50 protein-coding genes and 3 pseudogenes (1 of these 53 running past the window's edge) are annotated in these 57,671 nt (G+C 66.4%); 31 read left to right on the top strand and 22 right to left on the bottom strand.

Annotation, left to right across the window (positions count from 1 at the left end; translation table 11 throughout):
- Nucleotides 1-420, bottom strand: partial view of a Cgl0159 family (beta/alpha)8-fold protein gene (locus QOC76_RS20660; RefSeq protein WP_526359833.1) — the start only. 462 nt of this gene lie to the left of the window's left edge; 420 of the gene's 882 nt are visible here — the first part of the coding sequence; the start codon lies at nucleotides 418-420; its stop codon lies beyond the left edge, outside the window.
- Complete coding sequence (gene iolC, locus QOC76_RS20655) at nucleotides 413-1,384, bottom strand: 5-dehydro-2-deoxygluconokinase (protein ID WP_526359831.1); 972 nt, start codon at nucleotides 1,382-1,384, stop codon at nucleotides 413-415. The genes QOC76_RS20660 and iolC overlap by 8 nt, the downstream gene beginning before the upstream one ends.
- Nucleotides 1,385-1,536: 152 nt before the next feature.
- Here iolC and QOC76_RS20650 point away from each other — a divergent pair, with 152 nt between their 5' ends.
- Nucleotides 1,537-2,268, top strand: a complete 732-nt coding sequence (locus QOC76_RS20650) for a GntR family transcriptional regulator (RefSeq protein ID WP_526359878.1) — start codon at nucleotides 1,537-1,539, stop codon at nucleotides 2,266-2,268.
- Here QOC76_RS20650 and QOC76_RS20645 read toward each other — a convergent pair.
- The gene (locus QOC76_RS20645) at nucleotides 2,238-3,293 is read right to left on the bottom strand and encodes a LacI family DNA-binding transcriptional regulator (protein ID WP_526359829.1); all 1,056 of its coding nucleotides are present in this window, start codon (nucleotides 3,291-3,293) and stop codon (nucleotides 2,238-2,240) included. The two genes, QOC76_RS20650 and QOC76_RS20645, sit on opposite strands and share 31 nt — an antisense overlap.
- Nucleotides 3,294-3,393: 100 nt before the next feature.
- Between QOC76_RS20645 and QOC76_RS20640 the strand changes: the two genes are divergently transcribed.
- Nucleotides 3,394-4,398: a sugar phosphate isomerase/epimerase family protein gene (locus tag QOC76_RS20640; RefSeq protein WP_526359827.1), complete on the top strand. Its 1,005-nt coding sequence runs from the start codon at nucleotides 3,394-3,396 to the stop codon at nucleotides 4,396-4,398.
- Nucleotides 4,399-4,403: 5 nt separating this feature from the next.
- A complete protein-coding gene (locus tag QOC76_RS20635; protein ID WP_526359876.1) occupies nucleotides 4,404-5,840 on the top strand; it encodes a sugar porter family MFS transporter in 1,437 nt (478 codons plus the stop codon).
- Between the two features lie 10 nt (nucleotides 5,841-5,850).
- Here the strand turns inward: QOC76_RS20635 and QOC76_RS20630 are convergent, their stop codons facing one another.
- Nucleotides 5,851-6,624 carry a TIM barrel protein gene (locus QOC76_RS20630; protein ID WP_526359825.1) on the bottom strand — a complete coding sequence of 258 codons (774 nt, stop codon included), beginning with the start codon at nucleotides 6,622-6,624 and terminating at the stop codon, nucleotides 5,851-5,853.
- A 154-nt stretch (nucleotides 6,625-6,778) separates the two neighbouring features.
- Here QOC76_RS20630 and QOC76_RS20625 point away from each other — a divergent pair, with 154 nt between their 5' ends.
- From QOC76_RS20625 to QOC76_RS20615, 3 genes are read left to right on the top strand one after another with little or no spacing between them, the layout of a single operon-like run.
- On the top strand, nucleotides 6,779-7,768 hold the full coding sequence (locus QOC76_RS20625) for a substrate-binding domain-containing protein (RefSeq protein ID WP_526359823.1): 990 nt from the start codon (nucleotides 6,779-6,781) through the stop codon (nucleotides 7,766-7,768).
- A 22-nt stretch (nucleotides 7,769-7,790) separates the two neighbouring features.
- Nucleotides 7,791-8,852: an ABC transporter permease gene (locus QOC76_RS20620; RefSeq protein ID WP_526359821.1), complete on the top strand. Its 1,062-nt coding sequence runs from the start codon at nucleotides 7,791-7,793 to the stop codon at nucleotides 8,850-8,852.
- Nucleotides 8,853-8,855: 3 nt separating this feature from the next.
- Complete coding sequence (locus QOC76_RS20615; RefSeq protein WP_526359819.1) at nucleotides 8,856-9,680, top strand: ATP-binding cassette domain-containing protein; 825 nt, start codon at nucleotides 8,856-8,858, stop codon at nucleotides 9,678-9,680.
- Nucleotides 9,681-9,749: 69 nt separating this feature from the next.
- Here QOC76_RS20615 and QOC76_RS20610 read toward each other — a convergent pair whose 3' ends face one another.
- The 5 genes from QOC76_RS20610 to QOC76_RS20590 all read right to left on the bottom strand — a co-directional run bounded on the left by QOC76_RS20610 (nucleotide 9,750) and on the right by QOC76_RS20590 (nucleotide 14,065).
- A complete protein-coding gene (locus QOC76_RS20610) occupies nucleotides 9,750-9,974 on the bottom strand; it encodes a hypothetical protein (protein WP_526359817.1) in 225 nt (74 codons plus the stop codon).
- A gap of 101 nt (nucleotides 9,975-10,075) precedes the next feature.
- On the bottom strand, nucleotides 10,076-11,038 hold the full coding sequence (locus QOC76_RS20605) for a Gfo/Idh/MocA family protein (RefSeq protein ID WP_526359815.1): 963 nt from the start codon (nucleotides 11,036-11,038) through the stop codon (nucleotides 10,076-10,078).
- Nucleotides 11,035-11,907, bottom strand: coding sequence for a sugar phosphate isomerase/epimerase family protein (locus QOC76_RS20600; RefSeq protein WP_526359813.1), 873 nt, complete (start codon nucleotides 11,905-11,907; stop codon nucleotides 11,035-11,037). The genes QOC76_RS20605 and QOC76_RS20600 overlap by 4 nt, the downstream gene beginning before the upstream one ends.
- Nucleotides 11,904-12,911, bottom strand: coding sequence for a Gfo/Idh/MocA family protein (locus QOC76_RS20595; RefSeq protein ID WP_526359811.1), 1,008 nt, complete (start codon nucleotides 12,909-12,911; stop codon nucleotides 11,904-11,906). Before QOC76_RS20595 ends, QOC76_RS20600 begins: the two co-directional genes overlap by 4 nt.
- Nucleotides 12,908-14,065: a phytanoyl-CoA dioxygenase family protein gene (locus tag QOC76_RS20590; protein ID WP_526359809.1), complete on the bottom strand. Its 1,158-nt coding sequence runs from the start codon at nucleotides 14,063-14,065 to the stop codon at nucleotides 12,908-12,910. Before QOC76_RS20590 ends, QOC76_RS20595 begins: the two co-directional genes overlap by 4 nt.
- A 77-nt stretch (nucleotides 14,066-14,142) precedes the next feature.
- Here QOC76_RS20590 and QOC76_RS20585 point away from each other — a divergent pair, with 77 nt between their 5' ends.
- The 6 genes and pseudogenes from QOC76_RS20585 to QOC76_RS20560 all read left to right on the top strand — a co-directional run.
- Nucleotides 14,143-15,144, top strand: a complete 1,002-nt coding sequence (locus QOC76_RS20585; protein WP_526359807.1) for a LacI family DNA-binding transcriptional regulator — start codon at nucleotides 14,143-14,145, stop codon at nucleotides 15,142-15,144.
- Nucleotides 15,145-15,452: 308 nt separating this feature from the next.
- Nucleotides 15,453-17,426: a 2-oxoacid:acceptor oxidoreductase subunit alpha gene (locus QOC76_RS20580; RefSeq protein ID WP_526359805.1), complete on the top strand. Its 1,974-nt coding sequence runs from the start codon at nucleotides 15,453-15,455 to the stop codon at nucleotides 17,424-17,426.
- On the top strand, nucleotides 17,423-18,493 hold the full coding sequence (locus QOC76_RS20575) for a thiamine pyrophosphate-dependent enzyme (protein WP_526359803.1): 1,071 nt from the start codon (nucleotides 17,423-17,425) through the stop codon (nucleotides 18,491-18,493). Before QOC76_RS20580 ends, QOC76_RS20575 begins: the two co-directional genes overlap by 4 nt.
- Before the next feature lie 10 nt (nucleotides 18,494-18,503).
- Nucleotides 18,504-19,070 (top strand): molybdenum cofactor guanylyltransferase, encoded by a 567-nt coding sequence (mobA, locus tag QOC76_RS20570; RefSeq protein WP_526359801.1) that lies wholly within the window; start codon nucleotides 18,504-18,506, stop codon nucleotides 19,068-19,070.
- Between the two features lie 1,119 nt (nucleotides 19,071-20,189).
- Nucleotides 20,190-20,420: pseudogene (locus QOC76_RS20565) on the top strand (transglycosylase family protein); the annotation flags it as partial.
- Nucleotides 20,421-20,797: 377 nt separating this feature from the next.
- Nucleotides 20,798-21,163 (top strand): annotated as a pseudogene (locus tag QOC76_RS20560) (transglycosylase family protein); the annotation flags it as partial.
- Here QOC76_RS20560 and QOC76_RS20555 read toward each other — a convergent pair.
- Nucleotides 21,155-22,318: an FAD-dependent oxidoreductase gene (locus QOC76_RS20555; RefSeq protein WP_526359799.1), complete on the bottom strand. Its 1,164-nt coding sequence runs from the start codon at nucleotides 22,316-22,318 to the stop codon at nucleotides 21,155-21,157. The pseudogene QOC76_RS20560 and the gene QOC76_RS20555 sit on opposite strands and share 9 nt — an antisense overlap.
- 184 nt (nucleotides 22,319-22,502) lie before the next feature.
- On the opposite strand from QOC76_RS20555, the gene QOC76_RS20550 reads away from it, so the two are divergent.
- From QOC76_RS20550 to proB, 13 genes are all read left to right on the top strand, one after another.
- Nucleotides 22,503-24,491: a S9 family peptidase gene (locus QOC76_RS20550; protein WP_526359797.1), complete on the top strand. Its 1,989-nt coding sequence runs from the start codon at nucleotides 22,503-22,505 to the stop codon at nucleotides 24,489-24,491.
- An 11-nt stretch (nucleotides 24,492-24,502) separates the two neighbouring features.
- On the top strand, nucleotides 24,503-25,756 hold the full coding sequence (locus tag QOC76_RS20545) for a saccharopine dehydrogenase family protein (RefSeq protein WP_526359795.1): 1,254 nt from the start codon (nucleotides 24,503-24,505) through the stop codon (nucleotides 25,754-25,756).
- Nucleotides 25,757-25,846: 90 nt separating this feature from the next.
- Nucleotides 25,847-26,464 carry a DUF937 domain-containing protein gene (locus tag QOC76_RS20540; protein ID WP_526359793.1) on the top strand — a complete coding sequence of 206 codons (618 nt, stop codon included), beginning with the start codon at nucleotides 25,847-25,849 and terminating at the stop codon, nucleotides 26,462-26,464.
- Between the two features lie 93 nt (nucleotides 26,465-26,557).
- The gene (locus QOC76_RS20535; RefSeq protein ID WP_526359791.1) at nucleotides 26,558-29,236 is read left to right on the top strand and encodes a valine--tRNA ligase; all 2,679 of its coding nucleotides are present in this window, start codon (nucleotides 26,558-26,560) and stop codon (nucleotides 29,234-29,236) included.
- Complete coding sequence (folC, locus tag QOC76_RS20530) at nucleotides 29,233-30,642, top strand: bifunctional tetrahydrofolate synthase/dihydrofolate synthase (protein ID WP_526359789.1); 1,410 nt, start codon at nucleotides 29,233-29,235, stop codon at nucleotides 30,640-30,642. The genes QOC76_RS20535 and folC overlap by 4 nt, the downstream gene beginning before the upstream one ends.
- Nucleotides 30,639-31,055 carry a DUF4233 domain-containing protein gene (locus tag QOC76_RS20525; RefSeq protein WP_526359787.1) on the top strand — a complete coding sequence of 139 codons (417 nt, stop codon included), beginning with the start codon at nucleotides 30,639-30,641 and terminating at the stop codon, nucleotides 31,053-31,055. The genes folC and QOC76_RS20525 overlap by 4 nt, the downstream gene beginning before the upstream one ends.
- Before the next feature lie 106 nt (nucleotides 31,056-31,161).
- Nucleotides 31,162-31,869 carry a hypothetical protein gene (locus QOC76_RS20520; protein WP_526359785.1) on the top strand — a complete coding sequence of 236 codons (708 nt, stop codon included), beginning with the start codon at nucleotides 31,162-31,164 and terminating at the stop codon, nucleotides 31,867-31,869.
- Between the two features lie 1,093 nt (nucleotides 31,870-32,962).
- A complete protein-coding gene (gene ndk / locus QOC76_RS20515; RefSeq protein ID WP_526359783.1) occupies nucleotides 32,963-33,373 on the top strand; it encodes a nucleoside-diphosphate kinase in 411 nt (136 codons plus the stop codon).
- Between the two features lie 295 nt (nucleotides 33,374-33,668).
- Nucleotides 33,669-36,389: a ribonuclease E gene (gene rne, locus QOC76_RS20510; RefSeq protein WP_526359781.1), complete on the top strand. Its 2,721-nt coding sequence runs from the start codon at nucleotides 33,669-33,671 to the stop codon at nucleotides 36,387-36,389.
- 172 nt (nucleotides 36,390-36,561) lie between these two features.
- On the top strand, nucleotides 36,562-36,873 hold the full coding sequence (gene rplU / locus QOC76_RS20505; RefSeq protein ID WP_526359779.1) for a 50S ribosomal protein L21: 312 nt from the start codon (nucleotides 36,562-36,564) through the stop codon (nucleotides 36,871-36,873).
- A 44-nt stretch (nucleotides 36,874-36,917) separates the two neighbouring features.
- Nucleotides 36,918-37,184, top strand: coding sequence for a 50S ribosomal protein L27 (gene rpmA / locus QOC76_RS20500; protein ID WP_526359777.1), 267 nt, complete (start codon nucleotides 36,918-36,920; stop codon nucleotides 37,182-37,184).
- A gap of 85 nt (nucleotides 37,185-37,269) precedes the next feature.
- Nucleotides 37,270-38,709: a GTPase ObgE gene (gene obgE / locus QOC76_RS20495; protein ID WP_526359775.1), complete on the top strand. Its 1,440-nt coding sequence runs from the start codon at nucleotides 37,270-37,272 to the stop codon at nucleotides 38,707-38,709.
- Nucleotides 38,706-39,818: a glutamate 5-kinase gene (gene proB, locus QOC76_RS20490; protein ID WP_526359773.1), complete on the top strand. Its 1,113-nt coding sequence runs from the start codon at nucleotides 38,706-38,708 to the stop codon at nucleotides 39,816-39,818. Before obgE ends, proB begins: the two co-directional genes overlap by 4 nt.
- Before the next feature lie 2 nt (nucleotides 39,819-39,820).
- On the opposite strand, the gene QOC76_RS20485 is transcribed toward proB, so the two are convergent.
- The 3 genes from QOC76_RS20485 to QOC76_RS20475 form a co-directional block, all read right to left on the bottom strand.
- On the bottom strand, nucleotides 39,821-40,450 hold the full coding sequence (locus QOC76_RS20485; RefSeq protein WP_526359771.1) for a hypothetical protein: 630 nt from the start codon (nucleotides 40,448-40,450) through the stop codon (nucleotides 39,821-39,823).
- Nucleotides 40,447-41,280, bottom strand: coding sequence for an NAD-dependent protein deacetylase (locus tag QOC76_RS20480; protein ID WP_526359769.1), 834 nt, complete (start codon nucleotides 41,278-41,280; stop codon nucleotides 40,447-40,449). The genes QOC76_RS20485 and QOC76_RS20480 overlap by 4 nt, the downstream gene beginning before the upstream one ends.
- Before the next feature lie 137 nt (nucleotides 41,281-41,417).
- Entirely contained in the window at nucleotides 41,418-41,957 is a 540-nt protein-coding gene (locus tag QOC76_RS20475) for a cysteine hydrolase family protein (protein WP_526359767.1), read from the bottom strand.
- Nucleotides 41,958-42,014: 57 nt separating this feature from the next.
- Here QOC76_RS20475 and QOC76_RS20470 point away from each other — a divergent pair, with 57 nt between their 5' ends.
- On the top strand, nucleotides 42,015-44,069 hold the full coding sequence (locus QOC76_RS20470) for an NAD(+) synthase (RefSeq protein ID WP_526359765.1): 2,055 nt from the start codon (nucleotides 42,015-42,017) through the stop codon (nucleotides 44,067-44,069).
- Between the two features lie 211 nt (nucleotides 44,070-44,280).
- Here QOC76_RS20470 and QOC76_RS20465 read toward each other — a convergent pair.
- The 5 genes and pseudogenes from QOC76_RS20465 to QOC76_RS20445 form a co-directional block, all read right to left on the bottom strand.
- A pseudogene (locus QOC76_RS20465) lies at nucleotides 44,281-44,394 on the bottom strand (isoprenylcysteine carboxylmethyltransferase family protein); the annotation flags it as partial.
- A 14-nt stretch (nucleotides 44,395-44,408) separates the two neighbouring features.
- Nucleotides 44,409-45,017 carry a cation efflux transmembrane domain-containing protein gene (locus tag QOC76_RS20460; protein WP_526359763.1) on the bottom strand — a complete coding sequence of 203 codons (609 nt, stop codon included), beginning with the start codon at nucleotides 45,015-45,017 and terminating at the stop codon, nucleotides 44,409-44,411.
- Nucleotides 45,017-45,346: an ArsR/SmtB family transcription factor gene (locus tag QOC76_RS20455; RefSeq protein WP_526359761.1), complete on the bottom strand. Its 330-nt coding sequence runs from the start codon at nucleotides 45,344-45,346 to the stop codon at nucleotides 45,017-45,019. Before QOC76_RS20455 ends, QOC76_RS20460 begins: the two co-directional genes overlap by 1 nt.
- 61 nt (nucleotides 45,347-45,407) lie before the next feature.
- A complete protein-coding gene (locus QOC76_RS20450) occupies nucleotides 45,408-46,232 on the bottom strand; it encodes an enoyl-CoA hydratase/isomerase family protein (RefSeq protein ID WP_526359759.1) in 825 nt (274 codons plus the stop codon).
- An 11-nt stretch (nucleotides 46,233-46,243) separates the two neighbouring features.
- Nucleotides 46,244-47,104 carry a ribokinase gene (locus tag QOC76_RS20445; RefSeq protein ID WP_526359757.1) on the bottom strand — a complete coding sequence of 287 codons (861 nt, stop codon included), beginning with the start codon at nucleotides 47,102-47,104 and terminating at the stop codon, nucleotides 46,244-46,246.
- Between the two features lie 63 nt (nucleotides 47,105-47,167).
- Here QOC76_RS20445 and QOC76_RS20440 point away from each other — a divergent pair, with 63 nt between their 5' ends.
- The 3 genes from QOC76_RS20440 to QOC76_RS20430 are packed head-to-tail and all read left to right on the top strand — an operon-like array spanning nucleotide 47,168 to nucleotide 50,784.
- Nucleotides 47,168-48,415, top strand: coding sequence for a glutamate-5-semialdehyde dehydrogenase (locus tag QOC76_RS20440; RefSeq protein ID WP_526359755.1), 1,248 nt, complete (start codon nucleotides 47,168-47,170; stop codon nucleotides 48,413-48,415).
- A 47-nt stretch (nucleotides 48,416-48,462) separates the two neighbouring features.
- Nucleotides 48,463-49,338, top strand: a complete 876-nt coding sequence (locus QOC76_RS20435; RefSeq protein ID WP_526359753.1) for an AAA family ATPase — start codon at nucleotides 48,463-48,465, stop codon at nucleotides 49,336-49,338.
- 9 nt (nucleotides 49,339-49,347) lie between these two features.
- Entirely contained in the window at nucleotides 49,348-50,784 is a 1,437-nt protein-coding gene (locus QOC76_RS20430) for a vWA domain-containing protein (protein ID WP_526359751.1), read from the top strand.
- 77 nt (nucleotides 50,785-50,861) lie between these two features.
- Here the strand turns inward: QOC76_RS20430 and QOC76_RS20425 are convergent, their stop codons facing one another.
- From QOC76_RS20425 to QOC76_RS20410, 4 genes are read right to left on the bottom strand one after another with little or no spacing between them, the layout of a single operon-like run.
- Entirely contained in the window at nucleotides 50,862-52,103 is a 1,242-nt protein-coding gene (locus QOC76_RS20425) for an NAD(P)/FAD-dependent oxidoreductase (protein WP_526359749.1), read from the bottom strand.
- Complete coding sequence (locus tag QOC76_RS20420) at nucleotides 52,100-53,488, bottom strand: NAD(P)/FAD-dependent oxidoreductase (protein ID WP_526359747.1); 1,389 nt, start codon at nucleotides 53,486-53,488, stop codon at nucleotides 52,100-52,102. The genes QOC76_RS20425 and QOC76_RS20420 overlap by 4 nt, the downstream gene beginning before the upstream one ends.
- Complete coding sequence (locus tag QOC76_RS20415) at nucleotides 53,485-54,921, bottom strand: FGGY family carbohydrate kinase (protein ID WP_526359745.1); 1,437 nt, start codon at nucleotides 54,919-54,921, stop codon at nucleotides 53,485-53,487. Before QOC76_RS20415 ends, QOC76_RS20420 begins: the two co-directional genes overlap by 4 nt.
- 11 nt (nucleotides 54,922-54,932) lie before the next feature.
- The gene (locus QOC76_RS20410; protein WP_526359743.1) at nucleotides 54,933-56,435 is read right to left on the bottom strand and encodes an amino acid permease; all 1,503 of its coding nucleotides are present in this window, start codon (nucleotides 56,433-56,435) and stop codon (nucleotides 54,933-54,935) included.
- 148 nt (nucleotides 56,436-56,583) lie between these two features.
- Here QOC76_RS20410 and QOC76_RS20405 point away from each other — a divergent pair, with 148 nt between their 5' ends.
- Both QOC76_RS20405 and QOC76_RS20400 read left to right on the top strand, forming a co-directional pair.
- Nucleotides 56,584-57,357 (top strand): GntR family transcriptional regulator, encoded by a 774-nt coding sequence (locus QOC76_RS20405; RefSeq protein ID WP_526359741.1) that lies wholly within the window; start codon nucleotides 56,584-56,586, stop codon nucleotides 57,355-57,357.
- A gap of 146 nt (nucleotides 57,358-57,503) precedes the next feature.
- Nucleotides 57,504-57,671: nicotinate-nicotinamide nucleotide adenylyltransferase (locus QOC76_RS20400; protein ID WP_526359874.1), on the top strand; the 168-nt coding region annotated here is incomplete at its 3' end.

Genomic DNA, 57,671 nt, shown 5'->3' with positions numbered 1-57,671 from the left:
CATCCGCGCTGCCGCGGTGGCTGCGGCGGTGGCCGCGGTCATCCGGTCGTCGAGCTCGAACTGCGCGCCTGCCAGGCCGCCGCGGTTCATCGATGAGAACACCACCTTGTCCTCGAGTGCGCCGAGCAGCAGCAGGTCGTCGAGGATGTCGGAGGTTGCGAGGACACCGTCGACGCCGGGGTCGGCAAGGGCCGCACGCAGCCGGTCGAGCAGGTCGGTGCGGCTGTTCATCGCCGTCGGCCGCGAGCCGACGCTGAGGGCGCCGCGTGCAGGATGGTCGGCGGCGACGATCATCAGCCGGCCATTGCCGCGGACGGCGGGTCGGATGGTGCGCGCCTGCCACGCGCGCTCGACGGCCTGCGGATCCGACGCGCGCACGTCGGTGATCTCGGCGTAGTCCTTGCATACGGCGTTAGACATTGACGGCCTCCACCGCGGTCTGGTCGGCGAGCTCGGCGACCTCAGCGGCCGTCGGCATCGCCGTCGAGCATTCGAGCCGCGATGCGACGATCGCGCCCGCGGCGTTGGCATACCGCAACGTCTTCTCCAGCGGCCAGCCGTGCAGCAGGCCGTGACACAGGCTGCCGCCGAAGGCATCTCCGGCGCCGAGCCCATTGACGACGTCGACGTCGTTGGGCGGCACGCTGACGTGTGAGCGCTTCGTCTTGCCCAGCACGCCGCGCGGGCCCTGCTTGACGATGGCCAGCTCGACACCCAGGTCGAGCAGAGCGTCGGCGGCCCGGTGCGGATTGCTCTCGCCAACCGCGATCTCACACTCCTCACGGTTACCGACGGCGACCGTCACATGCCGTAGCGCCTGCTGCACCTGCTTGGTCGCGGCTGCGGGCGACTCCCAGAACATCGGCCGGTAGTCGAGGTCGAGGACTGTCAACGAGGCGCGTTGACGGGCCTGCCATGCGGCGAAGTGCGCGCTGCGGCTCGGCTCTTCGGAAAGGCCGGTGACCGTCGACCAGTAGAGCCTGGCAGAGCGCACGGCGTCGAGGTCCAGCTCGTCGGGGGTGATTTGGAGGTCGGGCGCACTTGGCTGACGGTAGAAGTAGAGCGGGAAGTTGTCCGGCGGAAAGATCTCGCAGAACGTCACCGGCGTCGGGTACTCGTCGTGGGTTGCCACGTATCGGTTGTCGACGCCGAGGTCGGCCAGCTCGTTGCGGACGAACGTGCCGAACGGGTCGTCGCCGACGCCGGAGATCAGCGCGGCGCGGTTGCCGAGCCGGGCGGCCGCCACGGCGACGTTGGCGGCGCTGCCCCCGAGGAACTTGCCGAACGATTCGACGTGCTCGAGTCCGACACCGATCTGAAGGGGATAGATGTCGACGCCGCTGCGCCCGATGGCGAGTACGTCGAAAGGTTGCGTGCTAGTCAAGATCGCTCTCCGGCGGTTGGTGGTGGCTTGCGTATGACTGTGCACTGCGACACTCCGGCATGTCAATAGTTTGTCCTGACATTCTGACTTTTGATCATACGGTGTTAGTATTCGGCTACCGTGATCTGGTCGGACCCGAGATCGGAGACAACGTGCCCTTGGCGGTGGAGCTCGACAGGTCAAGTCCTGTCCCTCTCTACTATCAGCTCGCCCAAGCCATCGAGGCCGCCATCCGCGACGGTGAACTCGCACCGGGCGATCGGTTCGAAAACGAACTGGCGCTGGCGAAAAGGCTGACGCTGTCGCGGCCGACGACGCGCCGGGCCATCCAGGAACTCGTCGACAAAGGGCTGCTGGTCCGCAAGCGTGGCGTCGGCACTCAGGTCGTGCAGAGCTCGGTGCATCGCCGGGTCGAGTTAACGAGCCTGTTCGACGACCTGACGCGGGCCGGCCAGGAACCGACCACGAAGCTGCTCGACTATCGCGTCGGCCCGCCCGACGAGGAGGTCGCGCGCGAGTTGAGCTTGAAGGACGACCGCGAAGTCGTGGCGATTCACCGCTTGCGCTCCGCCAACGGCGAGCCGTTGGCGGTGATGACGAACCATTTGCCGGTCGGCATCGCCCCGGATGCCGAGGAGCTGGAGAGCAACGGCCTGTATCAGTCGCTGCGCGCCCGCGGGGTGCACATCCGCCTGGCCCGGCAACGCATCGGCGCTCGCGGAGCAACCCGGGCGGAGGCCAAGCTGCTCGACGAGAAGCCCGGCGCACCGCTGCTGACGATGGCGCGGACGGCGTTCGACGACTCCGGTGCCGCCGTCGAGTTCGGCACGCATGTGTATCGCGCATCGCGCTATTACTTCGACACCACACTCGTCGACCGCTGATGCGCTTCCGCGGTCGTGCCGCGAATCACCAGCGTCGGTTCGAGCACTATGTCGTGATCGTCGGCGGGCCCACCCTCGAGCATGGCAACCGCCAGCCGAACTGTATGGCGCGCCATCGCGGCGGCGTCCTGGTGCACGGTCGTCAAGTCGATTCGCGGATTGTCGGACAGATGACTGTCGTCGAAACCGATCAGCGACAGGTCGCCCGGCACGTCGAGGCCGGCCCTGGTGAATACGTCGAGCAGGCCAAGAGCACATCGGTCATTGCCGGCCAGTACCGCTGTCGGTAATGCCGGTTCGGCGAGCATCGACCGCGCAGCGTCTGCACCGGCCGACTCGTTGTGCGCGCCGGCGATCACTCTCGCGCGATCGGACAGCCCGTGGCGGCGCATCGCCGCCTGGTAGGCCTGACGCCGCTCCGACGATCCGGGATCGGTGCCACCGTCCACGTGGTGAATGTCCCTGTGTCCCAGACCGACCAGGTAGTCCACTGCCTGCCGGATGCCTTTCGCGTCATCGGTGCGTACGGTGGCCAGCCCGGGGTGGGCGGTGAGTCGACGTCCGACCACCACCACAGGGACTTTTTCGGCGAGCGACGACAAATAGCCGAGTTGCGAGCTGGGGCCGAGCAGGATCAGGCCGCCGCAGCGGTGGCTGAGCAGGGCGTCGATCGGAACAGACTCGCCACGATCGGGCAGGTTGGCCGACAACAGAACCTCATAGCCGAGTTCTTCAGCGGCGGGGTAGATGCCGGTGACCAACTCGGCCTCGAACAGCTGGGTGACATCCATCAGAACACCAAGGGTGCGGCTGCGGCCACGGGCCAGCAGCCGCGCCGCTGAATCGGGTTGATAGCCGATCTCTTCGGCGACCGCAAGCACCCGCTGCTTGGTCTTCGCACTCGCTCCCGGCTTGCCGTCGAGGATGAATGAGACCAGCGTGCGCGACACGCCGGCCCGTGCTGCGACGTCCGCCATCGTGGGCCTGCGCCGCGAGCGCTCGTGCTCGGCCGGTGTGACGGTCATCCTCGTCCTCCTCGGCTGTGACGGTTGACACAACCGCACGACGGGTTCATAGTATCACTAACGCGCGTTACTAACGCGCTTTAGATGGAGGCGGATTTCGATGGAACTGGGCGTCTACACCGCCGTGCTGCACGATCAACCACTGGCGTCCGCCCTACGCACGATCCGCTCCCTCGGCCTTAGGGGGGCCGAGATCAACGCCGGCGGTTTCCTGCCGACACCGCATCTGCCTGTCGACGCTCTGCTCGACGGCCGGATGGAGCCCGCGGAGTACCTCGCGGTCTTCGAATCCACCGACGTCAAGTTGACCGGCCTCAACGTCAACGGAAACCCGCTACACGCCGACCCCGAAGTGGGTCCCGAAGACGCCGACGATTTACGTCGAGCCATCCGTGTCGCCGCCAAGCTGGGCGTGCGCCGGGTAGTCACCATGTCCGGGTTGCCCGCCGCGCATGCAGGCGGCCAATGGCCGGCATGGCACGTGAACCCCTGGGACAGCGGCTATCTCGACTCGCTGGATTATCAGTGGGACGACGTCGCTGTCCCGTTCTGGCGGGAGATCGACGCGTTGGCCCGCGACCACGACGTCAAGGTCTGCATCGAGATGCACCCGCAGAACCTGGTCTTCAATCCACCGACGCTGCAGCGACTCGTCGAGAAGATCAGTGCCACGCACGTCGGCGCCGAGATGGACCCCAGCCACCTGTTCTGGCAGGGCATCGACCCTGTCGCGGCGATCGACTACCTTGGCGACCTCGTCTTCCATGCCGCGGCCAAGGACACCCGCATCAACCCGGCATGCGCCGTATATGGCGTGCTCGATGACCGGTTCACCAGGACGGCCGCCAAGGACAACCCGACGTCCTTAGGCGGCAGGCACACCGTCAACCGGTGGCCGAAGGAATCGAGCTGGGACTTCGTTGCGGTCGGCCGCGGCCACGACGTCCAGTTCTGGTCGGAATTTCTCGCGGCGCTCAACCGCGTCGATCCCGGCATGGCGGTCAACATCGAGCACGAGGACACCGAACTCGGGCAACTCGAAGGCCTCGAGGTGGCCGCCGAAACTCTGCGCGCTGCAAGTCAACTGTTGGCCCAGCCGGCCTGACCGGAATTCGAAAACCAGAAAGCAAAGGCATGATGACTTCGACGACGGGCGTATCGTCCGGGCGGTTCCTCACCAAACTCACCGTGATCGCCACCCTGGGCGGCCTGCTGTTCGGCTACGACACCGGGGTCATCTCCGGCGCCCTGCTGTACATGAAGGACGACCTCCAGCTGAGTTCGTTCTGGGAGGCGACCGTGGTCAGCTCGCTGCTGTTCCCCGGGGCGGCCTTCGGGGCGCTGTTCGGCGGCCGGGTGGCCGACCGGATCGGCCGTAAGCGCAGTCTGCTCGTGTGTGCAGGCTTGTTCCTGATCGGCGCGCTCGGCTGCGCGCTTGCGCCGAACGTGGCGATCATGGTGACGGCACGCATCGTCCTGGGGCTCGGCGTGGGAGCGGCGGCAGTGACGTGCCCGTTATACCTGGCCGAGATGGCACCGGCCGAGCGTCGTGGTCGGATGGTCACGATCAACGAGCTGATGATCGTCACCGGCCAGATGCTGGCCTTCGCAATGAACGCACTGCTCGATCACCTGATCCAGGATCCGCACGTGTGGCGAATCATGTTGGCGGTTGCGCTGATTCCCGCGATTGCCCTTCTCCTCGGTATGCTCGCACTGCCCGATTCGCCGCGCTGGTATGGCTTCAAGGGGCGGATGGCAGAGGCCCGCACCGTACTCGGCCTGAGCCGTTCGCCGGGGGAAGCGGACGCCGAATTCGCGTTGATCGTCGATCACACCGAGCACATGCTGAAGGCGAAGAGCACCCCGTTCACCGTGATTCGCGACGTGCCTTGGATCAGGCGCGTGGTGCTGATCGGTTGCGGCCTGGCGATCGTTCAGCAGGCCACCGGGATCAACACCGTCAACTACTACGCTCCAACGATCCTGGAGCAGAGTGGTCTCGGGGTGAGTGCGGCGCTGGTCGCCACGATCGCCGTCGGCGTGACATCGGTCGTGACGACGATCATCGGCATCGTCCTGCTTGGCTACATCGGCAGGCGGACCATGCTGTCGATTGGTTTCGCCGGGGTTGCGTTGTCCCAGTTAGCGTTGTCTCTGGCCTTCCTGCTGCCTGAGTCGACAACGCGCAGCTATGTGATTCTCGCCTGTATGGTGCTCTTCGTCGCGTTCGTGCAGATGTTCATCGGGACGTGCGTGTGGCTCCTGCTGTCGGAGATCTTCCCGCTGAGCATCCGCGGCTTCGCGATGGGTATTGCGGTGTTCGTGCTGTGGTGCACCAACGCGATCATTTCGTTCCTTTTCCCGCTGCTGAATTCGGCGCTCGGCTCGACTGGCACCTTCCTCCTGTTCGTCGCGATCAACGTCGGGTCGTGGCTGTTCGTGCGTCGATACGTGCCGGAGACGAAAGGCACCACACTCGAGGAACTGGAAGAGCGATTCGAGGCGCAGGACGGCAAAGGGCTGGCGGTGAGCGCTGCCGCCTGAGGTTCTGTACCTAGGTGAAAGCCGCCCTGAACGCCAACAGGGCGGCTTCACTGTCGGCGGACGCCCAGGCCTCCATGCCGACCGTGCCGGCGAACCTCATGTCCCGCAATGCCTTCGCGATGGCAGGGTAGTTGATCTCACCCGTGCCGGGCTCGCAACGGCCAGGCACGTCTGCGATCTGTACCTCGCCGATCGCGTCCCCGCAGCGCCGGACCAGCTCGATGAGATTGCCCTCGCCGATCTGCGCGTGGTACAGGTCGAGCATCATCCGCACATTGGGATGCCCGACGCCCTCAACGAGAGCCAGAGTGTCCTTCGCCCTGGCGAGTTGCACGCCAGGATGGTCGACGATGGTGTTCAGGTTCTCCACGCAGAAGGTGACACCGGCCGCCTCGCCGAGTTTGCCGATCCGTTCCAGTGCGCGCTGAGCCGTCAGCCACATCTCGCCGCAGGCACGGTGACGGGGCCGTGCGGCATGGCCGTTCACGAGTTCGGCGGTGTGCAGGTTGAGCCGCGGAACGCCAAGCTTTTCGGCGGCCTTGATGCTCAGCTTGGCGGTACGCACGACCTCGTCGGCGGTCGCGGGGTCGATCAGGTCGCCATGGGTGTAGCCGGTCATCGACGAGAACCGCGCGCCGGTCGCTGCCAGCGCGTCGAGGTCCTTGTCATGCCAGCTCCAGATCTCGACTTCGAAGCCGAGCTCGTCGATGCGCCGGACCCGGTCGACCAGCGGCATATCGGTGAACACCATCTCCGAGCAGACCGCCAGCGAAATGTCAGTCATTGTTTGTCACCCATCTCGTCTCGACCTGGATCGATGAACACTAACATTTGATATGCAGTCCTAATGTCCGAACAAAGTGTTGACTTTTTGCTGTGAGCCGTATTACATCGACCGGTGAGGCGTGTTACGTAGCACTCGACGGCAAGGAGAAACAATGAGGTTCAGTCGGCTCGCGGCAATCGCCGGGGCGAGTGTGCTGGTATTCGGAGTCGCGTCGTGTTCGTCCACCGGAGGCAAGCCCCAGGAGAACGGCGGGGGAATGGGCGCCGGCCAGGCCAACACTCCGCGAGCCACGGTCGCGATGATCACCCACGAGGTGCCGGGCGACTCCTTCTGGGACCTGATCCGCAAGGGTGCCCAGGCCGCAGCCGACAAGGACAACATCGAGCTGCGCTACTCCAACGACCCGGAGGCGCCGAACCAGGCGAACCTCGTGCAGTCCGCCATCGACAGCGGCGTCCAAGGGATCGCTTTGACCTTGGCCAAGCCGGACGCGATGGCGCCTGCAGTCAAGGCCGCGCTGGCCAAGAACATCCCTGTCGTCGCCTTCAATTCGGGCTTCGACAATTGGAAGGCGATGGGCGTTCAGGAGTACTTCGGGCAGGACGAGAAACTGGCAGGAGTCGCCGCCGGCGAGCGTCTGGACAAGGACGGCGCGAAGAACGTCATCTGCGTCATCCAGGAGCAGGGCCAGGTTGCGCTCGAATCGCGTTGCGCCGGTGTGAAAGAGGGCTTCAAAGGACAGTCTCAGATCCTGAACGTCAACAGCAAGGACATGCCGTCGGTGGAGTCGACGATCACCGCCAAGCTGCAGCAGGACAAGTCGGTCGATCATGTCGTCGCACTCGGCGCGCCGATCGCGTTGGCTGCGGTGCAATCGGTGGGCAACGCCGGTAGTTCCGCCCAGGTGGTTACCTTCGACACCAACGCCGCGCTGGTCGACGCGGTCAAGGCGGGCGATGTGAAGTGGGCCGTCGACCAGCAGCCTTTCCTGCAGGGATATCTGGCCATCGACTCACTGTGGCTGTACCTCAACAACAAGAATCTGATCGGTGGCGGACAGGCCACCCTGACGGGCCCGTCGTTCATCGACGAGACCAACATCGACTCGGTCTCGGAACTGGCCAAGTCCGGAACCCGTTAAGCCGTGCAGAAGAGAGCGAATCATGACTACACAAGCAACTGACCTGGACGTCGCCAGTCACAAGATCATTCGTGACGAGCGAGTCAAGGAACGAAACCGTTTGCAGCGTCTCCTCATTCGCCCCGAGATGGGCGCGGCGATCGGTGCAGTGGCGATCTTCATTTTCTTCCTCGTTGTCGCCCCGCCGTTCCGGTCGCCTGAGGCGCTGGCGACGGTGCTGTATGCCAGTTCGACGATCGGGATCATGGCCTGCGCGGTCGCGCTGCTGATGATCGGTGGGGAGTTCGACCTGTCGTCGGGGGTGGCGGTGACCACGAGTTCACTCGCCGCGTCGATGCTGGCCTACAACCTGCATCTGAATCTTTGGGCAGGCGCTGGGTTGGCGCTCATCGTCGCGCTGGCTGTCGGTTTCTTCAACGGCTACCTCGTGATGAAGACCAAGATCCCCAGCTTCCTGATCACTCTGGGCACCTTGTTGATGCTGACGGGTATCAATCTCGCTGCCACCAAACTGATTTCGGGGCAGGTCGCGACGCCCAGCGTGAACGACATGCAAGGCTGGGCTTCGGCGCAGAAGGTGTTCTCGTCGTCGTGGTCGATCTTCGGTGTCGAGGTGCGGATCACCGTATTCTGGTGGCTCATCCTCACCGCAATCGCGACGTATGTGTTGTTCAAGACGCGCATCGGCAACTGGATCTTCGCCGTCGGCGGCGACCAGGAAAGTGCCCGCGCGGTCGGTGTTCCGGTCACCGCGGTGAAGATCGGGCTGTTCATGTTCGTCGGCTTCGCCGCCTGGTTCGCCGGCATGCACCTTCTGTTCGCGTTCAACACCGTGCAGTCCGGTCAGGGTGTCGGCAACGAGTTCATTTACATCATCGCGGCCGTCATCGGTGGCTGCTTGCTCACCGGTGGCTACGGCACGGCGATCGGTGCCGCAATCGGTGCATTCATCTTCGGCATGGTGCAGCAGGGCATCGTGTACGCCGGGTGGAACCCCGACTGGTTCAAGTTCTTCATGGGCGTGATGCTGCTGTTCGCGGTGATCGCCAACAACGCATTCCGCAACTACGCCGCGAAGAGGTGACCCATGACTGCAACTGTTGACCAAGCCGTGGAAGAGGCTCCATCAGGTGGCAAGGTGCCACTAGTCGAGCTGAAGAGCGTCGGCAAGAGCTACGGCAATATCACCGCACTCAAGGAGATTTCGCTGCGTGTGCACGCAGGAGAGGTCACGGGCATTCTCGGCGACAACGGCGCAGGCAAGTCCACGCTGATCAAGATCATCGCGGGCTACCATCCGCAGACCGACGGCGAACTGCTCGTCGACGGCGAGCCGACCAGGTTCACATCGCCGAAGGACGCACTGGGCAAGGGCATTGCCACCGTGTACCAGAACCTGGCCGTCGTGCCGCTGATGCCGGTATGGCGCAACTTCTTCCTCGGCCAGGAGATCCGGCAGAGCCGGTTCCCGTGGTCGTTAGATGCCAATGCCATGCGGGCGACCACCCTTTCGGAGCTGTCGAAGATGGGCATCGATCTGCCTGACGTCGACGTGCCGATCGGATCGCTGTCCGGCGGCCAGCGGCAGTGTGTCGCGATCGCCCGCGCTGTGTTCTTCGGTGCGCGGGTGCTGATTCTCGACGAGCCCACCGCGGCGCTCGGCGTCAAGCAGTCGGGCGTGGTGCTGAAGTACATCACCGCGGCGAAGGACGCCGGGTTCGGCGTCGTGTTCATCACGCACAACCCGCATCACGCGCACATGGTCGGCGACCACTTCGTGCTGCTGAACCGTGGCCAGCAGAAGCTGGACTGCAGCTACGACGACATCACCCTGGAGCACCTGACGCAGGAGATGGCAGGCGGCGACGAGCTGGAGGCGTTGTCACACGAACTGCGAAGCGCGAAGGGGTAGCGCCAAACACAGAACCGCCCCCGCACGTGACGTGACGTGCACGGGGCGATTCTCCCTCTGCGGCTCGGTTCAGTTCTTCTTGAGGAAGTTGTCGCCGTTGTCGATCCCCGAGTAAACCCAACCTTGGCCTGCGGGAAGGTCACCGTGCGGGCCACCGGGAAGGTCCGGGACAGCGAGCAGGCACCAGTTGTCCGCGCACGGCTGGACAGTTGTGAGCGTGCGACCAACGTCGAGGAAGAATCCCGGAATCTCATCACCGCCGATTGTCGGGTAAACACTCGACTGCTTGAGCACCGTCCACCGTCGGCTTCGCCGGCGCGGTGTCGGCCGGTTTCGGATCCACCGGCATGTTTCCGTCTGGTGGCTACACGACGGGTGGGCGCCCTGCGGACGAACTATCGCGGGGTCATCCCTGCGGCCCGGTATGCGGCATCCACATACGCCATGTTCTCCACCGCGTCGGCGACGTCGATGGGCACGGGCGCGCCGTGGAGCACGTGCGCGGCGAACGCCTCGAGCTGATAGCTGTATGAGGTCCTGGTGCCGTGGTGCTCGACTCGTGTGCCCGACTGTGTCCGGATGGTCAGCCGGTCGTCCTCGTTCGGCCTGATGAAGTTGTGCACGAAGAGATCTCCCTTCGTGCCGACGATGCGCAGCGTGAACGAGTGGTCAGGGGCCGACATCGAGTTGGCGCTGAGGCCGGTCGCTCCGCCGGGGAAGCCGAGTTCCACATCGCACCATTCGTCAACGCCGGCAGCGCGTTCCTTCGCGTGCGCACGAATAATCGACGGATGGCCCAGCCTGCGCATGATGTGCAGCCCGTAACAGCCGAGATCCATCAGCGCACCGCCTGCCATGTCGAATGACCAACGCGGGTCGGAAGCGTCGGGCTCTGGCATCGCCATCCGCGCCTCGACATGGTGCATCCGGTCGATCGTGCCGTCGGCGGCAAGTTCGAGCGCTCGGCGCGTCACCGGGTGGTAGAGGTAGTGGAAGCCCTCGACCACCGTGACACCAGCAACCTTCGCGGCCTCGGCGACGTGCCGGGCCTCAGACCGGTTGCGCGCGAACGGTTTCTCGGTGAGCACCGGCTTGCCGGCCTTGACCGCAGCGAGATTCCACGGCGCGTGCAGTGAATTCGCCAACGGGTTGTAGATCGCGTTGACTTCCGGGTCGCCGATGACGTCGGCGTAGGAGTTCAAAACCCTCTCGACACCGTGCTTTTCGGCGAACAGCTCAGCGCGGCCCGGATCGCGCGCGGCGACCGCTACCAGCCGATGACCCAACTGCTGTGCAGGGCCCACTATCGCGAGGTCCGCGATTCGGGATGCGCCGAGCACCCCGATTCGCAAACTCACACCGTTACGCTGCGGCATATATCCCGCATGAACGTCACACTAGCCGCCACATCAGATAGCGGACCCTCGTCTTTCGGCTCACCGTCGAGAATGGTGTCCTGCTCCATGACGAACCAGCCGTCGAATCCGTTGCGCCGCAGCGCCGTTACGATACCCGCGATGTCCACGTCGCCCGCTCCGAGCGGCGTGTACATACCGCGTCTCACCGCTTCGGTGTAGGACAGCTCGCCGGCCCGCACTCGCGCAGCCAAAGCCGCGTCGACGTCCTTCAGGTGGGCATGCGCGATGCGGTCAGGTACCTTCCGGGCCAGCTGCAGCGGATCCGTCCCGCCGATCAGCAGGTGGCCAGTGTCGAGGCAGAGTTGGATCGCCGAGCCCCCGAGCACCCGATCGACCTCATCGCGCGTCTCCACCATGGTGCCGACGTGCGGATGCAGCACCGCCAGCGCACCGCGGTCGGCGGCGGCCTCGCCGAGCCGGTCCAGGTTGGCCAACAATGTCGCCCACTGTTGATCATCGAGTGCGGGTCGGGCGTCGTATCCGTCGGATCCGGTCGCGGCGGCCAACACGAGCACATCGGCGTCGCACGCCGACAGCGCGTCCAGCGGTGCGGCGATGTCGGGCAGCGGATCATGATCCTCGTCGTGCAGCAGGACGGGGGCGAACTGGCCGACACAACGGAGACCGAACGAGTCCAGCACAGCGGTCAGTTGCGTTGGATCAGAGGGCAGGAACCCCTCCGGCCCAAGCTCCGTCGCCGACATCCCGACGTCGCGCATCTCGGCGAGCACTCTGTCAGGTGCGAGCTGAAATCCCCATCCGGGCACTTCGCACACACCCCAGGAGATGGGTGCACCAGCGATCTTCATCGAGACCTCACATCCTCGAGTCGTACCGGAACATCGCGCTTCAACGACTCGGTCGCCGCCTCGGCCAGCCAGGCCACCTCGACCGCGTCTTCGACGGTGCAGGCGGGAGCGGCATTGCCGTTCGCCACGTCGACGAAGGCTGCAAGCTCCGCCCGGAACGCCTCGGTGAAGCGGTCCATGAAGAAATGGTGCGCAGGGCCCTCCGGGAATTCGTTGCCGGGATCGACATTTCGCACCGGTGCACCCTGGTCCCATCCTGCGACCACCGTGTCCTGGAAGCCGTGCACCTCGAGGCGGCAGTCGTAGCCGTGGCCGTTGTAGCGGGCCGCCGAGATCACGCCGAGCGTGCCCGAATCGAATCGCACCACCACGGCCGCGGTGTCGACGTCATGGAAGTCGGCGAACTGCGGGTCGCCCTGCACACTGCCGGTGGCATACACCTCGACGGCTTCTTGCCCGGTGATCCACCGCAGGATGTCGAAATCGTGCACGGCGCAATCCCGGAAGATGCCCCCGGAGCCTGCGATGTAGTCCATCGGTGGCGGCGACGGGTCCATTGTCGTACTGCGCACCGTGTGCAGAAGGCCGAGCGAGCCGTCGTCGACGGCACTCTTCGCGGCGGCGAACGCGGCGTCGAAGCGACGCTGGTAACCGACCTGCACCGGTACGCCGGAGCGCGCGATGATGTCGGCGACCTTGACGCTCTCCTCTGCAGTCGTGGCGATCGGCTTCTCGCAGAACGTGGGTATCCCGCGCTCGACGGCGGCCAGCGTCAGCTCGGCATGGGCGGGCGTCGCCGCGGCGATCACGACGCCGTCGATACCCGACGAGAGCAGTTTGTCGACCGAGTCCGCCGGGGTCACAGAGTGTTTCGCGGCGACAGCGGCGACGAGTTGCGGCCGCTCGTCGGTGATCACGAGACCGTCAACGCCCTCCAGGCCGCTGAGGGTCTCGGTGTGGAATGCGCCGATACGGCCCAATCCGATCACGCCGAGTGTGGTCATGGTTTTCTCCGATCGTCTTGGTCGCGGAGTGCGACATCGAGTTGTTCCGGGGTGAGGTCACCGGCCAGCGCGGCCAGCACGGTGTCGACCTGGCTCGGCGGGGCGAGGCTGCCGATGGGCTGATCGGAGTCGAGGTTGGTGGGAAAGGGGTAGCCCTCGGCCGTCGCGACGACGGCGTTGTGCAGTTCGCGCTGCGGGCAGCCTGCGGCCTTCATCGCCAGCAGCGCCGGATAGGTCGCCCGCACCATCGCGGTGCGGTCCATCGCTTCCATCGCCCGGCCGAAGGGTGACGAGGCCTGCAGCAGGTTCGCCATCCGTCGGATATCGGTGGACACGTTGGAGCCGGCACCGTGATACAGCGCGGGATTGAAGAAGACCGCGTCTCCGGTGTGCAGCGGCACCTGCACGTGGTTGTCGGCGAAGAATGCGACGAACTCCGGCCGGTTGAACGCGATGTATCCGCCGACGAACTGCTGGGAGTAGGGCAGCAACATCGTGGGCCCACTCTCGATCGGCATGTCGCAGTGCGCCACCGCGCCCTGCAGGGTCAGCACCGGCGACGCGCGGTGCAGATGCGCCGGGTACGCCCCGAGATCGTCGGTCGAGACGAAGCCCAGGTGATAGTCGCGGTGCGGAACCTGCTGCTTTCCACCGGGATTGACCACATTGACCTGCGAGGTGACCTGGTAGCGAGGACCGAGCCACGCCTGAAAGACGACGGCGAGCGTGTCGTTCGCGTAGTACTCCGCGAACACCTCGGGGGCATGCAGGGCGAGCTTCTGTGCGGCATTCCAGATGCGGTCGTTGTCCCCGGGCTTGCCGAAGTGATCGCCTGCAGCTGTTCCCGCCGCCCGCTGCGCCTCGATGATGGCGTAGAACGCCTCGCTGGCCCGCCCGATGACGCCGGAGGAGAACGCGTCCTCGAACACGACGACGCCAGGGCCGTCGATCAGCGCGTGGATCAGTTCGGCCTGCAGGGCTCCCCGGTCAGACGGCGTGGTGGAGGGGTAGACGAGAACGTTCTCCCGGACGTCGACAGCGTGCGGATAGTCGGCGAGGTCCGTGTTCCGCTCTACTTCAGCCCGAAACGAGTTAAGCCCGCAGTCGGACTCGTCGATCCACGGCTTGTAAGCGGTGGTCAGAGGTGTTGCCATGGCAGTTAGTCTGGTAGTCGGATGCATCACAATCAACACCAAAGCCCCATCAAAAACACCTCAGAAGGACGGTCGCCGTGCACCGGTACAAGGTCCGCGAGATTGCCCAGCAATCCGGGTTGAGCGAGGCCACCGTCGACCGCGTGTTGAACAAGCGGCCGGGCGTGCGGGAGAACACCCGCGCCGAGGTCATGCAGGCGATTGCCGACCTGGACAAACAGCGCGCCCAGCTGCGGTTGAACGGCAGGCGTTACCTCATCGACGTGGTCATGCAGACCCCGCAGCGGTTCTCCGACGCATTTCGCGCCGCCGTCGAGGCCGAGCTGCCCGCCTTCGCGCCCGCCATGCTGCGCGCCCGCTTCCATCTCTGGGAGACCGGCTCGACCGCACAGATGGTCGACGTGCTTGCCCGTCTGCGCGGCAGCCACGGCGTGATCCTCAAGGCGCAGGACGACCCGGAGGTCGCCGAGGCGATCGACCGGCTCGTCGACGGGGGCGTCCCTGTGGTGACCTATGCGACCGATGTGCCCGCCAGCGCCCGCTGTTCATATGTGGGCATCGACAACCACGGCGCGGGCGTGACCGCCGCCTATCTGATGGGGCAGTGGCTGGGTCCAGCGCCGTCGGACGTGTTGATCACCGTCAGCCGCAACGTGTTTCGCGGCGAGGGGGAGCGCGAGGTCGGTTTTCGCTCGGCGCTGCGCGGTTCCGGGCGTCAGATCGTCGAGGTCAGTGACAGCGACGGCATCGACGCGACGAACGAGCGGTTGGTGCTCGAGGCGCTGGATGCGAACCCGTCGATCGAGGCCGTCTATTCCGTCGGCGGCGGAAACGCTGCGACCGTCGCGGCGTTTGAGCGGCTCGGCCGTCCCTGCCGGGTGTTCATCGCGCACGACCTCGATGCCGACAACAGGCAATTGCTGCGTGCCGGCCGCATCTCCGTGGTGCTGCACAACGACCTGCGAGCGGATGCGCGGCTGGCGTTGCGGCTGATCCTGCAGGAGCGTGGTGCGCTGCCGGCAGAGCCCGCCCGTCCGGTGCCGATTCAGGTGATCACGCCGTTCAACCTGCCCGGCTGACGCGCTTGCGGCAGCGCTAAGTGCTAGCGCAGAGCTACCGGCCGGTAACAATTTCCTTAGAGAAACGGTGTCGCAGCAACGTGACGAACGACACACTTTTGTCTCATCGAGTCGCCGCACACGATGTTGACCAGTCGATTTCGTTGCCTCTCCTCAACCGGTAGCCCGCGAGTCAGGTAAAGGGCCGCCTAAGAGAAGTGGTTTAATCGGTACTGAGAGTGACAGCAAGTTTGATGGACGTTGAACCCGATGGCGCGATCAACCCGCGACTGAGGCGTGCGTCCAAAGAGCAGCGGAAGGCAGGGGTTGTGAGCCCGAACGGCAACGGGGCCAGTCCGACCAGTGATGTAGGCGCCGGCTCCGCAGGGTCCGCGTCGCGACGCCAGAAGCTCGAGAAGGTTGTCATTCGATTCGCCGGCGACTCTGGCGACGGCATGCAGCTGACCGGTGACCGGTTCACCTCCGAAGCCGCGCTATTCGGCAACGACCTTGCGACGCAACCTAATTACCCGGCCGAGATTCGCGCACCAGCAGGCACTCTGCCTGGCGTTTCGTCGTTCCAGATCCAGATCGCCGATTACGACATCCTGACGGCTGGCGACCGTCCGGACGTCCTCGTCGCGATGAACCCCGCAGCGCTCAAAGCCAACATCTCCGACCTGCCGCGCGGCGGGCTGGTGATCGCCAACTCTGATGAATTCACCAAGCGCAACCTCGCGAAGGTCGGGTACGAGGCAAACCCGCTGGAGTCCGACGAGCTTTCCGACTATGTCGTGCAGCCTGTCGCGATGACCACCCTGACGCTGGGTGCGGTGGAGTCGATCGGCGCGTCCAAGAAGGACGGCCAGCGCGCCAAGAACATGTTCGCGCTCGGTCTGCTGTCCTGGATGTACGGCCGGGAACTGGAGCACAGCGAGGCGTTCATCCGCGAGAAGTTCGCCCGCAAGCCCGATATCGCCGAAGCCAACGTGCTGGCGCTGAAGGCCGGATGGAACTACGGCGAGACCACCGAGGCGTTCGCCAGCACCTACGAGGTGTCGCCCGCGAAGCTGAAGTCCGGTGAATACCGTCAGATCTCGGGTAACACCGCACTGGCATACGGCCTGGTCACCGCCTGCCAGCTGGCCGACATCCAGCTCGTGCTCGGTAGTTACCCCATCACGCCCGCATCGGACATCCTCCACGAGCTGTCCAAGCACAAGAACTTCAACGTCCTCACCTTTCAGGCGGAGGACGAGATCGCGGGCATCGGCGCGGCCATCGGCGCGTCCTATGGAGGCGCGTTGGGCGTCACGAGCACATCGGGCCCGGGTATCTCGCTGAAGTCAGAGGCCATCGGCCTTGCCGTGATGACCGAACTCCCGCTGATCGTCATCGACGTGCAGCGTGGCGGACCCTCGACGGGTCTGCCCACCAAGACCGAACAGGCCGACCTGCTGCAGGCCATGTTCGGACGCAACGGCGAGTCGCCGGTCGCGATCCTCGCGCCACGCTCGCCGTCCGACTGCTTCGACGTCGCCGTCCAGGCCGCCCGCATCGCGATCGCCTATCACACGCCGGTGATGATTCTGTCGGACGGCGCAATCGCGAACGGTTCCGAGCCGTGGCAGATCCCCGACGTCAGCGCGTATACGCCGATAGCGCACGAGTTCGCGAAGAGCGGCGAGCCGTTCCAGCCGTATGCCCGCGACCCCCAGACCCTGGCACGCCAGTTCGCCGTGCCGGGTACGCCCGGCCTGGAGCACCGCATCGGCGGCCTGGAAGCCGCAAACGGCTCGGGCAACATCTCCTATGAGCCGAAGAACCACGACCTGATGGTGCGGCTGAGGCAGGCCAAGATCGACGGCATCGCCGTGCCGGATCTCGAGGTCGACGACCCGACGGGCGACGCCGAACTGCTCATGCTCGGCTGGGGCAGCTCGTACGGCCCCATCGGAGAGGCGTGCCGACGCGCGCGGCGCAAGGGCATCAAGGTGGCCCACGCGCAGCTGGGCAACCTGAATCCGTTCCCGGCCAACCTGGGTGAGGTGCTGCGGCGCTACCCCAACGTGGTGTTGCCGGAGATGAACCTCGGCCAGTTGGCGCTGCTGCTGCGCGGCAGGTTCCTGGTCGACGTGCAGTCGGTGACCAAGGTCGAAGGCATGGCGTTTTTGGCCGAGGAGGTCGAGGGCATCATCGATGCCGCCCTGGAGGGAACGCTCAATGAAAAGGAAAGCGATAAGGCCAAGTTCGCGCGGTTGGCGGCGGCCACCGTGGAAACTGGCGTGGGAGCGGACGCATGACTGACCTGATCGGTAGCGACCTCGGGCTGACTCCGGGCATCGGCGGGGTGCCGACCACAGATGAGCCGCAGAAGGCCAAGGACTTCACCAGCGACCAGGAGGTCCGCTGGTGCCCGGGATGCGGCGACTACGTCATCCTCAACACCATTCGCAATTTCCTGCCCGAGCTGGGCCTGCGACGCGAGAACATCGCATTCGTCAGCGGCATCGGCTGCTCGAGCCGCTTCCCGTACTACCTGGAGACGTACGGTTTTCACTCCATCCACGGCCGCGCCCCGACGATCGCCACCGGCCTGGCCCTTGCCCGGCCGGATCTGTCCGTCTGGGTCGTCACCGGTGACGGCGACGCGCTGTCCATCGGCGGCAACCACCTGATTCATGCGTTGCGCCGCAACGTCAACATCACCATCCTGCTGTTCAACAACCGGATCTACGGTCTGACGAAGGGCCAGTACTCGCCGACGTCAGAGACCGGCAAAATCACCAAGTCCACACCGATGGGTTCGGTGGACTATCCGTTCAACCCGGTGTCGCTCGCTCTCGGCGCAGACGCCACCTTCGTCGGCCGTGCACTGGATTCCGACCGCAAGGGTCTGTCGGAGGTCCTGCGTGCCGCTGCCGCCCACCGTGGCGCCGCGATCGTCGAGATCCTGCAGGACTGCCCAATCTTCAACGACGGCTCATTTGACGCGCTCCGCAAGGAGGGCGCTGAGGAGCGGTTGATCAACGTCCGCCAGGGCGAGCCGATCACATTCGGCGCCGACGGTGAATACTGCGTGGTGAAGTCCGGTTACGGCCTCGAGGTGGCCAAGACGGCCGACGTCTCGGCCGACGAGATCGTCGTCCACAACTCGCAGATCGAGGACTCGGCGTATGCCTTCGCCCTGTCACGGCTGTCCGAGCAGAATCTCGAGCACATGGTGATGGGCATCTTCCGCCAGGTCAGCAAGCCGACCTACGACGACGCCGCGCGTCAGCAGGTCGCATCGGCCCGCGACGCCAAGCCGCACGACACGGCGGCACTGCAGTCGCTGCTGCGCGGCAAAGACACGTGGACCGTCGATTAACCTCTCTGACGTGACATCCCCTGTACCACTTGCCGCAGTCGTTTTGGCGGGCGGTGCCTCTCGCCGGATGGGTCGCGACAAGGCCACCATGCCGTATGACGGTTCTACGATGGTCGAGCTCGTCGTTTCGGCGTTGAGTGCCCGCTGCTTCCCGGTGTTCGTCATTGCCGCACCCGGACAGCCGCTGCCCGATCTGCAGGCTGAGGTCCTGCGCGACGAGGTTCGCGGTGTCGGACCGCTGCTCGCGACCGGACGTGGCCTGCGAGCCGCCGCGGACGCCGGCCACGATCTGGCGTTCGTCTGTGCCGTGGACATGCCGCACATGACGACGGAATTGGTGGACGAACTCGCCGAACACGCCGCCCGCCTTGGCGTCGACGTGGTGCTGCCCTGGGATGGCCGCGACCACTATCTGGCAGGCGTCTACCGCACCGGACTGGCCGACCGCGTCGATGCGCTGGTGGCGGCGGGGGAGCGCAGCATGCGCGCGTTGGTGGACACCGTCGACACCCAACGCATCGTGATGCCGACCCATCGGGCGCTGACCAACGTGAACACCACGGCCGACGTATCCTGAATCCGACGTCATTACCTTCGGTAATGGTTTCAGCAAATTCCCGCTTCGACGCTTTAGGACCTCGGTTTCGGCTGTGAGGCCATTCTGTCGTTGATTGTCGGCAATAGTTCGTAGATTCGTCTGTGATCGGCCACATGACGCTGGCCGTCACCCCGCGAGGTGAGATTTGCCGTCGCAGATGGGATTTCGGTCGCACACCGGCGCTTATCCCATGCCGGCCTTCGGAATTGCGAAGGGGAGCACCTGGCGAACCGGCCTCGGGCAAGTCCTCCACGGCGCCCTCACTGTCCCAGCCGTCGTCGATTATGTCCGCCCTATCGAGCGTGGGTATCGAGATCGCCTCTGCTCGGCGTGAGCCGGAAAAGGCCACGCTACCTTGATATTTCATCGACAGTCTCCGAGTTCGACTGGTAACTTGCGGTCGGCTTATCCGGTGATTGATCACCTGCTGATGCGAAATATGCAGTCGCACAGCTGATATCGCGTGGCGCTATGCCAGAAATGCTCATAGCGAACCGTTTCAGCTCCTATTTATATGAAAGAGGCTGCTGCGAGCCAAGTCTGGGCGTGTGATCTTGAGATCTGTTGAACTGACATTGAATTTCGGCGTGTCCCAGGTCACAAAAAGGCCGTGATTTAGCTCACCCGAACGGCGCGCCAGCGTCAGTGTCCAAAGAGGCGACACGCCACGGTGACCTGCACGGACACTTGCGTAGCCGACCGTGATCTAAACGTGATCGGAACGTGACACGCCCTGTACCCAATATGACTTTGCGTCAAACGATTTGTACGTTCCTCACGGCTCGAAAAACGAGCAAACAATTAAAACCACGAACCTGCGTGTGAGGGGCCGCGGTCGGCGGAATCGCCACTGCGGACGCCGGGCCTGATGCCCGGTGGGGTGATGTCTCGCTCCCCCTGTTGTGCCTGACCGAGACGGCACGACCCGAACCTCCTGCCTGAACGGCAACCTACGCCCGCGCCTGCGGGCGTGGTCGGCGCGCGCTTGGCGAAAGGAAAGAAGTGAAGAACATCCGCACTACGCTCGGGCTGGCCACCATCGCGGGGGCGCTCGCCCTTGCACCGATGGCGTTGGCGACCGGCACCGCGAATGCGGAGAGCAGCGTGAACTGGGACGCCGTTGCGTCATGCGAGTCCGGCGGCAACTGGCACACCGCCACCGGCAACGGCTACTACGGCGGCCTGCAATTCACCATGGGCACCTGGCGCGCCAATGGCGGCAGCGGATCGCCACACAACGCCAGCCGCGAGGAGCAGATCCGCGTTGCCAACAACGTGCTGAAGACCCAGGGCATCGGCGCCTGGCCGGTCTGCGGCAAGCGGGGCTAATCAGCGGCCCGCTACAGAACGCATGACAGGTGCCGGGTCCCGATTGGGGCCCGGCACTTTACTATTTCCCAATAGTCACAATTGTCACATCTATCACATCATTAACATTTATCGCTTTTGCCTCATATGGCCCTTTTTTACTCATTTGCCACATCACTAGCTGCTTCCTATCCCGTCCCGATAACGTGCATATACCTCCCTTGTAACGCCTGACACTCCTAACCCGAAAGTCCCACTAGTTGCAAGGTCGGGGAAGGACCAACGTGATGAAGAAAAGCCATTCGTTCATCCAGACGGCGAAAAGGGCTGCTTGGCTCGTCGCAATTGCCGGGGCACTCTCCTTCGCCTCGTTAACGCTCTCGGCGGCCAGCGCGAACGCCGACAGCGTGGACTGGGACGCGATCGCCCGGTGCGAATCCGGCGGTAACTGGTCCACGAACAGCGGGAACGGCCATTACGGCGGCCTGCAGTTCAAGCCGTCGACCTGGTCGTCCAACGGCGGCGTCGGCTCGCCGGCGATGGCCTCCCGGGAAGAGCAGATCAGGGTCGCCGAGAACGTGCTGCGGACGCAGGGACTGCGGGCGTGGCCGCAGTGCGGGTCAGCCGCGGGTGGTCCGGCCCTGTTCAGCGCCTCAGGCCCGTCGCTGGGCGGGTGTCAGGCTGTACGGGGCGGCGCCATCCTCGGCATCGTCGACGTGCGGAGCCTGTGCTCGACGTTCCTGCACCCGTTCGGTCTAGGCTGATGCGCTCGTCGGCGGCTTGAACGCCGACCGCGACGCCACCGTCGCCAGGTGCCGGGTCAGTACTGCCTCCGGCACCAGGGCTGTTGCGCGACTGGCTGCGGCGCTCAGGAACGCCGGCCTCAGGTTGACGACCCTGCCGATAATCGCCGATTCACGCACCAACGCCCGTACCCGCGGCCTGCGAAAGCTCGCGAACCGGTCGAACGCTGCCGCCAGGTCGCTGCACTGGTCGACGAAGCAAGCCAGAATCGCGGCGTCCTCCAAACCCTGACAACCGCCCTGCCCCAGGTGCGGGCGCATCGGGTGGGCGGCGTCGCCGACCAGAACCGTCGGCCCCTTCGACCACACGCGGGCCTGCTCGCGGTCGTACAGGTCGTTACGCAGCACGATGTCCGGATTGGTGGCGGTCAACAGTTTTGGTAGGGGCTCCGCCCAGGAGCCGAATGTGCGCTGCAGATAAGCCAATTCGCCCTGCGGCGCGACCTGACCCTCCGGTGTGCGCTCGGTCGCGAACCAGTAGGTGTGGTCTGCGCCCAGCGGCACGTGCCCGCATTCACGTCCTGCGCCAAGGGTTTCACCGGCGAGATCGGGGTCGATCGCAACGTCGGCGATTCCGCGCCAAGCGGTGTACCCGGCATACCGGTTGGTCAGCGGGCCGTTGAGGTAGCGGGCCACAACCGAATGTGTGCCGTCGGCGCCCACCACCGCGTCGGCCCGTCGCGTCGTCGAATCCGAAAGGGTGACGCGCACGCCGTCCGCCGTGAATTGGATGTCCTTGGCGGTCACTCCGGTTTCAAGGGTGTCACTCGCCAATGCACCGGCCAGCAGGTCATTGAGCACGGACCGGCGGATCACCACGAGCGGCTCGCCGAGCGCCTTGACGAGCCGCTCGCGTGACGGACGGCGTAGCCACGTGCCGTCGCTCCAACGCAGCGCGCCTGCAGTCACCCGACCGCCGGATTCCCGGACCGCGTCGCCGAGGCCGATGTGGTCGAGGGCCGCAAGGGCGTTGGGCCAGATGCTGATACCCGCTCCGCTCGTCACCTCGGAGCGGCTCTCCAGGACCGTCACGTGGTGGCCACGACGCTGCAATGCGACAGCCGTCGCCAGCCCCGCAATCCCCGCGCCGACGACAAGGAACTGCTGCTGCGCCACCCGTCGAACGTAGCGGGTCGATCCGCTGGACCTACAGCTCGAACACCAACAGCGTGCAGGTCGCCGTCGGCCATGGCCCGCAGATAGTCGGTTCCGGCCATCGCCAGGCCCTTGCGGTGCTCGATCCGGGCACGCGCCAGGTGACGGTGCGAGAGCGCGGTGTCCCCTGTGTTACGAACATCGCATGACCGAAACCCCGTTCGGCGATCTCGACAACTACTTCGCCCTGCCGCGGGTGTCCGGGCTGGCGGTGTCACCGGACGGCTCGCGGGTCGTGACCACCGTCAGCGAGCTCAACGACAAGCGCACCGAATACGTCACCGCGGTCTGGGAACTCGACCCGGAGGGGCGGGCACCTGCGCGACGCTTGACCAGGGGCTCCAAGGGTGAGTCCGCGCCGGCGTTCACCTCCGACGGGGACCTGCTGTTCGTGGCGGCGCGGCCGACCGAAGACGACGACAAGCCGCCCCCAGCGCTGTGGAGATTGCCCGCAGCCGGCGGCGAGGCCGTCGAGGTGCTTTCGCCACCTGGCGGCGTCGAGGCTGTGAAGACGGCGCGCGACACCGCGAGAGCCGCCGTGCGCACGCCGCTGTTGCCGTCGGCGCACAGCATCGACGACGACCGCCGGCTACGAGATTTGCGCAAGGACGCCAAGGTCACCGCGATCCTGCACAGCGCCTACCCAATCCGGCACTGGGACAATGACCTTGGCCCTGCTGCACCACATCTGCTTATGCTGGATCTCGGCGACGATCCCGCACCGGCCGATCTGACGACTCAGCCGGGCGCTGCGCTGCGAGACGCCGACTTCGACGTCAGTGACGACGGCAGCTTCGTCGTCACGTCATGGCAGCGGCCCGCGCCGAACGCGTCCCTGCACTCGGTGCTGGTGCGGATCGACGTCGCATCCGGTGAGCACACGGTCATCGCCGATGACCCGGACGCCGACTTGTGGAGCCCGGCCATATCGCCGGACGGGTCAGCCGTGGCGTTCATTCGAGAATCGTATTCCACGCCGCAGCTCGCACCTCGAATCAGCCTGCGCCACATGCGGTTCGGCCATGATCCAGCCGCGCCCGCCTCGGCCTGGGATCGCTGGCCGGTGTCGATCACGTGGTCGCGCGACGGCGAGGCACTCCTCGTCACCGCCGACGACGCCGGCCGCTGCCCGCTGTTCCGGATCGGCCTCGGTGACGGCCAGGTAGCGCCGTTGACCAACGACGACTACGCCTACACCGATGTGGCAGCCGCGCCAGGCGGCGTCGTTTACGCGCTGCGGAGTTCGTACGCCGCCCCGCCACACCCGGTGCGCATCGACCGGGACGGCACCGTCACCGCGTTGCCGTGTGTCGAACCGCCGCAGCTGCCCGGAGAGCTCACCGAGATCACGGCTGACGTCTCCGACGGCGCAGCGGTGCGGTCCTGGCTGGTGCTCCCCAACGATGAAGAACCGGCCCCGCTGCTGCTGTGGGTCCACGGCGGGCCGCTCGGCAGCTGGAACTCCTGGCACTGGCGCTGGAACCCGTGGGTCCTCGCGGCGCACGGGTATGCCGTGCTGCTGCCGGACCCGGCGCTGTCGACGGGCTACGGCCAGGAGTTCATCCAGCGAGGCTGGGGGAACTGGGGAGGAGCCCCGTTCGACGATCTGATGGCCGCGACCGACGCCGCATGCGCCCACCCGCGGGTCGACGCCTCTCGCACCGCTGCGATGGGCGGTTCGTTCGGCGGATACATGGCAAATTGGATCGCCGGCCACACAGACCGGTTCGACGCGATCGTCACCCACGCGAGCCTATGGGCGCTCGACCAGTTCGGCTCCACCACCGACACCGCCTATTACTGGCTGCGCGAGATGACCCGAGACATGGCTGCGGCCAACTCGCCGCACAACTTCGTCGGGGAGATCCGCACCCCGATGCTCGTCATCCACGGTGACAAGGACTATCGGGTGCCGATCGGCGAGGCGCTTCGGCTGTGGTACGAGCTGCTCAGCGAGTCGGGTCTGCCCGCAGCCGACGACGGCACCAGCCCCCATCGATTTCTCTACTACCCGTCGGAGAACCATTGGGTGCTCTCACCGCAAAACGCCAAGATCTGGTACGAGGTGGTGATCGAGTTCCTTGGCAGGCACGTGCTCGGCGAGGCCGGCGGGCTGCCCGAGGCGCTCGGGTAGCGTCGGAAATCATGAGCGGGCAGCGGGAGTTCGACATCGTCCTGTACGGCGCCACCGGATTCGTCGGAAAGCTGGCCGCCGACTACCTGGCGAAGGCGGGCGGCGATGCCCGCATCGCGCTTGCCGGCCGATCCCAGGACAAGCTGCTGGCGGTGCGCGAAACACTGGGGGAGACCGCGCAGTCGTGGCCGCTGATCGCCGCGGACGCGTCGCAGCCGTCGACGCTCAACGCGCTGGCCGCTCAAGCCCAAGTCGTGGTGACGACCGTCGGGCCGTACGCCGAGTACGGGCTGCCGCTCGTCGCCGCATGCGCCGCCGCGGGAACCGATTACGCGGATCTCACCGGCGAGGCGACGTTCATGCGCGACAGCATCGACCAGTACCACAAGCAAGCCGTCGATACCGGTGCGCGAATCGTTCATTCGTGCGGATTCGACTCCATCCCTTCCGATCTCACCGTTTACGCACTCCATCGGCGGATCGCCGAGGAGAACGCCGGTGAAATGGCCGACACCACCTTCGTGGTGCGCAGGATGGCGGGCGGATTCTCTGGCGGTACGTACGCGTCGATGGCCGGCATCATGCGGGCCATGTCCAGCGATGCCGAAGTGCGGCGCCTGCTGGAGGATCCGTACACGCTGACCCCGGATCGCGGCGCCGAGCCCGAGTTCGGCCCGCAGTCGGACCTACCGTGGCGCCGTGGCCGCGAGATTGCGCCGGAGCTCGACGGCATCTGGACGACGGGGTTCATCATGGCGCCGGTCAATACGCGGGTTGTCAGACGCAGCAACGCTTTACAGGATTGGGCGTACGGCAGGCGGTTCCGGTACACCGAGTGTCAGAGTCTGGGGTCATCGGTCGTGGCGCCCGTCGCGTCGGCCGTGGCGACTGGTGTTGGGGCAGCGGTCACCGGACTGGGAAGCCGCTATCTCGACAAGGTGCCGGAGAAACTCGTCGAACGAATCTTGCCCAAGTCGGGTTCCGGACCGAGCGAACGCACCCGCGAGCGCGGCCATTACACCGTCGAGACGTACACCACCACGACGACCGGTGCGCGCTACCGGGCCACCATGTCGCAGAAGGGCGATCCCGGCTACAAGGCCACGTCGGTGCTGCTGGGCGAAAGCGGTTTGGCCTTGGCGCTGGATCGAGACCGGCTCTCCGATCTACGCGGCGTACTGACGCCCGCCGCGTCGATGGGTGACGCGCTGCTGGCTCGATTCCCCGCTGCCGGTGTGTCATTGGAGACCGCCCGGCTGAATTGATCGGCGAGCGCAGAACACCTGTCAACCAAGATCAATTGGACTAATGTCGTGCTCGGCATGCGGTAACCAGCAATGAAGGTGGACACGGCAATGGCAGATCTCGACGAGCTTTACGCGCAGATCCCCGTAGCGGATATCGCGAGCAAGATCGGCGCGGATCAGGGCGAGGTGGACAACGCCATAAAGACGCTGGTGCCGGCCCTGGTGGGTGGGCTCGCCCAGAACGTCCATTCGGACGACATCGATTCGAGCAAGCTCGAGTCCGCCGTGGCCCAGCAAGGCGCCAGCGGTCTGCTCGACGGCGGGGTCAACGTCGACCAGGTGGACCAGAAGGCGGGCGACAACCTCGTGGCCAGCCTGTTCGGCGGCAACGACAGCAATGCCGTCGCCTCCGCGCTGTCCGGAACGGGTGCAGGCGGCGGTGATCTGATCAAGAAACTGCTGCCCATCCTTGCGCCGATCGTGCTCGCCTACATCGGCAAGCAGCTCACCAAGGGCTCAGGCTCGGCACCGGCCCAGCCGCAGGCGCAGTCGGCCGGTGGCGGCGGCCTCGGCGACATCCTGGGCAGCATTCTCGGCGGCTCCGCGGGCGGTGGTGGTGGCGACGGTAACAACCCGCTGGGCAGCATCCTCGGCAGCGTGATCGGCGGAGGCAAGGGCGGCGCGATCGGCGACATCCTTGGCGGTCTGCTCAGCGGCAAGAAGTAGGGCGCCGGCCGAGTCACGCACGAACCCGGCGCCGGCTGAGCCGGCAAGCACCTGAAGTCGGGGCCGGCGCACCGCAGTCAATAGAATGGCGCGGTGACCGCGCACGCGAGGAGCGAAGACAGCCGCGCCAGCTCCAAGCCATCAACCGACGCCCTGCCCAAGTCGTGGGATCCGGGCGCGGTGGAGAGCGAGCTCTACCAGGGCTGGGTCGACGCCGGTTACTTCAAGGCGGACCCGGCCAGCGACAAGCCGCCGTATTCGATTGTGCTGCCGCCGCCCAACGTCACCGGCAGCCTGCACATGGGTCATGCGCTCGACCACACGCTGATGGACGCGCTGACCCGGCGCAAACGGATGCAGGGCTACGAGGTGCTGTGGCTGCCGGGCATGGATCACGCGGGCATCGCCACGCAATCCGTGGTAGAAAAGCAGCTGGCCATCGAGGGCAAGACGAAGGCAGACCTCGGCCGCGAGCTGTTCATCGACAAGGTCTGGGACTGGAAGCAGGATTCGGGCGGCACGATCGGCGCCCAGATGCGTCGGCTCGGCGACGGCGTCGACTGGAGCCGCGACCGGTTCACGATGGACGACGGTCTGTCGCGTGCGGTGCGAACCATCTTCAAGCGGCTGTATGACGCCGGACTGATTTACCAGGCCGAACGCCTGGTGAACTGGTCGCCGGTGCTGGAGACGGCCATCTCGGACCTCGAGGTCTCCTACTCCGACGTCGAGGGCGAGCTGGTGTCGTTCCGCTACGGATCGCTCGACGACACCGAACCCCACATCGTGGTGGCCACCACCCGAGTCGAGACGATGCTCGGCGACACCGCGATCGCAGTGCATCCCGACGACGAGCGCTACCGCCACCTGGTCGGCACGACGTTGCCGCATCCGTTCGTGAACCGTCAGATGATCATCGTCGCCGACGAACACGTCGATCCCGAATTCGGCACCGGCGCAGTGAAAGTCACCCCCGCCCACGACCCGAATGACTTCGAGATCGGCTTGCGGCACAAGTTGCCGATGCCGACGATCATGGACGCCAAGGGTCGGATCGCCGACACCGATACCGAATTCGACGGCATGGATCGCTTAGACGCCCGCGTGGCGGTTCGCGAGGCGCTGGCCGCACAGGGCCGGGTCGTCGAGGAGAAGCGACCGTATCTTCACAGCGTCGGGCATTCCGAGCGCAGCGGGGAGCCCATCGAACCGCGGCTGTCGCTTCAGTGGTGGGTGAAGGTCGAGTCGTTGGCCTCGGCCGCAGGCGACGCGGTGCGCAACGGGCACACCGTGATTCATCCGGCGAGCCTGGAACCGCGGTGGTTCGCCTGGGTCGACAATATGCACGACTGGTGCATATCCCGGCAGCTGTGGTGGGGACACCGCATCCCGATCTGGCACGGCCCCAACGGCGAAACCGTCTGCGTCGGCCCGGACGAGACGCCACCCGAAGGCTGGGAACAGGACCCTGATGTGCTGGACACGTGGTTCTCCTCGGCGCTGTGGCCGTTCTCCACGATGGGCTGGCCCGCCCACACTCCGGAACTGGAGAAGTTCTATCCGACCAGCGTGCTCGTCACCGGCTACGACATCCTGTTCTTCTGGGTGGCGAGGATGATGATGTTCGGCCAGTTCGTCGCCGACGATCCCGCGATCACTCTGGACGGCAGGCGCGGTCCCCAGGTGCCGTTCGAGAACGTCTTCCTGCACGGCCTGATTCGCGACGAGTTCGGCCGCAAGATGAGTAAGTCGCGCGGCAACGGCATCGATCCCCTGGATTGGGTGGAGATGTTCGGCGCCGACGCGTTGCGATTCACCCTCGCCCGCGGCGCCAGCCCTGGCGGTGACCTGTCCATCGGGGAGGACCACGCCCGCGCGTCCCGGAACTTCGCCACCAAGCTGTTCAACGCCACCCGTTTCGCGCTGATGAACGGGGCCGCCCCAGCCCCGCTGCCCGATGCGGCCGAACTCACCGACGCCGACCGTTGGATCCTCGGACGAGCCGAAGAGGTTCGCGCCGAGGTCGATTCGGCGTTCGACAGCTACGAGTTCAGCCGCGCCTGCGAGGCGCTCTATCATTTCGCCTGGGACGAGTTCTGCGACTGGTACGTGGAGCTCGCGAAGGTTCAGCTCGCCGACGGAGTCAGCCACACAACGGCGGTGCTCGCCGAGGTGCTCGATACGCTGCTCAAGCTGTTGCATCCGGTGATGCCGTTCGTCACCGAGACGTTGTGGAAGGCACTGACCGGCGGCGAGTCCCTGGTCATCGCCCAGTGGCCGAGCCCGTCCGGTTTCGCGGTGGACCAGGTTGCCGCTCAGCGCATCACCGATATGCAAAAGCTGGTCACCGAGGTGCGGCGGTTCCGCAGCGACCAAGGGCTCGCCGACCGGCAGAAGGTGCCGGCACGGCTGACGGATGTCGCTGCGGCCGACCTCGACTCGCAGGTGCCTGCGGTCACGTCGCTGGCGTGGCTGACCCCGGCATCCGACGGTTTCTTTCCGACCGCCTCGGTGGAGGTGCGGCTGACGCACGGCACCGTCGTGGTCGAGTTGGATACGTCGGGAACCGTCGACGTCGCGGCAGAGCGCCGCCGGCTGGAGAAGGATCTGGCCGCCGCGGAGAAGGAACTCAAGGGCACCACCGCCAAGCTGGACAACGAAGCCTTTCTGGCCAAGGCGCCCGCCGACGTCGTCGACAAGATTCGCGGCCGCAGATCCTTGGCTCAGGAGGAAGTCGAGCGGATCAACTCGAGGCTGGCGTCTCTGCGATGACCAGTCCCGTCCCGACGCCGGACGAAATCGCCTCGCTGCTCCAGGTCGAGCACCTTCTCGACCAGCGCTGGCCGGAAACCAAGCTCGAACCGAGCACGGCCCGCATTTCGGCGCTGCTGGAACTGCTGGGCTCGCCGCAGCGCAGCTACCCGTCGATTCACATCGCCGGCACCAACGGTAAGACGTCGGTGGCCCGCATGGTCGATGCGCTGCTCAGCGCACTGCACCGGCGCACCGGTCGCACGACAAGCCCGCATCTGCAGTCGGCCGTTGAACGTATCGCGATCGACAACAAGCCGATCACCCCCGCGCAGTACGTGGCGACCTACGAAGAGATCGAACCGTTCGTCGAGTTGGTCGACAAACAATCCGAAGCGGCAGGCGGCCCCGCGATGAGCAAGTTCGAGGTCGTCACCGCGATGGCGTTCGCCGCGTTCGCCGACGCGCCGATCGACGTCGCCGTCGTCGAAGTCGGGATGGGCGGCCGCTGGGACGCCACCAACGTCGTCGACGCACCCGTCGCGGTGATCACCCCGATCGGTGTCGACCACACCGAATATCTGGGCACCGAGATCGCCCAAATCGCCGGGGAGAAGGCGGGAATCATCGCCAGGCAGAAGGAAGACCTGGTCCCGGTCGACACTGTTGCGGTGATCGGCAGGCAGGTGCCCGAGGCGATGGAGGTGGTGCTGGCCGAGGCGGTGCGCGCCGACGCGGCGGTCGCTCGCGAGGACTCCGAGTTCGCGGTGCTCGGCCGTCAAGTGGCGATCGGCGGCCAGATGCTCGAATTGCAAGGCCTCGGCGGCGTTTACTCAGAGATCTTCCTACCGCTGCACGGCGAACATCAGGCGCACAACGCCGTCGTCGCGCTGGCCGCCGTCGAGGCGTTCTTCGGTGCGGGAGCGGATCGCCAACTCGACATCGACGCGGTGCGGGCCGGGTTCGCGGCCGCCGCCAGCCCGGGCCGTCTGGAACGGATGCGCAGCGCGCCAACGGTTTTCATCGACGCGGCCCATAATCCGGCTGGCGCAGCGGCACTGGCGCAGACGCTGGCCGAGGAGTTCGACTTCCGCCTGCTCGTCGGGATCGTGTCGGTGATGGCCGACAAGGACGTCGACGGCATCCTCGCCGCGCTCGAGCCAGTGCTCGACCAGATCGTCGTCACCAACAACGGTTCACCGCGCGCGCTCGACGTGGAGGGCCTCACGGTGCGCGCCGAGGAGCGGTTCGGACCGGAGCGGGTGATCGCAGCGCCCAACCTGGCCGACGCGATCGAGACGGCGACCGCACTCGCCGAGGAGAGCGGCCACGAGGGCGAAGGCTTCTCCGGCAGCGGCATCGTCATCACCGGGTCGGTCGTCACCGCCGGCGCCGCCCGCACGCTGTTCGGTCGGGATCCACAATGAGCGACGACCCCCATCTGCCCCCCTCGAGTGCGGGACACCTGCCGCCGGATCCGTGGAAGAGCTTCCGCGGCGTGATGGCAGGCACGCTGATCCTCGAGGCCATCGTCGTGCTGCTCGCGCTGCCGGTCGTCGCAGTGGCCGACGGCAACCTCACCGCGGTCACCGGCACCTACCTGATCGGGCTGGCGGTGGTGCTGATCGCGCTGGCCGGACTGCAGGGCCGACCGTGGGCCATCTGGGTGAACCTCGCCATCCAGTTGGTTCTCATAGCCGGGTGGGCCGTGTCCGGAGCGGTCGGCTTCATCGGCCTGATCTTCACCGGCGTATGGCTGCTGATCCTCTACCTCCGCAGCGAAGTGAAGCGCCGTGAGGAGCGTGGCCTGCTGCCTGGCCAACAGCCACCGCACGAGTAATTACGGCGAACAAAATTGGGGTAGCGAACTACCCTGCACGACCGCCGTGGAAGTGCCATTGTTGTGCCAGCGGACCGCATGAATGCAATGCGCACGGGAAGCACAGATGAATAACCCACGGGATTTCGGCCGGCCGCCCCTCGATGGGGCGCCGACGATGGCCGCGCCGGTCGCTGGTCAGCGGCCTGGCACATGGCCTCAACAGGCGCCCTACGGCGACCCCGCTCCGTATCCGCCCCACGGCCAGCAGCCGCCGGACACGTACTACGCCCAGCAGCCGCCAACGAAGTTGCCGGTGTACAAGCGCCCCGGTGTCGTCTTCGGTGCCGCTGCAGTGGCCGCCGTGATAGCCGTCGGCGCCCTGTTGGCGACGTGGGTGTCGAAAGACAACGTGTCGACCACGCCGGTCAACAACACGGGCACGCCGACGCAGCAGGTTCTGGTCCCGCCGGCGCCTGCGCCGCCATCGGCGCCACCGCCTAGCCAGTCGGTGGTGGTGCAGCAGCCGGCACCGAGGTCGGTCCCTCGGCAGCAGGCGCCCGCGCCCCGAGTCGCGCCCTCGAATCCGTCGAATCCGCCGGCGGTCAGTCCCGCACCGGCATCTTCTCTACCTAATTCGCCTGTGCCCGAACTCATTCCGGAGCCTCAACAGAAGCAGGACCCGGAGCCGCAGCAGAAGCAGGATCCGCCGGACAAGTTCAATCCGGGCGATCCCGAGAACCCAACGCCGGACGACCTGCTGTGCCATCCGAACCCGCCGGGCTGCACAGGAGATCAGAAGGCGCCGGCACAGCAGCAACAGCCAGCGCCGTAGGACTTGGAGACATCTATGAACAATCCACGTGACTTCGATCCGACGCAGCAGCTTGGCGATCGAACACAGCAATTCGGAGATCGCACACAGCAACTCGGGGACCGCACGCAGCAGCTGGCGGATCAGACGAACCAATTGGCTCCGCCGACGGCGGCCACGCCGAGGATCTCCGCCGATTCCGCACAGGCGACTGCGTGGTCGGAAGAGGAACCTGGTTCCTACGGTGACCCCGGCGGTGCGTATTCGCCGTACGACCAGCAGGCGCAAGACCCCTACTACGACCAATCGCCGCAGTATTACGGCGAGCCGCAGTACTACGCCCAGCAGCCGGTTGCCGCGCCGCCGGTTGCGCCACCGCCGTGGTATCGGAAGCCGGGCGTCCTGTTCGGCGGCGCTGCCGGGGCGGCGCTAGTGGCGGTAGCTGCTCTCGTCGCGACATGGCAGACGGGTGGGGTGTCGACTACGCCGGCCAACACGACCGGCACGCCGTCTGGACAAGTGCAGGCTCCGTCGGCGCCTGCGTCACCAGTGCCTGCACCGGTCCCGGCGGCGCCACCGGCGCCGAGCCGGCCGGTGATCGTGCAGCAGCCTGCGCCCAGGAACGTGCCCGCCCCTCGCCTGGCGCCCAACAACCCGGCACCGCGGCAGGTGGTTCCGGTTGGTCCTGTGACACCCGACCCAATCCCGAATCCCAACCTGAATCCGGGTGAGAATACGAACCCGGGTGAGGCCAAGAAGGACGAAACCACGGGTGGCAATGGGACTGGCACTGGGACCGGCACGGGGACGGGGACAGACACGGGCACTGGAACCGGGACTGGGACAGGCCCAGGAACCGGGACTGGGACCGGAGCGGGCACAGGCACTGGGACCGGCGCGGGCACTGGAACCGAGGCAGGTACCGGTGCTGGTACCGGTACGGGGGCAGGGACCGGTACGGACGGCGGTGCCGGTACTCAAGGCGGCGCCGGTGAGGTCAAGTCGCCGCAAGACACTCTGTGCAGCCCGAAGCCGCCGCCCTGCTAGGGCAGCCGAGAAGCCCTGACGCGGTGGCGTCGCGGAGCAGATCGCTTTCGCAGGTACGCTGTCGGCCGTGACTGAGCGGACCCTGGTGTTGATCAAGCCCGATGGCGTCAAGCGGCGTCTGATAGGCGAGGTCGTGGGCCGGATCGAGCGAAAGGGCCTGTCGATTGCAGCCCTGGAGATGCGCGACGTCGGCGACGAGCTGGCCCGCAAGCATTACGCCGAGCACGACGGCAAACCGTTCTTCGACTCGCTGCTGGAATTCATCACGTCGGGTCCCGTGGTCGCGGCGATAGTCGAGGGCCCGCGGGCGATTGCGGCCTTCCGGCAGCTCGCCGGCGGCACCGACCCGGTGGAGAAGGCGGCGACCGGCTCAATCCGCGGTGACCTGGCACTTGTCACTCAGGAAAACATCGTGCACGGGTCGGATTCGCCCGAATCTGCTGCCCGCGAAATCGAGCTCTGGTTCCCCGGCCGATAGTGCAGTCGCCCAGCCTGGTCCGCTGGCGACCATTGATATGGGATACTGGCTACGGGTAGACGGCTGCACACCAGCGGCCGGATGCCCGAATGAAGACTTAGACGAGCGCGACCACCGCTCACCTGTGGTGTGGCGCCGACCGTCGCAGCCATCATTCAGCCAGGCACCGGGAGGGTTCCCAGCGAACCGCTCGGAGCGAGACCATAACAAGCTCGGGAGAAACCACCCGAGCCAATAGCGGAAGCCCTCGCGTGGCCGCGTCGACATGACGCGCCCGGGGGCTTGAGGAGAATACGTGGCCGACGATGCGCGTACAGAAGACCTATCGGAAGAGACTCAGGAGCCCGAGGCCCAGCCTGACGGGCTGACGGTCGTGGCGGAGGATCCGGACGGATCCGCCGAAGTCGTCGAGGATGACCAGGCGCAGCAAGACCAGGACGTCGACGCGGCCGAACCGGACTCTCGAACGATCCTCGAGACCACCGTCGTCGAAGCCACGGTGGAACGCGCCGAGTACATGCCGCTTTTCGTGGCGCCTCAACCCGTCGTCATCGATGCGGGCACCGATGATGACGATGACGATGATGACGACGACGACTCCGATGACGGTCCGGACTCGGATGAGGACCAGGCCGCACCCCCCAGCCGACGCCGTCGCCGCGGGCGCCGCGGACGTGGCCGCGGCCGCGGCGAGCAGAGCGGTGACGACGCAGGCGATGACTCCGACGATGGGCAGTCCGACGGCCAGGCCGACGACTCCTCCGACGAATCCGACGACGACAGTGGTGACGACGAAGCCGGCGCCGACAACGCCAACAGGCGCCGCCGTCGCAGGCGCCGCCGCAAGGGCGGCGGTGGAGACGACAGCGACGCTTCGCCCGACGATCCGCCGAACACCGTCGTCCATGAACGTGCCGGCCGCGAGAAGGAAAGGGACAAGGCCAAGGACAAAGACAGGGACGAAATCCAGGGGATTTCGGGCTCGACTCGGCTGGAGGCCAAGCGTCAGCGCCGCCGTGACGGCCGTGATGCAGGCCGGCGCAGGCCGCCGATTCTGAGCGAGGCCGAATTCCTGGCTCGTCGCGAGGCCGTCGAACGTGTGATGGTGGTGCAAGACAAAGTCCGCACCGAGCCGCCGCACGAGGGCGCGAGGTACACCCAGATCGCGGTGCTCGAAGACGGGGTGGTGGTCGAGCACTTCGTGACTTCGGCCGCCTCCGCATCCTTGGTGGGCAACATCTACCTGGGCATCGTGCAGAATGTGCTGCCCTCGATGGAGGCGGCGTTCGTCGACATCGGACGCGGCCGCAACGGCGTGCTCTACGCCGGTGAAGTGAACTGGGAGGCGGCGGGTCTCGGCGGCGCCAACCGCAAGATCGAGCAGGCCCTCAAGCCGGGCGACTATGTCGTCGTTCAGGTCAGCAAGGATCCGGTCGGGCACAAAGGCGCGCGACTGACCACACAGGTTTCGCTCGCAGGCCGCTATCTGGTGTATGTACCGGGTGCGTCGTCCACGGGCATCAGCCGCAAGCTGCCGGACACCGAACGCCAACGGCTCAAAGAGATTCTGCGCGAGGTGGTTCCCTCGGATGCCGGTGTGATCATCCGCACGGCCTCCGAGGGCGTCAAGGAAGACGACATTCGCGTCGACGTCAGCCGGCTGCAGGAGCGCTGGTCGCAGATCGAGACGAACGCGGCGGAGACCAAGAAGAAGGCCGCAGGCGCCGCGGTTGCGCTCTACGAAGAGCCCGATGTGCTCGTCAAGGTCATCCGCGACCTGTTCAACGAAGACTTCTCCGGTTTGATCGTGTCCGGCGACGAGGCCTGGGGCACCATCAATGATTACGTCAATTCTGTTGCGCCGGACCTTGTTCCACGATTGACCAAGTATGAAGTGGCCAGCAGTGACGGCCCTGACATCTTCGCGGTGCACCGCATCGACGAACAGCTCGCCAAGGCGATGGACCGGAAGGTGTGGTTGCCGTCGGGCGGCACGCTGGTCATCGATCGCACCGAGGCGATGACAGTCGTCGACGTCAACACCGGCAAGTTCACCGGCTCGGGCGGAAACCTCGAACAGACCGTCACCCGAAACAACCTGGAAGCCGCTGAGGAGATCGTGCGCCAACTGCGGCTGCGCGACATCGGCGGCATCATCGTCATCGACTTCATCGACATGGTGCTTGAGTCCAACCGCGATTTGGTGCTGCGCAGGCTCACCGAGGCCCTTGCCCGCGACCGCACCCGTCACCAGGTTTCCGAGGTGACCTCCCTGGGGCTGGTGCAGTTGACCCGAAAGCGGTTGGGCACCGGGCTGATCGAGGCCTTCTCGACGCCGTGCCCGCAGTGCGCGGGCCGGGGCATCCTGTTGCACGCCGATCCCATCGACTCGGCGGCGCCCAGCGGCCGCAAGTCGGAGTCCGGTCGGCGCGGCAAGCGCGGCAAGAAGGGCGGTCGGCCCGAGGAGGTGGCCGTGGCGAAGGTGCCCGCGCATCACGTCGGTGAGCACCCGATGTTCAAGGCGATGGCGGCCGCCAATGGCAAGCACGACGACGACGATCTGGACGAGCAGATCAAGGACGACGGGAAGAAGGCCGTCGAGGAAGTCGCCGAGGTCGACACCGAGACCATGAAACAAGCCGTCATCGACGCCGCCGACGAGGAACTCGAAGACGACGATCTGGACGAGGACTACGACGACGATTCCGACGATGAGGATTCGGACGACGACGACGTCGTCGACCTGGACGAAGACGACGATGAGGACGAACTCGACGATGACATCGAGGTGATCGACTCCGATGAGGACGACGACTCGGACGACGATGACGACTCGGACGACGACGACGACGACGATGACGATGACGATGACGAGGACGAGGACGACGACTCCGACGACGACGAATCGGACGACGACGAGGCCGCCGATGACGCTGCCGCAGCGACCGTTGGGGGCAGGCGACTGCGCCGCCGCGCCGCCGCACGACCGGCGGGTCCGCCGATCCACGACGATTGACCCATCGTGACCTGCGATGATTTGACCCTGAAGGCGCGCCTCACGTACCCTTGACCAGTTGTCCGTCGGCCCACGCCGATGACAGCGGGCCCACCGTGGTTCCGCACCCCAGACCCGCTCGCGTACCAACGGGTAGCGCGACGCCCAGAGAAGCACTCAGGAGCAGAGAACGATGGCGACGTACGCAATCGTCAAGACCGGCGGCAAGCAGTACAAGGTTGCCGTCGGTGACGTGGTCAAGGTCGAGAAGCTCGACGGCGACCCCGGGGCCAAGATCTCGCTGCCCGTCGCCCTCGTCGTCGACGGTGGCAAGGTCACCAGCGACGCCAAGGACCTGGAGAAGGTCGCCGTCACCGGCGAGGTGCTCGAGCACACCAAGGGTCCCAAGATCCGCATCCACAAGTTCAAGAACAAGACCGGCTATCACAAGCGTCAGGGTCACCGTCAGCAGCTGACGGTCCTCAAGGTCACCGGCATCAAGTGATGAGCCGTCGGGCGAAGAAACAAGCATCAGGCGGGAGTCGATAAATGGCACACAAGAAGGGCGCTTCCAGCTCACGCAACGGTCGTGACTCCGCCGCACAGCGGCTCGGCGTCAAGCGTTTCGGCGGCCAGGTCGTCAAGGCCGGCGAGATCATCGTCCGCCAGCGCGGCACCCACTTCCATCCCGGCGTCAACGTCGGCCGTGGCGGCGACGACACACTGTTCGCCAAGGCCGCCGGCGCCGTCACATTCGGCGTCAAGCGTGGCCGCAAGACGGTCAGCATCGTGGAGCCGACTCCGTCGGAGGCCTAGCACTCGCGTCGAGATCGACGTTTGGGCGCGGGTTTCTCGCACTTTTACGCCCAAATGTTCGTTTCGGCGAGAGGAGGAATAGCCGATGCCCCGGTTCGTCGACCGCGTCGTGATCCACGCGCGGGCGGGCAACGGCGGTCACGGCTGCGCCTCCGTCCACCGCGAGAAATTCAAACCCCTCGGCGGGCCCGACGGCGGTAACGGTGGGCGCGGCGGCAGCGTCGTGCTCGTGGTGGACCCGCAGGTGCACACCCTGCTGGACTTGCATTTCCATCCGCACGTCGTCGCCCCATCGGGCAAGCAGGGCGCGGGCAGCAATCGCGACGGCGCCGCTGGTGGTGACCTGGAAGTGAAGGTCCCCGACGGCACCGTCGTCCTCGATGAGAAGGGCAGGCTGCTGGCCGACCTTGTCGGCGCGGGCACCCGTTTCGACGCCGCCGCGGGCGGACGGGGAGGCCTCGGTAATGCAGCACTTGCCTCGCGGGCCCGCAAGGCCCCCGGTTTCGCACTGCTGGGTGAGAACGGCCAGGCCCGCGACCTCACGCTCGAGCTCAAGACCGTCGCCGATATCGGCCTCATCGGCTTCCCGTCGGCAGGCAAATCGTCCCTGGTGTCGGCCATCTCGGCGGCCAAACCGAAGATCGCGGACTATCCGTTCACCACGCTGACCCCGAACCTCGGCGTCGTCTCCGCAGGGGAGAACACGTTCACCGTCGCCGATGTGCCAGGGTTGATCCCCGGCGCCTCCGAGGGGCGCGGCCTTGGCCTGGAGTTTCTGCGGCACATCGAGCGATGTGCGGTGCTGGTGCATGTCGTCGACTGCGCCACCCTCGAGCCGGGCCGCGACCCGGTCTCCGATATCGACGCGCTGGAAGCCGAACTCGCCGCGTACACGCCCACCCTGCAAGGTGATTCGACGCTCGGAGATCTGGCCGAACGGCCGCGGGCGGTGGTGCTCAACAAGATCGACGTGCCCGAGGCCCGCGAACTGGCCGACTTCCTCCGCGAGGAGATCGAGCGGCGCTACGGCTGGCCGGTGTTCGAAGTCTCGACTGTCAGCCGGGAAGGCCTGCGGCCGTTGACGTTCGCGCTGTGGGATCTGGTGTCGAGCTATCGGGCCGCGCAGCCCGAGCTTGTGCCGCGGCGCCCGGTGATCCGGCCGATACCGGTCGACGAGAGCGGTTTCACCGTCGAATCGGACGGCGACGGCGGCTTCCTGGTCCACGGTATCCGGCCCGAACGTTGGGTAGCGCAAACCGATTTCACCAACGACGAGGCAGTCGGCTATCTCGGCGACCGGTTGGCGCGCCTCGGCGTCGAAGACGAGTTGTTGCGGCAGGGGGCGAAACCGGGCTGCGCGGTGACCATCGGTGACATGACGTTCGACTGGGAGCCGCAGACACCCGCAGGCGTCGACGTGCCGATGTCGGGCCGCGGCACCGATGCGCGGCTGGACCAGACCGACCGGGTGGGCGCCGATGAACGCAAACGGGCCCGCAAGCAACGTCGCGAGCAGCAGCCGTGAGCGCGCACCGCGACGCCGTCAGGAACGCACGCAGCGTCGTCGTCAAGATCGGCACCACCGCGTTGACGACGCCGTCCGGTGTGTTCGACGCGGCACGGCTGGCCACACTGGCCGACGCCATCGAAGCGCGGATGAAGGCCGGCTCCGATGTCGTGATCGTCTCGTCGGGTGCCATCGCCGCCGGCATCGAACCACTGCGGCTGACCAAGCGGCCAGCCGACCTGGCCACCAAGCAGGCCGCGGCCAGCGTCGGCCAGGTGGCGCTGATCAACTCGTGGAGCACCGCGTTCGCCCGCTACAACCGAACCGTCGGGCAGGTGCTGCTGACCGCGCACGACATCTCGATGCGGGTGCAGCACACGAACGCTCAGCGCACGCTCGACCGGTTGCGTGCGCTGCACGCGGTCGCGATCGTCAACGAGAACGACACCGTCGCCACCAATGAGATCCGGTTCGGCGACAACGACCGCCTCTCTGCGCTGGTTGCCCACCTCATCGGGGCCGATGCCCTTGTCCTGCTGTCGGACATCGACGGCCTGTACGAGGGTGATCCCCGTAAGGCACCCGACGACGATCCGGCCCGGTTCATCCCCGAGGTTGCCGGCCCCGCCGATCTCGACGGTGTGATCGCGGGGCGTGGCAGCCACCTGGGCACCGGCGGGATGGCGTCGAAGCTGTCCGCTGCGCTGCTGGCCTCCGATGCAGGTGTGCCGGTTCTGCTCGCCGCCGCCTCCGATGCCGCCACCGCGCTGGTCGACGCGTCGGTTGGCACGGTGTTCGCGCCCCGGCCAGAACGCATGTCGGCGCGCCGCTTCTGGGTGCGTTATGCCGCGGAGTCGGCGGGCACGCTGACGCTCGACGACGGCGCGGTCCGCGCGGTGGTGAAGCAACGCCGGTCACTGCTGCCCGCAGGTATCACGGCTGTAGCGGGGCGTTTCCACGGCGGCGATGTCGTCGAACTGCGCGCGCCCGACGAGACCATGGTGGCCCGCGGCGTGGTGGCCTACGATGCCGCCGAGCTGACGACGATGCTCGGCCGGTCGACGTCTGATCTACCCGCCGAAATGCGCCGTCCTGCGGTGCATGCCGACGACCTCGTCGCCGTCTGAAATCACGAGGTGAGTTTCGAGATCGCGGACTTGATGCGGTCCGCGCGGTGTGCCGCCGCTTCGACGGGGTCGTCATCGGACGGCCGCACCTTCACGCCGTGGCTGCGGGCGGTCACCTGCAGGCATTCGCGCACCGCCGGGTCGGACAGCACTAGCGCGGCCAGCACGCCCGGAGAGAGTTCCTTGCCGCGCAGCATGCCGCGGTAGTGCACCTCCGCCGGTATGCGCACGTCCAGCGGGCCGTTTTCGAGTTGCTGTCCGGCCACCGCGACCAAGGCGGTCAGCACTGTGGCTCCCAGCGCGTCGAGCAGCAGTCCGCGGCCGGGGAAGCGAGGCAACGGCAGCTTGCCGACCTGCTTGTCGATCGCGTCGGAAAGCAGATAGCCGACCAGGTTGCGGGTGCGGATATCGGTGACGTCCGACCACTCCACGTCGTCGCCGTCGAACTCGACGGACTGTCCGCTCAGCGCCACGCCGCCGAAGTGGTTGAGCAGCCGAACGACGCGGCGTATCGGCTCCGGCGCACTGACCGTATCCGCGACGACGTCGCCGATGCTCAACGACCAACGCTCTTCGGCGGGACAGGACTTCGGCCGCAACCGGTTCAAGAGCGACAGTGGCGGTATGTTCACGCCGACGTCATGATCGGGAGTTCGTCGGCGAGCAGCGCGAGCATGGGGGAGCAGCCGACGTCGATCTTCACGGCCGCCAGGTCGTCGCCGCGGGTGGGACCACGGTTGATGATCGCGACGGGAACTCCGTGTGACGCGGCGTGACGCACGAAGCGGAAGCCGGAGAACACCGTCAACGACGAACCGGCCACCAGCAGCGCGTCGGCCTCGTCGACCATTGCAAACGCCTGTGCGACACGGTCTTTCGGGACGCTCTCGCCGAAGTAGACGATGTTGGGCTTGAGCATGCCACCGCAGTTGGTGCAGTCGATGATCGTGAACGACGATGTGTCGCCGACGATCGCGTCGGCATCGGGTGCGACCGCGATGCCACCGACTGCCTCGGCGCGCTCGACGAATCCGGGATTGTCCGCCTCGAGCATCTCCGCCAGGGCGGCGCGGCTCATCGTGTGGCCGCAGTTCAGGCAGATCACCTCGGCGTAGGTGCCGTGCAGGTTGACGACGTTGCGGCTACCGGCCTTCGTGTGCAGCAGGTCGACGTTCTGGGTGATGACGCCCGAGACCACACCGGCGTGCTCGAGCGCCGCCAGCGCGCGGTGGCCGGCGTTGGGCAGGGTGTCGTCCATGTGCCGCCAGCCGACGTGGTTGCGGGCCCAGTACCGCTGCCGAAACAGCGGGTCGGAGGTGAACTGCCGGATCGTCATCGGGTTGCTCGGCGGCGAGTCCGGTCCGCGGTAGTCCGGAATTCCGGAGTCGGTGGACATACCCGCGCCGGTGAGCACCGCTACCCGCCGTCCCCGCATCAGGGCGACGAGTTCGGGGGCTTCCACCCCATCGAGGGTAGGCGATCGGACTTCCCTGGTCGTGTTGTAGCTGATGCCGGCAGCAGAATTCGGCTCAGTTGGCCGGCGCGCCCAGCCCCGGCTTTTCGCGTCAAGCCGAGGTCACCAGCAGAAGTCCCCGTGGATCAGTGCAGGCACTCGTCCGCCGACACGATTTCGGCGCGCATGTTCTCCGACATCATCCGCAGCGCCGCCTTGCCGAGTTCGGCGTCGATGTGGGCGACGCCGTCATGCGGCACGATCATTTCGAAGTGGCGCACATAGGCGTCGAGCGCGGTGTAAAGAATGCACTGCTCGGTGACCTGCCCGGTGAGTATCACCCGCTTGGTCCCGAGTTGAGTCAGCAAGTACGCCAGTGAAGTGGCGTAGAAGGCGCTGTGGCGGACCTTCTGCAGGAACCGGATGTCGTCATCCGGGACAATCGGCTTCACCAGGTCCGGACGTTCGCCTTCGAGCGCCTGGCGGACGAGGTCGTCGCGGCTGGCGGTGAAGTCGCCGTAGTTGTCGTTGATATAGATGAGGTCGACGTCGTCGCGTTTCTTCGTCCTGGCGATCAACCCGGCGATGGGCTCAACGACTTCGGCGACGCTCGGCACCAACTTTTCGGCATCCTTATGGCGGTAGGAGTTGAGCATGTCGACGACGAGCACTGCAGTGTCACTCACGACTCACTGGTACCCCGTAGCCGGTTTATGACACGTCACGGGCGACAATAGACGGTGATGGACTTCTATTCCGCTTACGGCCAGGGTTTCATCCGCGTCGCGGCGTGCACCTTGCGCACCGCCATCGGTGAGCCCGCCACCAACGCCGATTCGGTCTTGCGGTTGGCGCGGGAGTGCCACGACGAGGGCGTCGGCCTCGCGGTTTTCCCCGAGCTGACGCTGTCGGGTTACTCCATCGAGGACATCCTGATGCAGGATGCGCTGCTCGGGGCCGTCGAGGACGCGCTGCTCGACATCGTGGCCGCCACGGCGGACCTGCTGCCGGTGCTGGTGGTCGGCGCGCCGCTGCGCTATCTGCACCGGATCTACAACACCGCGGTCGTCATTCACCGCGGACAGGTGCTCGGGGTCGCGCCGAAGTCCTATCTACCCACATATCGGGAGTTCTACGAGCGGCGTCAAATGGCGCCAGGCGACGACGTGCGTGGCGTCATCCGCATCGGCCGGGGCAGTGCCGTCGCGGAGGTGCCCTTCGGCCCCGACCTGCTCTTCGCCGCAACCGATCTCCCCGGCTTCGTTCTGCATGTCGAGATCTGCGAGGACATGTTCGTGCCGATACCGCCGAGTGCTGAGGCCGCGCTCGCTGGTGCGACGGTGTTGGCGAACCTGTCGGGAAGCCCGATCACGATCGGCCGGGCGGAGGACCGCTGCCTGCTGGCCCGCTCGGCGTCGTCGCGTTGCCTGGCGGCCTATGTGTATGCCGCGGCGGGACAGGGGGAGTCGACCACCGACCTGGCGTGGGACGGCCAGACCATGATCTACGAGAACGGCGTGCAGCTGGCCACCTCGGAGCGCTTCCCGAAGGAACCGCGGCGTTCGGTCGCCGATGTCGATCTCGAGCTGCTGCGCGCCGAACGGCTGCGGATGGGTACCTTCGACGACAACCGGGCACATCACGGCTTCGACGCAGACTTCTTCCGACGCATTGAGTTTGCGCTCGACCCGCCCGCAGGCGACATCGGTCTGCGCCGCGAGGTCGAGCGGTTCCCGTTCGTCCCATCCGATCCCACACGGCTGGAACAGGATTGCTACGAGGCCTACAACATCCAGGTCGCAGGATTGGAGCAGCGGCTCCGCGCACTGAACTACCCGAAGGTGGTGATCGGTGTCTCAGGTGGCCTCGATTCCACGCACGCGCTGATCGTCGCCGCGCGCGCGATGGATCGGGAAGAGCGGCCCCGCAGCGACATTCTCGCGTTCACGTTGCCCGGCTTCGCAACCGGTGACCGCACCAAGGGCAACGCGATCGAGCTCGCCGAGGCGCTGGGGGTGACGTTCGAGGAGATCGACATCAGGGCGACCGCCGAGCTGATGCTGCGCGAGATGGACCACCCGTTCGGCCGGGGCGAGAAGGTGTACGACGTCACCTTCGAGAACGTGCAGGCGGGCCTGCGCACCGACTACCTGTTCAGGGTCGCCAACCAGCGCGGCGGAATCGTGCTCGGCACCGGCGATCTGTCCGAGTTGGCGCTCGGATGGTCGACCTACGGTGTGGGTGACCAGATGTCGCACTACAACGTGAACGGCGGCGTGCCGAAGACCTTGATTCAGCATCTGATCCGCTGGGTGGTCTCGTCGAATCAGTTCGACGACCGGGTCAACGAGGTGCTGACGTCGGTGCTGGACACCGAGATCAGCCCCGAGTTGGTGCCGCAGGGTGAGGATGAGGAGATCCAGAGCAGCGAGGCGAAGATCGGACCGTATGTGCTGCAGGACTTCTCATTGTTCCATGTCCTACGCTTCGGCTTCCGTCCGTCCAAGGTGGCGTTCCTGTCCTGGCATGCGTGGCGCGATCCTGAACACGGCGACTGGCCAACCGGGTACCCGCAGGACAAGCGGCCGTCGTTCTCGCTGAAAGAGATTCGGCACTGGCTGCAGGTCTTCGTGCAGCGCTATTACTCGTTCGCCCAGTTCAAGAGGTCCGCACTGCCGAACGGCCCGAAGGTGTCCCACGGCGGGTCGCTGTCGCCACGCGGTGACTGGCGGGCGCCGTCGGACATGTCGGCCAAGACATGGCTGGACGAAATCGAACGCGACGTTCCCGAGGATTAGCCGTCTCGGCGCCGGATCCGACTCACAACGTGGTGCGGCGTTCTCGTGGCTGATGTGCAGCGTGGCTCTGGACAGTCCGGCCAGGGTGCGCTCATATGTGCCGATCAATCTGCCGCGCGTGATGTGCAGAGCTGGAGTCTGCGTGAACGCATGCCGGACGGTCAACGACTGACTAGACCGACTCCGGGAACGAACGTGCCAACAGACGCCATCCAGCCACCCCACGAAAGCCCGTCGACCCCGTGTGGCGGTGTTGCAACCAACTGCGCCAACCGAATCCAAGCAGGCCGAAGACGGCGAACAGCAGAAGCCCGACAGCGGGCATGACCGTTCCCTTCCCTAGCAGCACGGGTCTCCCCGCCAGGCGTTTCTGCCTTCGCGAACCGCGAGTGCTGAGATGGCCAAGGCGGCGATGGGGTCCGCCAACGACCATCCAACAAGGGCGTTGAGCACGAGCCCAACGAGCAGGGCCGCGGACAGATAGCTGCACAGCAGCAACTGCTTCGAATCCGCAACGGCTGTAACCGATTCCAGTAAGCGACCGGTACGCCGTTGTGCCAGCGACAAGACCGGCATGACGATGAGGCTGGCCACCGCCAACAGGATGCCGATCACCGATGGTTGTGGCTCGCCGAAGCCGAGCAGCGACAGCACTGCGTCTACGGCGACGTATGCGGCGAGCGCGAAGAACGAGAACGCGATGAATCGCAGCGCGGCCTTTTCACGCTTCTCCGGATCCTTGGCGGAGAACTGCCATGCGATCGCAGCCGCCGACGACACCTCGATGACCGAATCCAGACCGAATCCGATCAGTGCCGACGACGACACGCGAGTGCCCTCGGCCAACGCGATGACCGCCTCGACGACGTTGTAGATGATCGTCGCCGCGACCAGAAGTCGGATCCGACGGGCGAGCACGTCGCGTCGCGGTCGGACTGGGGCGCTCATCAGCAGCAGGCGTCGGCATCTGCGGCGGGACAGCAGGCGGGGTCGACGGTGAGCACCAAGCCGAGTAGGTCGCCGAGGGCATGCCCGATGCGTTCGTCGGCCAGCCGGTAGCGGCTGCGTCTGCCCTCGGGCTCGGCGACCACCAGGCCGCAGCCACGCAGGCAGGCCAGATGGTTGGACAGGATCTGCCTACTCACCCCTATCTTGTCGGCGAGTTCGGAGGGGTAACCGGGCGCATCGCGCAGCGTCAACAGAATTTCGGCGCGAGTGGGATCGGACAATGCGCATCCGAACCGCGACAGCGCATTGCTGTGAGTCACCGTCTGCATGCGCCAACAGTACATCGAGACATGTATTCAGAAAAGGCTGAACTAAGGAACGTTCGCGCGATTAGATGCGGCCGTCCACCCGCAGATCGGGATGAACCCAGGTCGGCGACCGTCGTTCCTTGAACGCGCGGAAGCCTTCGATCGCCTCTTCGCCGCTATAGCTGGCCTGCATGTTGATGCGGTCGAACAGCCCCATGTAGTTGTCGAGGCTGGATTTCACGACCCTCCTGGCGGCGGGTGCGGTCCGGCAGCACTGGGCGAGCACGTCGCGGGCCGTGCCCATCAATTCGTCGTGCGGCACGACGCGCGAAACCATGCCCCATTCCTCGGCCTCGGCTGCGGTCAGCGTGCGGCCAGTGAGCATCAGGTCGCGGGTACGGACCGGGCCGATCAGCCGCGCTAGCATCTGGCTGTAGTACGTGTCGGCGATGCCGCGGAACAGCTCGGGCACACGGAATGTCGCGCGTTCGCTGACCACCGCCATATCGCTGCACAGTGCGATCTGGAGGCCGCCGCCCTGGCACAGCCCGTTGACTGCGGACACCACGGGCTTGGCCGACTGTCGCAGCTTCTCGAACGGCGTGACGTCCATCCCGAGTGCGGCGCCGAACGTCAGCCAGTTGTCGTCGCCGCCGCCGCCCAAGTCGCCGCCCGGGGCGAAGACGTCGCCGCTGCCGGTGATCAGCAGGCCTGCGAGGTCGGGGTCCGCCTCGACAAGGCCGACGGCGTACCTGATGCCGAAGTACATCGCAGGGGTCATCGCATTGCGCGCCTCGGGCCGGTCGAGGGTGCAAACCGCGAACGGACCCTCACGACGGAAGCTCAGAAAGCGGGTGCCCAACCAATCGCCGTCGGGCGGGCGAGGGGCGGTTTCGGTTGTCGACATGGGAGTTACGCCTACCCGGTGGCGGCCGCCCCGTCAATCGCCTCGGCAAACGGCGCGCAGTCGCCGGCGCCTGCCACCAGCGTGGCCAGCGCGCCGGCGGCGCACGCCCGGCGCAACGCCTGCTCGTGACCGGCCGGCCACTCGGAGGCCAGCACTCCGGCGAACACGTCGCCCGCCCCCGTGGTGTCCACCGGCCGGACGGCGGGTGCGGGAACGTCGAATCGCTCGTCCTGACCCAGGTAGCTGGCTCCGCGTTCGCCGCGGGTGATCACCAGATGGGTTACCGGCCAATGCCAGTCGCGAGCCTCAGCCTCGTTGACGACGACGACGTCGGCGAGCTGGGCGAGCGCCAGGAGGTCGTGCGGCTTCGCGCCTGCGGGCGATGCGTTGACGACCACCACCGTGCCCGCGTCGCGCGCCACTCGTGCCGCCTCGACGGCGGTCGTGACGGGGATCTCCAGCTGAAGCAGCAGCACGTCGCTGTCGGCGATGACGGCCCTGGCCTGGCTGGACTCGACTGTCAGTCGCGCGTTGGCGCCCGGTGCGACGACGATGGTGTTCTCGCCCGCGGAGTCGACCGCGATGACAGCCGACCCGCTCGGGCCCGGCACGCCGAAGAGACCGTCGAGGCCGACACCGTTGGTCCGCAGGTGCGCACGGAGCTGATCGCCTGCGGGATCGTCGCCGAGTGCCGCGACGAGCTGTACGGCCGCTCCGGCGCGCGCGGCCGCGACTGCCTGATTGCCGCCTTTGCCCCCCGGAAGCAAGCGCACCGATGACGCGATGACCGTCTCACCGGGGTGCGGTAGCGACTCGACAGTGAAGACGTGGTCCATGTTGACGCTTCCCACTACGCACACCTGCGCCGCCATAGTCGTAGAAGTTAGACCAAGCACCGCTGCGAGCGCTTGATTCACGTTCGATACGCTGGGGTAATGAGTCTGCCCGCACCGTCGGTGCCCGGCTTACGCCAGCAGGTGCACGATGCGGCGCGGCGGGCCAGGGTGGCCGCCCGCGAACTGGCGACGTTGAGCACGGCGGTCAAGAACTCGGCACTGCAAGCCGCGGCCGACAATGTGCTTCGCGACGCCTCCGCCGTGCTCGAAGCGAACAAAGAGGACCTGGCGGCCGCCAAAGCCGCGGGCACACCCGATGCGATGCTCGATCGTCTCGCGCTCGACCCGCAGCGGATCGACGGCATCGCCGCCGGGCTGCGACAGGTGGCAGGCCTGCCCGACCCGATCGGTGAGATGTTGCGCGGGCGCACGCTGCCCAACGGTCTGCAGCTGCGTCAGCAGCGGGTCCCGATCGGCGTGATCGGAATGGTCTACGAGGGCAGGCCGAACGTCACCGTGGACGCATTCGGATTGACGCTGAAGGCGGGCAGCGCGTTGCTTCTGCGCGGCAGCTCGTCGGCTGCGCGATCCAACCACGCGCTGGTCACCGCGCTCCGCGATGCGCTGCAGATCGAGAACCGCAATGCCGACTTCGTCCAGCTGCTGCCCAGCGGGGACCGCGCCAGCGTCACCCATCTCATTCAGGCCCGCGGTCTGGTCGACGTCGTGATCCCACGCGGGGGAGCGGGCCTCATCGACGCGGTGGTCCGCGACGCGACCGTGCCCACCATCGAGACCGGTGTCGGCAATTGCCATGTCTACGTTCACGAATCGGCCGACCTCGACGTGGCCGAACGAATCTTGTTGAACTCCAAGACGCGGCGGCCCAGCGTCTGCAATGCGGCCGAATCGGTGTTGATCGACAACGCCATCGCTGATCGCGCCGTGCCGCGGCTGACGCAAGCGCTTCAGGATGCCGGCGTGACGGTGCACGGCGACCCCTCCAGGGAGGAACTGCGCGCCGAGTTCCTGTCGATGGATATCGCGCTGGCGGTGGTGGACGGCCTCGACGCCGCGATCGCCCACGTCAACGAATACGGCAGTGGGCACACCGAGGCCATCGTCACAGCGGATCTCGCTGCCGCCCAACGGTTCACCGAGCGTGTCGATTCCGCTGTCGTCATGGTGAACGCATCGACGGCATTCACCGACGGTGAGCAGTTCGGCTTCGGCGCCGAGATCGGCATCTCCACCCAGAAGCTGCACGCCCGCGGACCGATGGGCCTACTCGAATTGACCTCGACCAAGTGGATTGTGTGGGGAGACGGCCACACTCGCCCGGCCTGAATTAGGAGAACGATGAGCGCTTGCGCGAAGAGAATCGGACCCAGTACGTGAGTGTCCCCGCACGCTCGGCGCCGCTGTTCGCCGACATCGAGGATGTCGCGCGACGGCTGACCGAGACCGGCTACCTGCCGGACACCGCAACGGCCACTGCGGTTTTCCTCGCCGACCGGCTGGGTAAGCCGCTGTTGGTCGAGGGGCCGGCAGGCGTCGGCAAAACGGAACTGGCCCGCGCGGTCGCCCAGGCGACCGGATCGGGTCTGGTGCGGCTGCAGTGTTACGAGGGTGTCGACGAGGCCCGCGCGCTCTACGAGTGGAACCACGCCAAGCAGATCCTGCGGATCCAGGCCGGCCACGGCGACTGGGACCAGACAAAAACCGATGTGTTCTCGGAAGAGTTCCTGCTGACGCGGCCGTTGTTGACGGCAATTCGCCGGACCGAGCCGACCGTTCTGCTGATCGACGAGACAGACAAGGCCGACATCGAGATCGAGGGCCTGCTGCTGGAGGTGCTGTCCGACTTCGCGGTCACCGTGCCGGAACTCGGCACGATCACCGCCGAGCAAACCCCGTTCGTCCTGCTGACCTCCAACGCCACCCGCGAGCTGTCCGAGGCGCTCAAGCGCCGCTGCCTGTTCCTGCACATCGACTTTCCAGATGCCGACCTCGAGCGCCGAATCCTGTTGTCGCGAGTGCCCGATCTGCCCGAGCACCTGGCCGAGGAGTTGGTGCGGATCATCGGTGTGCTGCGCGGCATGCAACTCAAGAAGCTGCCGTCGGTCGCCGAGACCATCGACTGGGGCCGCACGGTTCTGGCGCTGGGTCTGGACACCATCGACGACGAGCTGATCGCCGCCACGCTCGGTGTGGTGCTCAAGCACCAGTCCGACCAGATCAAGGCAAGCGGCGAGCTCCGCCTCAACTAGGAGAGCAATATGGCCGTCCGCCGCACTCGTCCGCCGCAGCCGCTGGCGCCCCACGGCATTCCGGGGCACCTCGTGGAGTTCGTCGAAGCCCTTCGCTCACAAGGGATTGCGGTGGGCCCGTCCGAGACGGTCGACGCCGGGCGGGTGATCGGCGTGCTCGGCCTCGGCGACCGCGAGGCGCTGCGCGAAGGTATCGCGTGTGCGGTGCTGCGCCGGTCGGACCACCGAGAAACCTACGACGCGATGTTCGACCTGTACTTCCCGGCCGCGTTGGGCTCGAGAACCGTGCTCGACGATGAGAACTCCGACGGTGACGGTCTACCGCCGGAGGATGTCGAGGCGATGCGGCAGATGCTGCTCGACATGCTTACCGACAACGAAGAGCTGGCCAGCATGGACGAGCGGCTGGCCGCGATGATCGCGCAGATCGTCGAGGCCTACGGCCGCTACAACTCGAGTCGCGGTCCGTCGTACTCGTCGTATCAGGCGCTCAAGGCGATGAATCTCGACGACCTCGAGGGGCGGCTGCTGGCAGGCCTGCTCGCGCCGTACGGCGACGAGCCGACGCCGACACAGGAACAGATCGCCAAGGCCCTTGCGGCGCAACGCATCGCGCAGCTGCGCAAGATGGTGGAGGGCGAGACGAAGCGGCGCACGGCCGAGCAGTTGGGCCGCGACCACGTGCAGATGTACGGGGTTCCGCAGCTGGCCGAGAACGTCGAGTTCCTGCGCGCATCCGGCGAGCAACTGCGTCAGATGCGGCGGGTGGTTCAACCGCTGGCCCGCACACTCGCGACTCGGCTCGCCGCCAGACGGCGGCGGTCGCGTGCGGGGGAGATCGATCTGCGCAAGACGCTGCGCAAGTCGATGTCGACCGGCGGCGTGCCGATCGACGTGGTATTGAAGAAGCCGCATCCAGCGCGCCCCGAGCTCGTCGTGCTGTGTGACGTGTCAGGGTCGGTCGCCGGCTTCAGCCACTTCACCCTGTTGCTGGTTCACGCGCTGCGGCAGCAGTTCTCGCGCGTCCGCGTCTTCGCGTTCATCGACACCACCGACGAGGTCACCGAGCTGTTCGGACCGGATGCGGACCTCGCCGTGGCCGTGCAGCGCATTACCAGGGAGGCGGGCGTCTACACCCGCGACGGCCACTCCGACTACGGGCACGCGTTCGTGTCGTTTCTGGACAAGTACCCGAACGTGCTTTCGCCGCGGAGTTCCCTGCTGGTTCTAGGCGACGGCCGCAACAACTACCGCAAGCCCGAGACCGATCTGCTGACCCACATGGTCGACGCGAGCAGGCACGCGCACTGGTTGAACCCCGAGCCAAGGCACCTGTGGGGCAGCGGCGACTCGGCGGTACCGCGCTACGAGGAAGTCATCACCATGCACGAATGCCGGTCGGCCAAACAACTGGCAAGCGTCATCGACGCGCTGTTACCGGTCTAGTTTCTCCCGCGAGCAGACGTGAACTCGCATAATTCCGGCCGCATCTGTGCGAGTTTGCGTCTGCTCGCGAAAGAAAATCAGGCAAAGGAGACGGTGACGTCGCCGCCTGCGGGGTCCGCGTCTGCCACCAACGACCACGGCGCCCGGTACACCCGGCCCGGCGCGGCGGGCCACGGCGTGCGTTTGGTCGCGAGCGTCCTACCGTCCTGCACCGCGCGCAGCTTGGGCAGCCTGCGGTACTCGTCGACCCAGAACAGCAGGTCGCCCCTGGCCGCGACGCCGCCTTCGGGCGAGACCAGCTGCGGGGCCACCCATTCGAACGGGCCGTCGGTGCGGATGCGAACGGCTTTGGGCGGCTCGTCGCGGTGCTCGAGCCAACCGCTGACCGCGGCCGCCACATGTCGTCCGTCCAACGCCGCGCCGTCAGCGGTGTCGACCGGGTGCAGCAGGTTGCCGACGGCGAACACCCCGGGGATGCTGGTCCGCAGACCAGCATCGACCATCGGCCCACGCGTCGCGGAGTCCATCGCCAGGCCGCCGGTGCGGGCGAGTTCGTGGTCGGGAATCCAGTCGCCGGTGAACACCACGGTGTCGCATGCCACGGTGGTGCGCCTGCCCGTTTGGAGGTTCTCCACCACCGCGGCGCGCACGCGGTCCTTACCCTCGACGGCGACAATCCGGCTGCGGGTGATCACCGGCCCGTCCATCAGCATCCGGCCCGGCATCCGAAACACCGCGTAGGCCTCGGAATGCGGATAGCCGCTGACCATTCCGACTGTGGCGCAACCGGCTTCGCGCAGGGTCAACACCGCCGACCAGCTCACCAGCTCGGCGCCGACGATCAACGCGCGGCTGCCGACGTCCGCGTGGTGCAGATGCACGAGGTTCTGCAACTGCCCGGTGGTGTACACGCCGTCGGGACGCCCGCCGGGTATCAGCCGTGCGGGCCGGGGCCGCTCGCGCGCGCCGGTCGCGAGCACCACGGCGTCGGCGGCGACGGTGCGTATCCCGCGCGGCGAGGTGATCTGCAGCCGCCGCTCACCGGTCCAGCCGGTGACCATGGCCTCGGTTTCCAATGTCGCGCCGGCATTCTGCGCCATCGCGGTGAGCCGCTTGGCGTAGGCGGGGCCGGAGACCAATCGCTTGAGATCGCGCATCCCGTAGCCGGGATGATCGCTGTGGCGCGGGATCCCGCCTGTCTCTGCTTCGCGTTCGATGACCAGGACATCACCGTCGACCCGGCCGGCGAGCGCGGCGGCCGCGGTCAATCCCGATGGGCCGCCTCCGACGATCGCCACCGCGACATGCTGGTCGGTCATCGAACTCCACCGTTCGCATCGAGCAGCGCTGCGGTGTGTGCGCCGCAGTAGAAGCCTTGGCAGCGGCCGTTCATCACCCGCGTGCGGCGCCGTAAGCCGTCGAGATCGGCAGGGGGGATCGGGGATTGGAACGCGTCACGGATCTCGCCCGCGGTGACCCGCTCGCAGAAGCAGACGATGCGGCCGTATTCGGGGTCGGCGGCGATGCGTTCGGCGTCCTGGAACGGGCGTGCGTAGGCGTCGCCGAGGTTCGGCATCGTCGGCGGCGCGGGAAGATCCGGGCGCTCGGCGACGTCGAGGCCCGCATCGGCGAGCAGACCGCTCACGTACTCTGCGATCGCCATCCCCGAAGTCAGCCCGGTGGAACGTATTCCGGCGACGAGCAGGTAGCGGGCTTGGGCGTCGATGTCGATGAGATAGTCGTCGCGGTCGATCGCGGCGCGTAGCCCGGCGTAGGTGGCGGTGATCTCCTCGTCGAACAACGACGGCATCAGCGCGCGACCCTTGGAGACAAGGAATTCGAAGCCTTCCTCGGAAGTCTCTGTGGCCGTTCGGTCTTCCAGGTTCTCCGAGGTCGGGCCGACCATCACATTGCCGTAGATGGTCGGGCTGACGAGCACTCCCTTGCCGCGCGACGACGGCACGGCCAGCACAATGCACGGCACCATCGGACGGGTCAGCTTGTCGAACACCAGTAGCTCACCACGTCGCGGGGTGACGGTGAATCGGTGATGTCCGAATTCGGTGTCGAGGTAGTCCGCGCCGAGGCCCGCCGCGTTGATGACCCAACGTCCGGACACATCACCCCGGGTGGTGTGCAGTGTGGTGTGCCCGTCGCCGATGACCGCACCGGTGACACGCGCGCCACGCAGGAGACGTGCACCGCGCGCGACGGCATCGGTGGCCAGCGCGAGGTTGGTGGTCCAGGTGCAGATGATCGACTCGCCCGGCACCGTCAGCCCGGCCAGGACGCCGGGGCCGAGGTCGGGTACGCGTCGATACACCTCGTCAGCGCTGACGATTTCGCAGCGGTGATAGAAGTTTCGTTCGGCCTTGTCCTTCAGGCCGGGAAGGGCGTCGACCTCTTCGTCGGTCCAGGCGACCAGAAGCGCACCGGTGCGCTCGACCGGGATGCCGGTCTGCCCTGCGTACTGGCCGAGCAACTCGTAGCCGCGCGCCACCAGCCGTGACTCTAGCGTTTCCGGTGTTGCGTCGTAGCCGGTGTGCAGCAGCGCGGTGTTGGCCTTGCTGGTGCCGTCGCCGACGTCACCACGCGCCTCCACCAGGGTCACCGAGAGGTTCGTGCCTGCCAGCGTCCGCGCGATGGCACAGCCGACGATCCCGGCGCCGACCACAATCACATCGCTGACATCGGCGCCATTCATGCGGTCGTCTCGTTCTGTCCCAGAACGGCTTGCGCGCCGTGCATCCATCGCGCCATGAATTCGGCGGCACGATCGGCGGACCACTCGGGTTGGTAGGTGTGGTCGGGTGTCCACGTGCCCACCACCTCTGCCACGTCCAGGCTCTGGTCGAGCGCCAGTCGTGCGCACGCAGCGGCGCCCAGTGCGGTGGCGTGCAACGACGGGTAGACGTCGACGGGGATGCGCGCCAGATCGGCCTGCGCCTGCATGAGGACTGCAGACTGGGTGAGGCCGCCGTCGACCCGCAGCCGGGTCAACGATTGGCCCAGATCGGTGGCGACGAGACCGGCGAGGGCCGCGACCTGGGCGGCGATGCCCTCCAGCAACGCGCGAACCAGCTGGCCGCGTCCGCTGCTCAGCGTCATCCCGGTGAACGCCGCCGCCGCCGCGGAGTCCCACCACGGCGCGGCGAGCCCGGCCAGGGCGGGCACACACAGCACGCCGTCACTGGAATCGGCTGCGACAGCGTCGATCTGGTCCGCCGCGGGCACCAGTCCCAGATCGACGGCCCAGCGCACCGCGGAAGCCGCCGTGTAGACCTGACCGTCGACGCAGTACGACGTTTGCTCGCGCAGGCGCCACGCCACGGAGGTGGTCAGGCCAGACGTCGACCGCGCCGCCTTGCCGCCGAGTTGGGCCAACAGGAAGGCGCCCGTGCCGAACGTGCACTTGGCATCGCCTGCAGCCACGCAGCTTTGGGCCAAAAGAGCAGCCTGCTGGTCGACGATCAGGCCCGCGACCGGAATCGTCGGCCCGAAAACATCTGTGCTGCCAACGATCTGATCGCACGCGACGATCTCTGGTAGCGCCTCGCCAGTCAGCCCGAAAAGACCGATCAACTCGTCGTCCCACGCGACGGAGTCCAACGAGATCAGCAACGACCGGCTGGCCGTCGAGGCATCCGTGACGAACGCGCCGCACAACCGGTGCACGAGCCAGGTGTCGGTGGTGGTGACCACGCCCGCCGTAGTCAGGTTCGCCCGGATCCATGCCATCTTCGGCGCAGAGAAATACGGGTCGAGCACCAGCCCGGTGCGCTGCGCAATGAGTTCCGCCGACGCCGACAGCGGCGCACAGATCGACTCGGCCCGCCGGTCCTGCCACACCACCGCGGGCGTCAGCGGCCGACCGGTGTCGCGGTCCCAGGCCAACACCGTCTCACCCTGGTTCGCCAACGCCACCGCAGACACGGGAACACCCGCCTGCGCCAAGGCCTTCCGGCCGGCGTTGACGACCGAGTCGAACAGCGCCTCGGGGTCCTGCTCGACGCCGCCGCCGGCCAGATACTCCGGCCGCACCGTGACCTCGGCGATCGAGGCAACCTGCCCGGCCTCGTCGACCACGATGGCCTTCGTTCCTGAAGTCCCCTGGTCGATCGCCAGGAAGTGCTGCATCCTCGCCCCCGCTATTCTCTGGCCGCCTCAGCCTCGAGCTCGGCGTCGATCGACGCCATTCCCGGCATCGTGAGCCCACGCTTGCCGCGGGTCGCCAGCAGGTAGCCGAGGTAGCACGCGCCGATGACCACCATCACGATGACGTATGCCCAGGCCTGCTTGAAACTCGAGTCCCGGAACAGCGCAAGCTCGAACACCAGCCAGACCACGGCGACCACCAGAATCGGCATCTCCCAGGCGCCCAGGTTGAACTTGTCGCTCGTCGGCAGCGACTTCCGCTTGATCAGGTAGAGCACCACCGTCGAGGCGTACATCACCGCGGGTAGCAGCGTCGCGGCACCGAACAACGTGAACAGGGCCGTCTCCGAGTGCGAGAAGATCGCCAGGATCAGCTCGGCGAGAACGACGTACAAAATCGTGGCCTTCAGCGGGGTGTGGAACCTCGGGGAGATCTGGCTCCACTGTTGCCAGCCCGGGAAGCGTTCGTCGCGCGACATCGCCCACGTCAACCGGACGCCGGTGATCATGATGACAAGACCGCAGGCGAAGATCGCCAACACCACCATCACCAGCAGGAGGGTGGCGACTGCCGACCCGAGGGTCTTGTCGATGACGTCGGCGATCGGCGTGCCCGATTCGGCCAGCGCGACGGGGTCTCCCGCGGCCAGCGTCACGGCGATGATGAACAGGAAGCCGAGCACACCGGACGCGAGAACGGCTTGCCACATCGCGCGGGGGACAACCCGCTCGGGGTCGTTGGTCTCCTCGGCCAGGTTCGCCGCCGACTCGAAGCCGACGATGGTGAACGCGCCCAGCAGGAAGCCCAGCATCCACGGGCCTGCCGTGGTCAGGTCGCCGAAGCTCCAATAGCCATCGGCGGGGATGGCGCCGGTGCTGAAGAGGTTCGAGAAGTCCGTCTCGCCGCGTACGGCGGCCACGATGAGCAGCAGCACCGTCAGCGCCACCATGCCGATGAGTTCGAGCGAGACGAACGTGTTGTTGACCCGCTCCGCCCACGGCGTCGAGAACCCGACGAGCAGGGCCTGAAGCAGCAACACGAGACCGGTCACCAGCCACGCGATCGTCGCGGTGCCTTCGTAGTTCAGCAGTGCAGGAAAGATCGTCGAAGCGATGGTGTAGTCCACCGCGACCACCACGATGGCCAGGAAGGTGAACGAGATCCAGCCGAGAATCCAACCCAAAATGGGGTTCGCCAACCGCGACATCCATTGGTAGTGGTAGCCGGTCACCGGGATTCGAGCGGCCAGCGCGCCCAGCACGAATGCCACCGCGAGCTGCCCGATTGTGGCGATCGGCCACGTCCAAATGCCCATCGGCCCCGACGAATTCAGCACCGCCCCGTAGGTGGTGAAGATGCCGGTGGCGATGGAGACGAAGGCGAACGCCACCGCGAAAGACGCGAATCGTCCGGTGCGCCGCTGCAGAGACTCCTTGTAACCGAACTTCGCCAGATCAGCTGCATCGCCTGCGGCTGCAGGTTTCGGATTCGTCATCGGTTCCTCCAGTGGTATAGACCATGTGGTTGAACCGTAGTATGGGTGTGACCCGCGCTACCGTCAACCCCAGTCGTGGCAGATCACGAAGTGTTTACAAAGCTATGGCCTAGACCAGCTGGTTGAGGAACGCGGTTAGTCTGCATGGATGCCCCGCACCACCCGGAACCAGGCAACGCCGACGCGGCGAACTCTCCCGCCCGCCACCCCGAGATACATCGCGATCGCGGCCGTAGTCCGTGACCGCATCGCCACCGAGCAGTTGGGACCGCACGCGCTGCTGCCGTCGGAGCGGGAGTTGGCCGATCAGCACGGCGTGAGCCGGATGACCGCGCGCCAGGCGCTCTCTCTGCTTGAAAGCGAAGGGCTGGTCTACCGCAAACCGCCGCGCGGCACCTTCGTCGCCGAGCCGCGTGTGCGCTTCCACATCGGCAGCTTCTCGGAGGAAGTGTCCCGGCTCGGGCGGCGACCGGCGGCCCGCCTGCTGTGGGCCGAGCACCAGCACCCGACACCCGCGGTGCGGATGGCGCTCGGGCTCGACGATGCCGCGACGGTCAACGTGTTTCACCGCCTGCGCACCGTCGATGAGATTCCGTTCGCGCTGGAGACCACGTTCCTGCCCGCCGATCTGACTCCCGGCATCCTCGACGAGCCGGACGACGGGTCGCTGTGGGCGATGCTGCGCAGCCGCTACGGCGTCGACCTGGCCCGCTCGACCGCGGTGCTGGAGTCGATCGTGCTCGACGATGCGTCCAGTGCGCAGCTCGGCGTGCGCGCGGGATCGGCGGGCACCCTGCTCACCCGCTGCACTGAGGACAGCAAGGGCCGGTGTGTCGAATACGCCCGCGACGTCTACCGCGCCGACCGCGCCTCATTCGAGGTGTCGGAACTCCTCGGTGCGCATCGGCTCTCGGCCGTCTGACGGCATTTTGCCTCACCCACCATGGCGTTCGTTGCGGGAAAAGTGCGAGTAGACGCCGCAACAAGCGATACATTCGGCGACCGACAGGCACCGCCGACGCTGCCGTAAGCTGCCTAAACGTGGCATCTCGACGCAGGCTGGGCGTGATGGGCGGGACATTCGATCCCGTCCATAACGGGCACCTCGTTGCGGCCAGCGAGGTCGCCGATCTCTTCCATCTGGAGGAAGTGGTGTTCGTGCCAACGGGCCAGCCATGGCAGAAGAATCGCGACGTCACGCCGGCCGAGGACCGCTACCTGATGACCGTCATCGCG

This window comes from Mycobacterium sp. (genome assembly GCF_032159565.1).
Lineage (GTDB): Bacteria > Actinomycetota > Actinomycetes > Mycobacteriales > Mycobacteriaceae > Mycobacterium.
Note: the sequence above shows the minus strand (reverse complement) of the source record. Positions and strands in the feature narration are given on the sequence as shown.

Bases quoted from the DNA above. Each gene is read 5' to 3' on its own strand.
- QOC76_RS20410 (WP_526359743.1), bottom strand. From the start codon at position 56,435: ATGACGAATCCGAAACCTGCAGCCGCAGGCGATGCAGCTGATCTGGCG.
- QOC76_RS20525 (WP_526359787.1), top strand. From the start codon at position 30,639: ATGAGCGACGACCCCCATCTGCCCCCCTCGAGTGCGGGACACCTGCCG.
- QOC76_RS20600 (WP_526359813.1), bottom strand. From the start codon at position 11,907: ATGAAGATCGCTGGTGCACCCATCTCCTGGGGTGTGTGCGAAGTGCCC.
- QOC76_RS20445 (WP_526359757.1), bottom strand. From the start codon at position 47,104: ATGGCGGCGCAGGTGTGCGTAGTGGGAAGCGTCAACATGGACCACGTC.
- QOC76_RS20590 (WP_526359809.1), bottom strand. From the start codon at position 14,065: ATGGCAACACCTCTGACCACCGCTTACAAGCCGTGGATCGACGAGTCC.
- QOC76_RS20630 (WP_526359825.1), bottom strand. From the start codon at position 6,624: ATGACTGACATTTCGCTGGCGGTCTGCTCGGAGATGGTGTTCACCGAT.
- QOC76_RS20620 (WP_526359821.1), top strand. From the start codon at position 7,791: ATGACTACACAAGCAACTGACCTGGACGTCGCCAGTCACAAGATCATT.
- QOC76_RS20625 (WP_526359823.1), top strand. From the start codon at position 6,779: ATGAGGTTCAGTCGGCTCGCGGCAATCGCCGGGGCGAGTGTGCTGGTA.
- QOC76_RS20575 (WP_526359803.1), top strand. From the start codon at position 17,423: ATGACTGACCTGATCGGTAGCGACCTCGGGCTGACTCCGGGCATCGGC.
- QOC76_RS20420 (WP_526359747.1), bottom strand. From the start codon at position 53,488: ATGAATGGCGCCGATGTCAGCGATGTGATTGTGGTCGGCGCCGGGATC.
- QOC76_RS20520 (WP_526359785.1), top strand. From the start codon at position 31,162: ATGAATAACCCACGGGATTTCGGCCGGCCGCCCCTCGATGGGGCGCCG.
- folC (WP_526359789.1), top strand. From the start codon at position 29,233: ATGACCAGTCCCGTCCCGACGCCGGACGAAATCGCCTCGCTGCTCCAG.
- QOC76_RS20615 (WP_526359819.1), top strand. From the start codon at position 8,856: ATGACTGCAACTGTTGACCAAGCCGTGGAAGAGGCTCCATCAGGTGGC.
- rpmA (WP_526359777.1), top strand. From the start codon at position 36,918: ATGGCACACAAGAAGGGCGCTTCCAGCTCACGCAACGGTCGTGACTCC.
- QOC76_RS20425 (WP_526359749.1), bottom strand. From the start codon at position 52,103: ATGACCGACCAGCATGTCGCGGTGGCGATCGTCGGAGGCGGCCCATCG.
- QOC76_RS20440 (WP_526359755.1), top strand. From the start codon at position 47,168: ATGAGTCTGCCCGCACCGTCGGTGCCCGGCTTACGCCAGCAGGTGCAC.
- QOC76_RS20460 (WP_526359763.1), bottom strand. From the start codon at position 45,017: ATGAGCGCCCCAGTCCGACCGCGACGCGACGTGCTCGCCCGTCGGATC.
- QOC76_RS20540 (WP_526359793.1), top strand. From the start codon at position 25,847: ATGGCAGATCTCGACGAGCTTTACGCGCAGATCCCCGTAGCGGATATC.
- QOC76_RS20595 (WP_526359811.1), bottom strand. From the start codon at position 12,911: ATGACCACACTCGGCGTGATCGGATTGGGCCGTATCGGCGCATTCCAC.
- QOC76_RS20415 (WP_526359745.1), bottom strand. From the start codon at position 54,921: ATGCAGCACTTCCTGGCGATCGACCAGGGGACTTCAGGAACGAAGGCC.
- QOC76_RS20545 (WP_526359795.1), top strand. From the start codon at position 24,503: ATGAGCGGGCAGCGGGAGTTCGACATCGTCCTGTACGGCGCCACCGGA.
- QOC76_RS20430 (WP_526359751.1), top strand. From the start codon at position 49,348: ATGGCCGTCCGCCGCACTCGTCCGCCGCAGCCGCTGGCGCCCCACGGC.
- obgE (WP_526359775.1), top strand. From the start codon at position 37,270: ATGCCCCGGTTCGTCGACCGCGTCGTGATCCACGCGCGGGCGGGCAAC.
- QOC76_RS20405 (WP_526359741.1), top strand. From the start codon at position 56,584: ATGCCCCGCACCACCCGGAACCAGGCAACGCCGACGCGGCGAACTCTC.
- QOC76_RS20470 (WP_526359765.1), top strand. From the start codon at position 42,015: ATGGACTTCTATTCCGCTTACGGCCAGGGTTTCATCCGCGTCGCGGCG.
- rplU (WP_526359779.1), top strand. From the start codon at position 36,562: ATGGCGACGTACGCAATCGTCAAGACCGGCGGCAAGCAGTACAAGGTT.
- QOC76_RS20640 (WP_526359827.1), top strand. From the start codon at position 3,394: ATGGAACTGGGCGTCTACACCGCCGTGCTGCACGATCAACCACTGGCG.
- QOC76_RS20455 (WP_526359761.1), bottom strand. From the start codon at position 45,346: ATGCAGACGGTGACTCACAGCAATGCGCTGTCGCGGTTCGGATGCGCA.
- QOC76_RS20550 (WP_526359797.1), top strand. From the start codon at position 22,503: ATGACCGAAACCCCGTTCGGCGATCTCGACAACTACTTCGCCCTGCCG.
- QOC76_RS20450 (WP_526359759.1), bottom strand. From the start codon at position 46,232: ATGTCGACAACCGAAACCGCCCCTCGCCCGCCCGACGGCGATTGGTTG.
- QOC76_RS20645 (WP_526359829.1), bottom strand. From the start codon at position 3,293: ATGACCGTCACACCGGCCGAGCACGAGCGCTCGCGGCGCAGGCCCACG.